This is a genomic window from Halomonas sp. LES1, from assembly GCF_031846005.1.
Classification (GTDB): domain Bacteria; phylum Pseudomonadota; class Gammaproteobacteria; order Pseudomonadales; family Halomonadaceae; genus Halomonas.
Genome location: NZ_JAVRGC010000001.1, coordinates 507285 through 564955, shown reverse-complemented (window position 1 = coordinate 564955; position 57671 = coordinate 507285). Strand labels below are relative to the sequence as shown.

The following is a 57671-nucleotide window of genomic DNA, read 5'->3' as shown; positions in this document are numbered from 1 at the left end:
ACGCGGCCTTCTGGTATCGACCGCAGGGGCTGGACTGGCCCCTGGAGCCCATCATCGCGGAGAGCCCGATACCGGCGCGGCTCGAGCAGGACCTGGAGTCGCTGGTATCGGCGCTGGTCGCCGAGGCGAGGCCCTATGATCGGATCGTGGTGATGTCCAACGGCGGTTTCGGCGGTATTCACGAGAAGTTGCTGGCAGCACTGGAGGCGGCTCATGGCTGAGGAGTTTGCTTCGACGGTCACGGTGGCGCTGACCGGCGCCTCCGGTGCGCAGTACGGACTGCGCCTGATCGACGCCCTGGTGGCGGCGAATCATGAGGTGTGGGTGATGATCTCCAAGGCGGCTCATCTGGTGATCGCCACCGAGACCGATATCGAGCTGCCTGCCCGGCCCGAGCGGCTGGCTGAGAGTCTCGTCGAACGCAGCGGGGCGCGGCCGGGGCAGATTCGCTGCTTCGGCCGTGAGGACTGGATGGCCCCGGTGGCCTCCGGTTCCGGCGCCCCCTCGGCCATGGTGATCTGTCCCTGCTCGACCGGCACCCTCTCGGCGGTGGCTACCGGGGCGAGCAACAACCTGATCGAGCGGGCCGCCGATGTGGCGCTCAAGGAGAGGCGCACCCTGGTGCTGGTGCCCCGCGAGGCGCCGCTCTCGGCGATCCATCTCCAGCACATGCTCGACCTCACCCGCCAGGGGGTGGTGGTGTTGCCGGCCGCGCCGGGGTTCTATCACCGCCCTCAGTCGATCGACGACCTGATCGACTTTATCGTCGCGCGCATCCTCAACCAGCTGGGGATAGAGCACCGCCTGATGCCGCGCTGGGGAGAGCCGGGCCACTCTGTGCCTGGCCACTAGCTGCTCGGTGCTTGTCCGCTCGGGTGCTTTGCTGTTTGGCTGCTTGGTTGCTCGGCGCTTTACCGCCTGCAACAGCGTGACATGGAGGTCTCTGGCATGATCAATCCGGGTTTGCTGTCGGTATTCCTGCCGACCTTCTTCCTCGTCTCCCTGACGCCCGGCATGTGCATGACCCTGGCCATGGTGCTGGGCATGACGCAGGGCGTTCGCCGCAGCCTGTGGATGATGGCCGGGGAGCTTGCCGGGGTGGGGGTGGTAGCCGCTGCGGCGGGTGCTGGTGTGGCGGCCCTGATGCTTCGTCAGCCGGAGCTCTTTGTGCTGTTCAAGTGGCTCGGGGGTGCCTACCTGGCCTACCTGGGTATCATGATGTGGCGCTCCCGTGGGCGCATGGCGATCCCCGAGAAGGGGCTGGAGGGGACGCCCGCCGGCCGCGGTCAGCTGGTCATGCAGGGGTTCGTGACCGCCGTGGCCAACCCCAAGGGGTGGGCCTTCTTCGTGGCGCTTCTGCCTCCCTTTCTCGACGCCGAACGGCCGCTGGCCGGCCAGCTCGTCGTGCTGGTGGCGCTGATACTGATCATCGAGTTCATCTGTCTGCTGCTCTACGCCACCGGCGGCAGCCGGCTGCGTCGTCTACTGGCCCGTGGGGACAGCGTGCGACTGCTCAACCGTATCGCCGGCACCCTGATGGTCGGAGTGGGGATATGGTTGGCGCTGGGGTAATCAGCAACAGGTCTCGCCTCGCACCTCGCACCTTAAGTCGGCGGCAGCCAGGCGACTCGTACCGCCGCCAGGCCCAGAGAAGCAATGGTCAACCGGAGCCACGGGCAGGGGGCAAGGGCGGGACGTGCTCGGGCCTGCCAGGAGAGCTGCACCAGGGCGCAAACCACCAGCCCCAGCAGGGCGCCGCCGACCAGGTCGCTGAACCAGTGGACGCCGATCATCAACCGTGACAGCGCCATCAACGTGACGGCGAGCGTTGCCGCCCAGTAGGCCCAGTGGCGCCAGGCGGGGGCGAGCTCCCGGGCGGCGAAGGCAGCCGCCAGGCCGAACAGCACCACGGCGCCGGAGGTGTGGGCGCTGGGGTAGGAGAAGGAGTCGGCGAGATGGGCCGGGGTATCGGGACGCGGCCGTGCGAACAGTGCCTTGCTCAGGATATTGAGCAGAGAGATGCCCAGCAGCCCCGCGGCGACGTGCCAGAGGGTGTCCAGGCGCCGCCGCCACAGCAGCCACATGCCCCAGGGCAGGGCGAGTGCCACCACGCCGAACAGATCGCCGACTCGTGCCAGACCCTGGCTAAGAAGGGTCAGGGCCGGGGTGGCGATCGCCTCGAACAGTACCTGAACCTGGCGGTCGACGGGCAGGGGGCCCTGCAGGCCATGCTGCATGACATGAAGGGTCCAGCCCGACACACCGCCCAGCGCCAGAATCAGCAGCAGCAGGCTGCCCAGGGGAACCTCGCCGTCGCTGCTCTGGCGCAGCCACAGGTTGCGCAGCAGCGGGTGGCGCCGAGCCAGGCCGGCGCTCAGCCGGTAGGCGCGCCCGTCCCGGCTGGCGTGGTGGCGTAGCCAGGAGAATGTCACCACCAGGGCGATCAGGATCACGCCCAGCAGTGTCAGCGGCTTGTGGAGGGCCGGGGGCACCTCGAGCAGCTGATCCCAGGTCCGTCCCAGAAGGTAGCCTGGCAGCACATAGGCCGGTGCCCACAGTGCCGCGGAAGCCAGGTTGGCCCAGAGGAAGGTGCGTGGAGGCATATGCAGCATGCCGGCGATCAACGGCACGATGGGGCGAACCGGGCCCACGAAGCGGCCCAGAAAGACCGACAGCACCCCCTGACGCTGGAAGAAACGTGCCCCTCGGGCGAGAAACTCGGGGTGGCGTGAGAACGGCCAGCATCGGGTGACGCGTTCACGCTGGGTATAGCCGAGCACGAAGCTGGCGCTGTCACCCGCTACCGCGCCGATAAAGGCGGCAAGCAGCGGGGCCGGCAGCGCCAGCTCCTGGTGGCCGGCCATGGAGGCAGCGGCGGTAATCAGTAGCACACCGGGCACCAGAACCCCGACCACGGCCAGTGACTCCAGCATGGCGATGCTGGCGATAATCAGCAGCAGCACACCGGGCGAGGGCGTGAGCTGGCTCAGGAGCTGAGCAAGGTTCATGGCAAGAGGTCATCCCTGTCGAGGCCGTCTGGTTATCAGCAGTCGGCGAGGCGCTGCGTGGTGGACTCCAGCCGGCGCTTGAGTTCCCTGAAGGGCTCACCCGGGGAGTGGGAGCAGATGGCGCCACGAATCTCAATACCGCCTGTATCGTGCAGCGTGGCGACAGACGCGGCTTCCTCGATACGCTGTCGCACCAGCAGAGCCCCGTTCTCGCTGGTGCCGGGCATCACCAGCCAGAAGTCGGCGTCCCCGATGCGTCCCAGCAGATCGTGGTCACGGCTATGTTCGCTCACCGTCCTGCAGAAGGCATTCAGCAGAGCCTGTCGAGCAAGGCCTCCGAACTGCTCACCGGCCATCTCCAGCTGTGGAAGGTGCAGCACGGCCACGGCAAGCCGATGATCGAGGAGGTCGGCACGCTCCGCCTCGCTCTCCAGTCGTTCGAGCAGCGGCGCCGCCTTCAGGGCGGCACACTCCTGGTCACGAGGGTCGGTGGCGAGCCATAGCGCATGATGATGGCGTATGCCCCAGGGGGCGAGCCCGCTGGCCGCGACCAGCGCCACATAGCCCAGCGCCTGGGAAGACGGTGGGGTGAGGTTGGCCAGCAGCAACCAGATCGGTGCCAGTACCAGGTTGAGCAGGGTGGCCTGGCCAAGTGGCAGCAGCAGCAGGGTCAGCACCGGGGGGAGCCCTAGCCACAGCAGTGTCGGGGTGTCGTCCTGCGGCAGGCTGGTGGCGATCAGCAGGTAGCTGCAGGCCAGCACCAGGTAGACCGATAGGCGCGCCGTCTCCTGCTGACCCAGACGCATCAGGGCGGCGGTCAGCAACAGCGGTGCGAACAGGGCTGGCAGAAGAATTCGCGTGTAGTCACCGATCAGGTAGTACCACACTGCCTGGCCAAACAGCAGCACGGCTCCCAGCGCAAAGAGGCACGCCAGCAGGCGCGGCGTATCAGGCGTCAACATGGGTCGTCGTCCCTGGCGTCGAGATGAACGGCGGTTGCTGCCGTTCAAGGGCGCGCAGCTCCTCGGCGAGCGAACGGGCCTGCGGCAGAGCAACGACCCGCGCCCGCTCCACCTCGCGCAGATGCTCCAGCAGCCAGCGGCGGCGGGGTTCCGCCTGAGTGGCGTCGCGACTGATCAGCAGCGCTCCCAGGGTGCGCTTGTCGAGGCGATAGCAGTGCTCGAAGCCGCGGGTCATCTCGCACAGCTGTTGCGCGACGCCCCATAGATGGCGGCGTTTCGCTCGTACCAGCAGGAGCTCGGCGTGGGTGCCGTCGCGCTGAGCGCGGCCATGCTCCCGGGTCAGGTCACCGGCCAGCCTGGCTCGCGGCCAGAGCCGCTCCCCCGGCACCAGGCTGACCCGCCCCCTGGCCTGGGCAAACAAGGGGGTGAGCCGGCGTGTGCGGACCAGACCGAGTACCAGCATCGGGATAAGCACCAGGCCGGTCATCATGGCCTGCTCGATGGGAAGCTGGCGCGCCACCCAGGCCAGGGAGAGTGTCGCCAGCAGAAGGTTGAGTATGGCCATCCAGGCGGGTTGAGGCAGGATGATCAAAGCGGCCCAGGCCCATAGCCAGTAGGGATGGCGGTCGGCCGAGGACCATAGCAGGGCGCCGAGCAGCAGGCTGGGCAGGAGTTGCCAGGGGATCAGCGGTGGGCGCCGGTGGCTGAACTCTACCAGGCCGGCGCTGATGGCGAGCCAGGCCGCGGTCAGGCCAAGCAGCATGGCCTCCGAGTGATCTCGGGCATAGGGCACCATGAGTGCCGGAAGCAGCCCCGCCAGGAGCAGATTGAGGCGCAGCAGGCTGACTTTGTACATGTTCTGCATGGTGGCTTACTATGACTCCCTATCCGCAACGTGCCCATCGCGCGTCAGTATAGCGCCGTATCGGTTCGTTCAGGCCACGCATACAGGAGACACTTTCTGGCATGACAGCTCAAGTCCAGCGTGACGGCGCCGCCGCGGCAGGCGCCGAGGAGGTTCGCGATATCGATGCCTACATGACCGGCCTCGGCCAGTCGGCACGCAAGGCTGCCGCGATCCTGCGCCGCACGCCCACCGGCCCCAAGAATGCCGCGCTGCTGGCCATGGCCGAGAGTCTGGAGGCCTCGCGGGAGGAGGTGCTGTCGGCCAACGTCCGTGATCTGGCGCGCGGGCGGGAGACCGGCCTGGACGATGCCCTGCTCGATCGACTGGCACTGGACGACCAGCGTGTCGATGCCATGGTCGAGGGGCTGCGCCAGGTGGCCGCGCTCCCCGATCCGGTGGGTGAGGTCGATGGCCTGCGTGCGCGTCCCAGCGGTATCCAGGTCGGCCAGATGCGTGTCCCCCTGGGGGTGATCGGCATCATCTACGAGTCACGCCCCAACGTCACCCTGGAAGCGGCCAGCCTGTGTCTCAAGTCGGGCAATGCCGCCATCCTGCGCGGTGGCTCCGAGGCGCGGGACTCCAATGCCGCCATTGCGGCCTGCATTCGCGAGGGGCTGGCGGCTGCGGGGCTGCCCGACGGGGCCGTGCAGGTGGTGGCCACCACCGATCGTGCCGCCGTGGGCCGCCTGATCGCGATGCCCGAGTTTGTCGATGTGATCATTCCACGAGGGGGCAAGTCACTGATCGAGCGAATCTCTCGAGAGGCTCGCGTGCCGGTGATCAAGCACCTCGATGGTGTCTGCCATGTCTATCTGGATGCCACGACGGATCCCGACAAGGCCCTGGCGATCGCGGTGAACGCCAAGACCCACCGCTACGGCACCTGCAATACCATGGAGACGCTGCTGGTGGATGCCCCTCTGGCCGAGTCGCTGTTGCCGAAGCTGGCGGCGGCCTACGCCGAGCATGGCGTCGAGCTGCGGGGCTGCGAACGTACCCGCGAGCTACTCCCGGAGGTGGCGGTGGCCGACGAGGCGGATTGGCAAACCGAGTATCTGGCTCCGGTGCTGGCGATTCGCGTGGTCGATGGCATCGAGGCCGCCATGGCGCATATCGAGCGCTACAGCTCCCACCACACCGATGCCATCGTCACCGAGTCCTGGAGTCTCGCACGGCGCTTCATGGCCGAGGTCGACTCCAGTTCGGTGATGGTCAACGCCTCGACCCGTTTCGCCGATGGCTTCGAGTATGGCCTGGGGGCGGAGATCGGCATCTCGACCGACAAGCTGCATGCCCGCGGCCCGGTGGGCCTCGAAGGGCTCACGACACGCAAGTACGTGGTGCTGGGCGACGGTCAGGTTCGCCAGTGAGCGAGCGGCACTTCTCGGGGCAGGGCGGTCGTCCGGCGCGCATCGCCATGCTGGGCGGCACCTTCGACCCGGTACACCTGGGGCACCTGCGCAGCGCGGTCGAGCTGCGTGAGGCGCTGGCGCTCGATCGCGTCCACCTGATACCCGCCAAGGCGCCGCCGCTGCGCGGCGAGCCCAGCGTATCACCGGCCGAGCGCCTGGCGCTGTTGCGACTGGGTATCGGCGATACGCCGGGGCTGGTCGCCGACGGCCGCGAGCTGGGGCGCGAGGGCCCCTCCTACAGCGCCGATACGCTGGCAGCACTGCGTGAGGAACTGGGCAGCGAGGCGCGGTTGGTCATGGCGCTGGGCCATGATGCCTTCCTGCGCCTGGCCGAGTGGCATGCGCCCCAGCGCTTGTTCGAGCTGGCCCACCTGGTGGTGGTTGACCGCCCCGACTATCAGGCGGCACTGCCGGCGGCACTGCGCGAGCTGATCGCCGGGCGCGAGAGCGAGGATGTCGAGTCCCTGATGGCGCGTCCAGCCGGCGGTCTGCTCCGCCTGCGGCTGCCCTCCCGAATGGCGATCTCGGCGACGGAGCTGCGTCGGCGACTCGCCGGCGGGCTCAGCGTTCGCTATCTGCTGCCCGAGGCGGTGGAGGCGCGCATCACCGCCCACGACCTCTATCGTCAGGAGTGAGGGGAGGTCGACCCAGAAGGAGAGTCGACTGAACGAACCCTGTCAGACGATGGTCAAGGCGTTACAATGGTTATTCAACGACAGCCTACAGAAGACCCTATGCACAACGATGCTCTCAAGACTCTGGCGGTGGACGCGCTGGAAGAACTCAAGGCCAAGGATATTGTTCAGCTGGATGTTTCACGGCTTACCAGCGTGACTGATCTGATGATCATCGCCAGCGGTACCTCGACCCGTCACGTGGCAGCGCTGGCTCAGCGGGTCGTGGAGCGTGCCAAGGAGCAGGGCCTCCAGCCCCGCGGCGTCGAGGGTGAAGCCGGCGCCGACTGGGTGCTGGTCGACCTGGGCAGCCTGGTGGTTCATGTGATGCTGCCCGAGACCCGCCAGCTCTATGATCTGGAGCGGCTCTGGGCCGACCTGCCCAGCGATCTGGAGCGAGAAAGCGAGCTTTCCGGCACATGAGGGTGCGCCTGCTGGCGGTGGGTACGCGCATGCCCGCCTGGGTCACCGAGGGTGTCGAAGAGTACCGCAAGCGGCTGCCGCGAGACTTCTCCCTGCAGGTGGAAGAGATCCCGCCCGGGCAGCGCGGCAAGAATGCCGACCTGGCCCGCGCCATGGCGAGCGAGGCCGAGCGGATTCGAGCCAAGCTGCGTGGCGATGAGCATGTGGTCGCCCTGGAGGTGGGTGGCAAGGCATGGAGCACCGAACGGCTGGCCGAGCAGGCCGGAGCCTGGCGCCTGGCCGGCCGTGATGTCGCGCTGCTGGTCGGCGGGCCCGATGGCCTGGCACCGGAGCTCTCCGCCGCGGCCGATCAACGCTGGTCGCTGTCGCCGCTGACCCTGCCTCACCCGCTGGTCCGCATCCTGCTAGCCGAGCAACTCTATCGCGCCTGGACGCTGATGGTTGGTCATCCCTACCATCGCTGAGTCGACGACTCGCCCACCGGAAATTCCATGCGCAAGTCACGTCACAATCTCAAGAGCCCCGAGCAGGAGCTACGCATCTTTCGGGTGCGTGCGCTGCTTGCGCTGCTGGTGGTGTTTGCCCTGACCGGCCTGCTGATGGGCCGCCTGGCCTATCTTCAGATCGTGCAGCATGAGGTCTACACCACCCGTTCCGAGAAGAATCGGGTGAGAGTCGAGCCACTGCCACCGACTCGGGGCCTGATCTACGACCGCAACGGCGAGCTGCTGGCCGAGAACCGACCCACCTACAACCTCACGCTGGTGCGTGAGCGGGCCGAGGACCTCGATGCCACCCTGACGCGGCTGGTGGAGATTCTCGAGCTCTCGCCCGAGGAGGTGGAGGCCTTCCGTGTGCGCTCGCGACAGCGCCAGCGCCCCTATCAGCCCGCCCTGTTGATGAGCGACCTCGACGAGGGGCAGATCGCACGACTGGCGGTCAATCGCCACCTGCTGCCGGGGGTCGAGGTGGAGGCGCAGCTACTGCGCTACTATCCCGATGCCGAGGTGATGGCCCATGCCCTGGGCTATGTGGGGCGCATCAACGCCGAGGAACTCGAGCGCCTGGATGCGGGGCGCTATGCGGGGACCCATTTTATCGGCAAGACCGGCGTCGAGCGCTTCTACGAGGACGAGCTGCATGGCGAGTCCGGCCTGCGCAAGGTGGAGACCAACGCCAGGGGCCGAGTGCTCCGCGAGCTCGGCCGCACCGACCCCACGCCCGGCAAGGACCTGACCCTGACGCTGGACAAGAAGCTGCAGCATCTGGCCTTTGATCTGCTCGATGGTCGGCGGGGAGCCATCGTCGCCATCGAGCCCGCCACCGGCGGCATCCTGGCGATGGTCTCGGCCCCGGGCTACGACACCAACCAGTTTGTTACCGGCATCGACGTGACCTCATATCGTGGGTTGCAGGAGGACCTGGACCTGCCGCTCTACAACCGCGCGATTCGTGGTCACTATCCGCCCGGCTCCACCATCAAGCCCTTCCTGGCCCTGGCAGGCCTTGCCGAAGGCGTGATCACGCCCGACCATACCATCTATGACCCTGGCTATTTCCAGCTGCCCAATGACAAGCGACGCTACCGAAACTGGCTGCGCTGGGGGCATGGCCGGGTCGATCTCGAACGCTCCATCGCCGTTTCCAACAACACCTACTACTACACCCTGGCGCACGAGCTGGGCATCGACCGCATCCATGCCAACATGACCAACTTCGGTTTCGGCACGCGGGTCGGTCACGACATTTTCGGCGAGAGCCGTGCCCTGATGCCCTCCCGGGAGTGGAAGCAGGAGCGTTACAACCAGCCCTGGTACCCGGGGGAGACGCTGTCGGTGGGCATCGGTCAGGGCTATTGGCAGGTCACGCCGCTACAGCTGGCCACCGCTACCGCGGTACTGGCCAATCGTGGCGAGTGGGTCAAGCCACGCCTGGCCATGCGTCTCGGCGATGAAGCGCTACCGTCTCCCCTGGCGGAGACGCCTGAGGATATCGATCTGGGCAACGAGGCGTGGTGGGGGCGCGTCTTCTCCGGCATGGAGAAGGTGATCTCCGGTCGTGAGGGAACCGCACGGCGTACCGGTGTGGGGCTCGAGTATCGCATGGGGGGCAAGTCGGGCACCGCCCAGGTCTTCTCGCTGGGGCAGGACCAGAAATATAACGCCGACGAGCTGGCCGAGCGGCTGCGTGACCACGCCCTCTTCATGGCCTTCGCACCGATCGAGTCACCGCAGATCGCGGTGGCGGTGATCGTCGAGAATGCCGGTGGCGGCAGTACGCATGCGGCCCACCTGGCCCGGGCGATGACCGATGCCTGGTTGCTGGAGGATAAGGAGCCCGATGTGGAGCAAATCCGCGAGGAGCTGGAGGAAGAATGAACGTTCGGCGGAGTACTGACCCATGGCGCTGAGCGGGCTGTCGCGCCCCTGGCGGCCACACCCGATCAAGGCACCGGCCAGCGGCATGTCGCGCCGCCGCGGGTTCTGGGAGCGGGTGCATCTGGATCCCTGGCTACTGGGCATGCTGCTGCTGCTGATGGGAGCCGGCCTGGTGGTGATGTACAGCGCCAGTGGTCAGCGTATCGATACGGTAATTTCCCAGGGAGTCCGCTACTGCGTGGCGCTGGGCGTGATGGTGGTGATCGCGCAGTTCAGCTCGGCAACACTGATGCGCTGGGCGCTGCCGGCCTATCTACTCGGTGTGGCGATGCTGATCGCGGTGGAGCTGGTGGGGGACATGGGCATGGGGGCCCAGCGCTGGCTGGTGATTCCGGGCGTGATTCGCTTTCAGCCCTCCGAACTGATGAAGCTGGCGATGCCGTTGATGGTGGCCGCCTACCTGAGTCGCCGTGAGCTGCCGCCCAGGCTCCGGGATCTTGCGGTGTGCGCGTTGATCATCGGGGTCCCGGTGGTGTTGATCGCCAAGCAACCCGATCTCGGTACCTCGCTGCTGGTGGCTGTCGCAGCGGTCTTCGTAGTGCTGTTGGCGGGGCTCTCGTGGCGCATCATCGGCCTGCTCGCCGGCCTGGCCGCGGCGGCGCTACCCCTGCTGTGGATGAACATGCATGACTATCAGCGCCGACGCGTGCTGACCTTTCTCGACCCCAACAGCGATCCGCTGGGGGCAGGCTGGAACATCATCCAGTCCACCACCGCCATCGGCAGCGGCGGAGTGCTGGGCAAGGGGTGGCTGGAGGGGACCCAGTCCCAGCTCGAGTTCCTGCCCGAGCGGCATACCGACTTTATCGTTGCGGTGCTGGGTGAGGAGTTCGGCCTGGTGGGCATGCTGGCCTTCCTGCTGCTCTACCTGCTGATCGTCTGCCGGGGGCTGTGGCTCGCTGCCGAGGCCCAGGAGACCTTCGGCCGCCTGTTGGCCGGCAGCATCATCCTGACCTTCTTCATCTATGTGTTCGTCAACGTCGGCATGGTCAGCGGTATCCTGCCGGTGGTCGGCGTGCCGCTGCCGCTGGTCAGCTATGGCGGCACCTCCAGCGTGACCTTGATGGCCGGTTTCGGTATTCTCATGGCCATTCATGCCCACCGCCGGCTGCTGCCTCGCTGACCGCGGCTGGATCGGCTATCGACACGGGAGAGCGTACATGACGTCGTCATGCATTCATGGAAGGAAGAAGCGCCTGGCGACGGTGGCCTGTGCCGCCCTGCTGGCCAGTTCGGCACTGGCGGCACAGGAGTTTGCTCCCGAGCATCATGACGGGGCCCGGCAGCTGGTCAATGAGCTGGTCGACGAGGGGATCGAGCGCGCCTGGCTGGAGAACGCCATGCAGCAGGCGAACTACCGCCAGGAGGTTCTCGACGCCATGTCGGGTGCCGCCGAGAGGCGCCTGCGCTGGGACGAGTATCGGGCGATCTTCCTGGATGACGAGCGTATCGAGGCCGGCGTCGCCTTTATCGAGGCGCACCCCGAGGCTTTCGCCCGTGCCGAGGCGGAGTACGGGGTGCCCGAGGAGATCATCGCCGCCATCCTCGGGGTGGAGACCCGCTACGGACGCATCACCGGCAAGCATCGTGTGCTCGACTCCCTTTCCACCCTGGCCTTCCACCACCCGCGACGCGGCGACTTCTTCCGTGGCGAGCTGGCGGCCTTCCTGGAGATCGCCTACCAGCAGCGGGTCGCGCCGCAGGAGCCCCAGGGCTCCTATGCCGGTGCCATGGGCTATCCCCAGTTCATCCCCACCAGCTATCGCGCCTATGCCGTCGACTTCGACGATGATGGCCTGCGCGACCTCTGGAACAACCCGGTGGATGCCATCGGCAGCGTGGCCAACTACTTTGCCGAGCACGGCTGGCAGGCCGGCGAGCCGATACTGTACGCGGCCGAGGGCCCCGCGCAGCCTCCCGAGGGCATCGACTTCAACCGCGCGGCGCGGCGCCCCGCGGTGAGTGCGGGTGCGCTGCGCCAGGCCGGCATCAAGGTTCCCGCGGCGCTGGCCGATGAGCGTCTTCTGCTGCCGGTGGCGCTGGAGGAGGGAGAGGGCAACTGGCGCTATATGCTGGGAGACGTCAACTTCTATGTGATTACCCGCTACAACCACAGTCATCTCTACGCCATGGCGGCAATGGAGCTGGCCGAGGCCATCGCGAAGGCGCGTGACCTCGAGGCTGGCTGGCACCAGGCGGTGGATGTCGATGACGAGGAGGAGCGTCGATGATGCTACGTTGGCTGCCCATCGTCCTTGCCGTCACCCTGGCCGGCTGTGCCGGCAGTGGTGGGCCCAAATCGACCGGTTCGGGGCAGGCCGACACGGCGTCTCAGGCAGGGCGCTATGCCATGACCGGCGATGCCTATCCCGAGGAGCCGCCGGACGTCAGCCGGGTACCCGATGCGCAGCCTCGCCATGAGGCACACTCGCGCGGCGGCAACCGGTCTACCTACGAGGTGTGGGGCAAGACCTATCATGTGTTGCCTGACGCCAGTGGCTATGTGAAGCAGGGAACGGCCTCCTGGTATGGGGAGAAGTTCCACGGCTACGCCACGTCCAATGGCGAGATCTACGACATGTACAAGATGTCGGCGGCCCATCGCTCACTGCCGCTGCCGACCTATGCCCGCGTGACCAGCCTGGACAATGGCCGCTCGGTGATCGTCAGGGTCAATGACCGCGGGCCGTTCCACAGTGAGCGCGAGATCGACCTCTCCTATGCGGCGGCGGCGCGTCTGGACATTCTCGACAACGGCACCGGCCGGGTGCGGGTCGAGGCCATCGACGTCGACCGCTGGCTTGCCGAGAACGGCACCGAGAGGGCGACCGAGAGCGCTGCTCATGAGCGCCAGGGCCTCGCTCAGCCGGCGACTCCGCCAATGGCCTCCGTGCCTGGTCCGGTGCCTACCACCCAGGAGCAGGCCACGGCAGGCCGCCCGCTGGATGGCCGCTCCATGGATGGCGATGGCCGCTCCACTGAGCGCCCGCTCTATCTGCAGGTGGCGGCGCTGGGCTCTGCCACCAATGCCGGGGCCCTGCGAGCCCGGCTCGAGCGCGAACTGACGCAGCCGGTGCGTGTGGCGGGGGGCTCGGGGGTTCATCGCGTGCAGGTGGGCCCCATTACCCGTGCCGACCAGCTCGAGCCACTGCGCCAGGCCCTGCGGCGGGCCGGCTTCAGCGATAGCTTTATTGTCAAGGGGGCCGAGTGATCGGCCCCGCTCCCTTTCCAGAATGACCCGACGAGAGTCACCCATGAAAGAGCTGCTTTCCCTACGTTGTGGCCGTCTGCTGGCGGTGCTGCTGGCCAGTCTGACACTGTTCATCACCGCTCCAGTCGTGGCGCAGGAGGTCCCGGCCCCTCGGCCCCAGACACTGATCCCTTCGCCGCCGCAACTGGCGGCGAGCGGCTGGATCCTGATGGATGCCGAGAGTGGTCGAATCCTGGCCGAACACAACGCCGATGAGCGCCTGCCGCCGGCCAGCCTCACCAAGTTGATGACCGCCTATCTGGTCGAGCGTGAGCTCGATCGCGGCAACATCAGCATGGACGATCGGGTGCCGGTCAGCGAGAACGCCTGGCGCACCGGCGGCTCGAAGATGTTTATCGAGGTGGGCACCGAGGTCTCCATTCGTGACCTGCTCTACGGCATCATCATCCAGTCGGGCAACGACGCCAGCGTTGCCGTGGCCGAGTACCTTGCCGGTGGCGAGGCGCCCTTTGCGGATCTGATGAATCAGCATGCCGACCGCCTGGGGATGACCAATACCAACTTCCGCAACGCCACCGGCCTGCCGGCCGAGGATCACTACTCCACGGCCCGCGACCTGGCCCAGCTCTCGCGTCATATCATTCAGGACTACCCGGAACACTACAAGATCTACGCCGAGAAGTACTTCACCTACAGCGATATCCGTCAGCCCAACCGCAACCGCCTGCTGTGGCGTGACCCCAGCGTCGATGGGCTCAAGACGGGGCACACCGAGGAGGCGGGATACTGCCTGGTCGCCTCGGCCAAGCGTGACGACATGCGGCTGATTTCGGTGGTGATGGGGGCCAACTCCGAGGAGGCGCGGGCCCAGGAGACCCAGAAGCTGATCAGCTATGGCTTCCGCTACTTCGAGACCCTCAAGCTCTATGACCGCGGCTCGGTGCTGAACACACCGCGCGTGTGGGGCGGGGAGATCAACGAGCTGCGCGTCGGCGTCGACAGCGATGTGGTGATGACCGTGCCGCGGGCGAGAAACGATGAACTTACCGCCAAGCTGGATATCCAGGCCGATATCGAGGCGCCGGTCCAGCAGGGGGATCGGGTCGGCACCCTGGAGGTGCGTCTGGGTGACGAGCTGGTCGGCGAGCGTCCTCTGGTGGCCCTGGAGACGGTCGAGGAGGGTGGCTTCATCAAGAAGCTGATCGACCAGGTGCAGCGCTTCTTCTCCAACCTGATCGGTGGCTGGTTCGGCTGATCACCTGTGTTGCCCAGCCCAGTCGATGCGGAGCAAGCCCAGGGGGCTTGCTCCACGTCGTTTAGGCAGGGCTATCGCAGCTATCGGAATCAAGGGGCGCTGGGGACAAGCCGAAGAGGAGGTCCGAGGACCAGGGACGGTCGAGGTAGCGTACAGGGAGGTGTTTACAGCGCCTCCTCGTAGGCTTGTCGCCAGATCAGCCCCGGGCTACCAAGCTATTTGCGAAAGCCATGTCGTTTAGGCTCTTTGATTGGTCACCCGGACAGGGCTTGAGTAAAATGGTCGCCTATTCACGACTCTCTGGAACCCGCATGAACGACAAGTCGCTGCGCGATCTGCGTCGCCCCAGCCAGCCGGCCTCCGGCAAGCCACCCAGGATCACCTTTCCGTGCGACTACTCGGTGAAGGTCGTCGGGGATGCCGCCGATGACTTCGCGGCGGTGGTGTGTCAGATCACCAGCCGCCACGACCCCGAATTCGATGCCACCAGCGTGCAGGTGATCGATAGCCGCAATGGCCGCTTCCAGTCGGTCCGGCTCACCATCACCGCGACCAGCGAGGCTCAGCTGAAGGCGTTGTTCGAGGAGCTCAAGGCGACCGGCCGCGTGCATATGGTGGTGTGATGAGCGATCAAGCCGCGCATCCCCCGATCGAGCTGCACCGCCTGGGTCGCCGCCCCTACGAGCCCGTATGGTGCTCGATGCGCGAGCTGACCGACCAGCGCGATGCCGCCACGCCGGATCAGTTCTGGCTGGTCGAGCACGACCCCGTGTTCACCCAGGGCAAGGCGGGCAAGCCCGAGCACCTGCTGTTGCCTGGTGATATCCCGGTCGTGCAGACCGACCGTGGTGGCCAGGTGACCTACCACGGCCCGGGCCAGGTGGTGCTCTACCCCTTGATCGATGTGCGCAGGGCCGGGCTGGGTGTGCGAGACCTGGTCACCGCCCTGGAAGACGCGGTGATCGCCATGCTCGCCGAGCATGGGGTAGAGGCGCGGGCGCGCCCCGATGCTCCCGGGGTCTATGTGGAGCAGCCAGGCATGGGGGAGGCCAAGATCGCCTCGCTGGGGCTGCGCATTCGCCGCGGTGGCAGCTTCCATGGAGTGGCGCTCAATATCGACGGCGATCTGTCGCCCTTTCAGCGCATCAACCCCTGTGGCTATGCCGGCATGCGGATGACGCGCCTGGCCGATCTGGTCGATGAGTGCCCCGGAGTGGAGGCGGCGGGCGAGCGCCTGGCGCAGTGCCTGGCGCTCGCGCTGGGAAGGGAGCTTAACCCACGTTGATCGCGTCGATGCGGTTGGCATCCGGCGCCTGACCGGGCACCTCGGCGGGAGCCGCCAGTCCCAGGTTGTTCTTCTCGAACACCCGGTCGGCGCGATAGCTGGAGCGCACCAGCGGCCCCGCTGCCACCTCCATAAAGCCCTTCTCGAGCCCCAGGCGACGATAGCGGTCGAACTCCTCGGGGCTGACCCAACGCTCCACCGGCAGGTGGTTGCGGGTCGGGCGCAGATACTGGCCCAGGGTGACGATATCCACGCCGATGGCACGCAGGTCGTCGAAGGTGGCCAGGATCTCCTCGTCACTCTCGCCCAGGCCCAGCATCAGGCTGGTCTTGGTCAGCACGCGAGGGTTGTGTGCCTTGGCGTGGGCCAGCACATCCAGCGTCTTGCGGTAACCGGCACGTGGGTCACGCACCCGCTCGGTCAGACGCTCCACGGTCTCGACGTTCTGTGCGAACACCTCCAGGCCCGAGTCGACGACCCGCTCGATGGCGGAGTGAACGCCGTCGAAATCGGGGGTCAGCGCCTCGACCACCACCTCCGGGGTGTTGGCCTTGATGGCCTGGATGCAGGCGGCGTAGTGGGTGGCACCGCCATCGTCGAGGTCGTCACGGTCCACCGAGGTCAGCACCACGTAGCGCAGCCCCATCAGTTCCACCGACTTGGCGGTGTTGGATGGCTCCTCGGCATCCAGCCAGCCGCCGGGGTTGCCGGTGTCCACGGCGCAGAAGCGGCAGGCACGGGTGCACACCGAACCCATCAGCATGATGGTGGCGGTGCCGTTGCTCCAGCACTCCCCCATATTGGGGCAGTGGGACTCGGCGCACACCGTGCTCAGGCGATGCTCGTTGACGTTGCGCTTGACGGCCTCGAAGCGTTCGCCGCCGGGAATCTGGGCACGCAGCCACTTGGGCTTGCGGCCCGTTGCCACGCCGCCCTCATTGCGCTCGTTATGCTCGCGGCGCTGCTTGATGCCGTCCTTGATGGCGGCAAAACCGTGCTCGGTGCGAAACTTCTGGCCGCTGGAAATGGTGGTTTTCGGGGTGCTGTCGCTCATAGGGTGTGAACCCCTCCGCTCGGCGTCTGTCGGGCCGATGTGGCCGCGGGGCCCCGGTTGGGGGTTTGGCCCGGCCTGGCCCGCCTTGGCGCTTGGGTTTCTGGTAACGGGGGCCAATTTACCATAGCTGCGCGCTTGCGGCATGGTATTGGCATACGCGTGGCAAGCTGCCGCCGCCGCTTTTTACGTTCCGAAACGCGTCAAAACTCGTCGCCACCACTCAATTAGGTTATATTGCAGTGCAACAAGGCCGGATGGCCGACCCAGAATTTCCCACTCCCTGACCGCCAACACCAGGAGGTCACATGATGACCCTTCCGATACTCTCGACGCCGGACGACGCGCTCTCTCTTGTCGATCCGTTTGGCTTCGGGCGTGCCGCCGGACGCTACTGGCTCGATGCGTTCGAGCGCAGCGTGCTGTTCCTGGACGTGATGCGCCAGCGTGGCAACCAGTACCTGGAGCATATCGAGCAGACCAATCTCAGCGTGCTGGGCTTCGATTCCGAGGTGCTGATGGATGGTCGCGACCTGTCGCCCCCGGTCAATTACGAGCTCCTGCGTATCCTGCCCCCTGCCGGGCAGCCCACGGACCTGCAGATGCGCCCCTTCGTGGTGGTGGACCCACGCGCCGGCCATGGTCCGGGTATCGGTGGCTTCAAGCCCGATAGCGAGATCGGTGTGGCGTTGCGTGCCGGCCATCCCTGCTACTTTATCGGCTTCCTGCCCTACCCGGTGCCCGGCCAGCAGGTCGAGGATGTGGTGGAGGCGGAGATCGCCTTCCTGCGGCATATCAACGAGCGCCATGCCGAACTCTCCGAGAAGCCCATGGTGGTGGGCAACTGCCAGGCAGGCTGGCAGTTGATGATGGCCGCCTCCCTGGAGCCCGATCTGTTCGGCCCGATTCTGACGGCCGGCGCGCCGCTCTCCTACTGGGCGGGCGAGCGCGGCAGGGCGCCCATGCGGTACTCCGGCGGAATGGCCGGTGGCAGCTGGGTGACCTCGCTGCTCAGCGACCTGGGCAATGGCCAGTTCGATGGTGCCTGGCTGGTGCAGAACTTCGAGAACCTCAATCCGGCCAATACCTTCTGGGCGAAGCAGTATCGTCTCTATTCCCAGGTGGATACCGAAGCCGAGCGTTATCTCGAGTTCGAACGCTGGTGGGGTGGTCATGTGGTGCTGGGGGGCGATGAGATCCAGTATATCGTCGACAACCTGTTTATCGGCAATCGGCTCTCCACCGCCCAGCTGGTGACCTCCGATGGTCGGCGTATCGACCTGCGTAACCTGCGCTCGCCGGTGGTGGTGTTCTGCTCCCAGGGTGACGACATCACGCCACCGCCACAGGCACTGGGCTGGGTGCGCGACCTCTACGAGGAGAGCGACGACATCCTCGCCAATGAGCAGACCATCGTCTACTGCATTCACGACACCACTGGCCACCTCGGCATCTTTGTCTCCGGCAGTGTGTCGCGCAGGGAGCACACCGAGTTCACCGCCAACATGGACTATATCGATGTGCTGCCGCCTGGCCTCTACGAGACCACGGTCACGGAGGCCGAGGAGCGCGACGATAGCGAGCTGATCGAGCGCGACTATCTGCTCGAGTTCACGCCTCGCAGCGTGGAGGAGCTCGACGAGGTGGTGAAGCCGAGCCTGGAGGACGACACCCGCTTCGCGACCGTGGCGCGGGTCTCGGAGATCAACCTGGGTCTCTATCGGCTCTTCGTTCAGCCCTGGGTGCGCGCCATGGCGACTCCCGAGTCGGCCCACTGGATGCGTCGCCTGCACCCCAGTCGCCTGGGTTACCGCCTGCTCTCGGATCGCAACCCGCTGATGGCCTCGATCCCCGTCCTGGCCGAGCGCATCCGTGCCGATCGCCACTCCCTGGAAGAGGCCAACCTCTTCCGGGTGCTGGAGACGATCGCCTCGGCCCAGATCACCCGCGGCCTCAATGCCTGGCGTGACCTGCGCGACGGCAGCGTGGAGCGGCTGTTCCTGGATATCTATGGGCAGCCGCTGCTACAGGCGCTGGTCGGATTGGGAGGTGATGCCCATGTCCACCGTCGCCGCCCGGGGGCCGAGCCCGAGCATCGTCGCTTTGTCGAGCGTCGCCGTGCCGAGCTTGCCGAGCGTATCGCCGAGGGTGGCAGTCACGAGGCGATTATCCGGGCCCTGATCTATGTGCTGGGAGGAGCGCCCTCCACGGACGAGCGCAACTTCAAGCGCCTGCGGGCCTCTTACGCCGAGCTCGAGCCGCAGCTCTCGCTGGCCGATTTCAAGTGCCTGATGCGAGAGCAGTTCTTTATTCTCAAGCTGGATCGCGAGGCGGCGATCGAGGCGTTGCCGACGTTGCTCAAGGGGCAGAGCGCTGAGCAGATCGCGGCCCATCTCGAGCATATCGAGCATGTGCTGTCGGCCAGCGGCGAGCTCTCCGACAGCTCTGTCAAACGCCTGGAGCAGGTCCGCGAGCTCTTCGAGCGTGCCATCGATCATGCTCCACGGATAGAAGCGGAGTCTCGCGCCGAGGCCGAAGCCTGGCTGGGCGAGCAGGCTCATGCCCAGCGCCTGGCCTTCAGCGAGCTGGAGGAGGTCATGGAGGCCCAGGCACCGTCGAAGGTCTCGCCCCGGAGCGAGGCCGCCGATCCTGAGGCCGCCGATCCTGAAGAGGCCAAGCCTGAAGTGGCCAAGACCGAAGCGGCCAAGCCTAAAGCGGTCAAGACTGAAGTGACCAAGGCTGAAGCGGTCAAGACCGAAGTGGCCAAGCCGGTTGGCAAGCAGGCGCCATCGCGCCGCCGTAAGCCGAAGGGCGGTAAAGGCTCTCGCTGATCGGTGACTTGCCATACACGATACCCCCGCTGCTTCGTGCAACGGGGGTATCGTCGTTTGTGGAGAGGCTTGCCCGAGGCGGGTCCGCGGTCTAGGGTCAGAGGGCCGGCCCGGTGTGCCACTGGCGTGATGCCTGGTGCTGGGGTAGGGTAAGCGCATTTTTCAGACGCCCAGGCAGGGCGGCAGGAATTCGCCAGGCACGGCACCGCGCCCGTGTCACCGACACTGAGTGGAGCACTATGGGCAAGTCACTGGTCATCGTCGAGTCGCCGGCCAAGGCGAAGACGATCAACAAGTATCTCGGCAGCGACTTCATCGTGAAGTCGAGTGTGGGTCATATCCGCGATCTGCCGACCAGCGGCTCGGGCAAGTCATCCTCCGACCCCAAGGAGCGTGCCCGTCAGGCCGCGGCCACTCGCAAGATGTCGCCGGAAGAGAAGGCAGAGCATCGGCGTCGGAAGGCCCAGGCGCAGCTGATTCGCCGCATGGGGATCGATCCCGAGGATGGCTGGAAGGCCAACTACGAGATACTGCCCGGCAAGGAGAAGGTCGTGGCCGAGCTCAAGAAGCTCGCCGAAAAGGCCGATGCCGTCTATCTCGCCACCGACCTTGACCGCGAGGGTGAGGCGATCGCCTGGCACCTGCGCGAGACCATCGGCGGCGACGATGCACGCTACAAGCGCGTGGTGTTCAACGAGATCACCAAGAATGCCATCCATGAGGCGTTCGAGGATCCCGGTAGCCTCAATATCCCGCGGGTCGAGGCCCAGCAGGCGCGGCGCTTTCTCGACCGGGTGGTAGGCTTCATGCTCTCGCCGCTGCTGTGGGCCAAGGTGGCACGCGGACTATCGGCGGGGCGCGTGCAGTCGGTGGCCATGCGCCTGATCGTCGAGCGCGAGCGCGAGATCCGCGCCTTCGTGCCCGAGGAGTTCTGGGACGTTCATGCCGACCTGATGGCCGACAGCGGCGAGTCGGTGCGCTTCGAGCTGGTGCGCCAGAACGGCAAGGCCTTCCGGCCCACCTCCGAGGCCGAGACCCTGGAGCGCATCGCGGCGCTGCGCAAGGCGTCGCTTGCCATCACCGCCCGGGACGACAAGCCGACCCGCTCGAAACCCAACGCTCCCTTTATCACCTCGACCCTGCAGCAGGCCGCCAGCGGCCGCCTGGGCTTCTCGGTGAAGAAGACCATGACCCTGGCCCAGCGCCTCTACGAGGCGGGCTATATCACCTATATGCGTACCGACTCCACCAACCTCTCGAAGGATGCCGTGGAGAGCGTGCGCGACTTTATCGGCAGCGAATTTGGTTCCCGCTACCTGCCGGAGTCTCCGCTTCGCTACTCCAGCAAGGAGGGTGCCCAGGAGGCCCACGAGGCGATCCGGCCCTCCGAGGTAGGCCGGCGTGCCAGCGACCTGTCCGGCATGGAGCGTGATGCCGAGCGCCTCTACGAGCTGATCTGGCGCCAGTTCGTGGCCTGCCAGATGACGCCGGCCGAGTATCTCTCCAGCGTCCTGACCGTGGAGGCCGATGGCTATGAGCTGCGTGCCAAGGGCCGGGTGCTGAAGTTCGACGGCTATACCCGGGTAATGAAGCCCATGGGCCGCAAGGAGGAGGACCAGTCACTGCCGGACCTCGCCCAGGGCACCCCCATGACCCTGGAGGCACTCGACCCCCGTCAGCACTTCACCAAGCCACCGGCGCGCTACACCGAGGCGAGCCTGGTCAAGGAGCTCGAAAAGCGTGGCATCGGTCGCCCCTCCACCTACGCGGCGATCATCTCCACCATCCAGGACCGCGGCTACGTCAAGCTGGAGAACCGTCGCTTCTATGCCGAGAAGCTGGGTGACATCGTCACCGAGCGCCTCAAGGAGTCCTTCCCCGACCTGATGGACTACTCCTTCACCGCGCGCATGGAGGATGGCCTCGACGAGGTGGCCGAGGGCGAGCGCAACTGGCAGGCGCTGCTCGATGCCTTCTATGCCGAGTTCAAGAAGGAGCTCGAGGTGGCGGAGAGCGAGGAGGGCATGCGCCCCAACCAGCCGGTGCCTACCGATATCGACTGCCCGACCTGTGGGCGCAAGATGCAGATTCGCACGGCGTCCACCGGGGTCTTCCTGGGCTGCTCCGGCTATAACCTGCCGCCCAAGGAGCGCTGCAAGACCACCATCGATCTGCTGCCGGGGGAAGAGGCGGTGGCCGCCGATGCCGACGAGGCCGCCGAGACCGATGCCCTGCGTGCCAAGCATCGCTGTGCGAAGTGCGGTACCGCCATGGACAGCTACCTGATCGACGAGACGCGCAAGCTGCATATCTGCGGCAACAGCCCGGATTGTGACGGCTACGAGATCGAGCAGGGCAAGTTCCGCATCAAGGGCTATGACGGTCCCACCATCGAGTGCGACAAGTGCGGCAGCGAGATGCAGCTCAAGAGCGGACGCTTCGGCAAGTACTTCGGCTGTACCAACAGCGAGTGCAAGAACACCCGCAAGCTGTTGAGAAGCGGCGAGGTGGCACCGCCCAAGATGGACCCCATCGACATGCCGGAGCTGGCCTGCCAGAAGGTCGATGACCACTATGTGCTGCGTGACGGCGCCAGTGGCCTGTTCCTGGCCGCCAGCAAGTTCCCCAAGAATCGCGAGACTCGCCCGCCGCTGGTCAAGGAGCTCAAGGCTCATGCCGAGGAGCTGCCCGACAAGTACCGCTATCTCCTCGATGCGCCGAGCGAGGATCCGGACGGCCGGCCCGCCCAGATCCGCTTCTCGCGCAAGGCCAAGGAGCAGTTCGTGATGACCGACGAAAACGGCAAGGCCACCGGCTGGAAGGCCACCTATGACGGCAGCAAGTGGCAGGTGGAGGACAAGCGCAAGTGAGCCCAGGCGCCCGTACCAATCAGCTGCTCTACCAAGCCGAACTGCTGTTGCAGGTTCCCGCCGGCGATGACGAGCACGCCGAGGCCCGCCGCATGGCGGCAGAGGAGGGCGCCCTGGCGCTCACCGAGCTGGCGCTTCAGGCGCTGCTGCGCGAGGTGACCGAGCATGCACGCCTCCCCAGCCACGACTGGCGTGTGCTGCTCGGCTCCGAGGGGGCCGGCATCGCCGAACTGCAGCGTCTGCGCGAGCTGGCTGCCCGGGAGGGCAGCTGGCTTCACTGGCTGATCGCCAGGCTTGCGGCGTTGCATGGCGACGAGGGTGTCGCCCGCCGTGGGCGTGGCGACGGTGGCCTGATCGCCGTGGGTGGCTCCGCCGAACTGGGTCAGGCGCTCGACGACTGCCTGCGCCAGGCCAAGGCCGAGATCGCCGCGCTGCGCCAGACCAGCCAGGAGTGGTAGGCCGGGTGGAACGCCTGGCCATCCTCGTCGACGTCCAGAACGTCTACTACACCTCCCGCCAGGCCTTCGGCCGCCATTTCGACTACAACGCCTTCTGGGCCCGCTTCGCCGCCGGCCACGAGATAGTGGTGGCCAATGCCTACGCGGTGGAGCGCGGCGACCCTCGTCAGCAACGCTTCCAGGCGATCCTGCGTGCCATCGGCTTCAACGTGAAGCTCAAGCCCTTTATCCAGCGCCGTGATGGCTCGGCCAAGGGGGACTGGGATGTCGGGATCACCCTTGATGCCATGGAGGCGGGGCCGCTGGTCGACCATGTGGTGCTGGTCTCCGGCGATGGCGACTTCGACCTGCTGGTGAGCCGGCTGCGTGAACGTTACCGAGTGAGGGTCACGGTCGTCGGTGTGGCCTCCCTCAGCGCCGACTCCCTGATTCGCGCGGCCAGTGACTTCGTGCCTATCGAGGGGGCCCTGCTGCTCTAGTTTGCTCGTGATATGCTGTAACTAACAATAAGGCCACTGAGGAGGTTGCCATGAACGACCAGATTCTTTCGCCCAAGATGCTCGGTTACTGGAGCGATGAGGATATTGCTCAGGCCACGGACGAGCCGGGGATCTACTGCATCTATCGTGCGGCCGAAGACCCGGAAACCGGTGACATGGAAGTGCAGGAGCTGCTCTATGTCGGCGAAAGCGGCAGCGCGCGTTATGGCATCCAGCACGGCGAGGCTCGCCCACGCTGGGAGGCGCACCTGCAGCCCGGCGAGGCGCTCTGGTACTCCATCGGCCCCTGTGGAAGGGCCAATCGCGAGCGCCTCATGGCGGCCCTGATCCATTCCCACAAGCCGCGTTACAACAACGATAGCCCCTATCTGGAGCGCTTCCCCTTCGACCGCACCACCGTGCACCTCTACGGCCAGAAGGACAAGCTGCAGGCCATCTTCACCGTCGAGCGACTCGACTGAGCGGGGGCCGCATGCCCCGGCTCGCGCCAGCCGTTGGCAGGCTGCCACGGACCCGAGCCGGGGCAGTTACAAGGGCTAGCGTAGATGGCAGTATCGCTCAAGACTGTCCGGCGCAGGCCCCTGAGCGCCGGGTCGTAGAGGGGGCGCAGTTATCGGCCGTGAGGGGCGCTGGTGGTAAGCCTAAGTGGAGGTCCTACGCCAGGGATGGCGTCGGTAGCGCCCAGGGAAGGGTCCACAGCGCCTCCACGTAGGCTTGCCACCAGGTAAGCCCCGAGTTCGGCAGTTTATCTGCAATAGCCAAGGCCGAGTCACTCGTTGCACTGTGAGACGCGCCGATAATCGGTACAATCGCGCCCCCACACTGCTTCGACCGGACGCTTGCCTTGATCTCTACCGCCAATATCACCATGCAATTCGGGGCCAGGCCCCTGTTCGAGAATGTCTCCATCAAGTTCGGCAACGGTCACCGCTACGGCCTGATCGGTGCCAACGGCTGCGGCAAGTCCACCTTCATGAAGATCCTCGGCGGTGACCTTGAGCCCTCCTCGGGCCAGGTGATGGTCGAGGCCGGTGCACGGCTCGGCAAGCTGCGCCAGGACCAGTTCGCCTTCGAGGAGGAGCGGGTCATCGACACCGTGATCATGGGCAACAGCGAGCTGTGGCAGGTGGCCGCCGAGCGCGAGCGCATCTATTCGCTGCCCGAGATGAGCGAGCAGGATGGCATGGAGGTCGCGGATCTCGAGGTACGCTTCGCCGAGCTCGACGGCTACACCGCCGAATCCCGGGCCGGCGAGTTGCTGCTGGGGCTGGGCATCCCCCTGCACCAGCACACAGGCCCCATGAGCGAAATCGCCCCGGGCTGGAAGCTGCGCGTGCTGCTGGCCCAGGCGCTGTTTGCCGACCCCGATGTGCTGCTGCTCGACGAGCCCACCAACCACCTGGACATCAACACCATCCGCTGGCTGGAGGGCATTCTCACGGCGCGCAACAGCACCATGGTGATCATTTCCCACGACCGTCACTTCCTCAACAGCGTCTGCACCCATATGGCAGACCTGGACTACGGCGAGATCAAGCTCTTTCCCGGCAACTACGATGAGTACATGACCGCCGCGACCGCCGCCCGCGAGCGTCAGTACGCCGACAACGCCAAGAAGAAGGCGCAGATCGCCGACCTGCAGGCCTTCGTCAGCCGTTTCTCGGCCAACGCTTCCAAGGCCAAGCAGGCCACCTCCCGGGCGCGCCAGATCGAGAAGATCAAGCTCGAGGAGATCAAGCCGTCGAGCCGGGTCAGCCCGTTCATTCGTTTCGTGCCGGCGAAGAAGATCCACCGCAATGCGGTCAACGTCGAGGGGCTCACCCAGGGCTTCGGTGACGAGGCCCCACTGTTCGAGGGGTTCGGCATGACCGTCGAGGCCGGCGAGCGCATCGCCATCATCGGGCCCAACGGCATCGGCAAGACCACCCTGCTGCGTACCCTGGCCGGCGAGCTGGCACCCCAGGCCGGCAGCATCAAGTGGACCGACAGCGCCGACCTCGGGGTCTTCGCCCAGGATCATGCCGACGACTTCGCCAACGAAGCGACGCTGTTCGAGTGGATGGCCCAGTGGACCGATGGTGGCGAGCAGGAGGTGCGTGGCGCGCTGGGCAGGATGCTGTTCTCCAGCGACGATATCGGCAAGTCGGTCAGCGTGATCTCGGGCGGCGAGCAGGGCAGAATGCTGTTTGGCAAGCTGGCCCTGACGAGCCCCAACGTGCTGTTGATGGATGAGCCCACCAACCACCTAGACATGGAGTCCATCGAGGCGCTCAACCTGGCCCTAGAAAATTATGCCGGCACGCTGATTTTCGTCAGCCACGATCGTGAATTTGTCTCATCGTTGGCGACTCGGATCCTCGACATGAGTGATGAAGGGATAACCGACTTCAGTGGTGGATACGACGACTATCTGAGAAGTCAAGGATTATATGCCTGAGCATGACCGCCGAACAGTTGTCGCACATTGGCTACGGGGCAGGGGAGGTGTCCCGCCGGCCTGCCGCCGGAATAGTCTCTATCGGTGTTGTCAGCCGACGGCACCGCCTGACAGAGCGCCTGCGGGTACGCTATAAAGGGTCTAGCCGCACTGTCACGTAACCATCGCAACGTTGTCGCCAGACTGTCGCCAACCCCCGACAGTGCTCGATAACCGTTTCACGTGTTGCCAAACTATTAGTTGTTAACCCACGCGTTGCTAAACCAAGAGTCGCCAAACGATGTCTTCACTCTCACGTCGACGCTTCAGTCGACTCGTTCTCGCAAGCCCCTTGGCGCTGCTCGGAATCGAGTCGGCCCGGGCCAATCTGATCGAGACACAGCTCTCTCGGGCGCATCTTCCCCGTCATGGCGAGGAGGTCTGGGTACTGGTGGATGACCGTGAAGCGAAGCTGATCGTCTACCGAGGCAATCGTGAGCTGGCCCGCTTCTCGCCGATCTCGCTGGGACGGGGCGGTGCCAGGCCGATGCGTCTGCAGGGCAGTGGTGCGACTCCCAAGGGCGAGTTTCGCGTCAACCGCTTCAATCACGAGAGTGACTGGCACCTGTTTATCGGGTTGGATTATCCGACCCCGGCTCATGCCCGGGTGGCGTTGGATGAGGGCATCTATAGCCAGCAGGACTACGACGACTACTTCCGTTACTACCGGCTCAATGGCCATCCACCCCAGGAAACGGCGCTGGGTGGCTACATTGGCCTGCATGGTGTCGGCAAGGGTGACCCCGAGATCCACCGCCAGTTTCACTGGACCCAGGGGTGTGTGGCGGTGACGGATAGCCAGATCGAGCAGCTGTCTGGTTTGATCGACATTGGCACACGCGTCGTGATCCGCTAGGCTGGTACATGCGCAAGGGACGTTGAAAGCGATGGACAAGCGCTGTGACGTGTAATAAAACAGCGCTGACTTCAGTGCCCCTGGCACAAGTCGCTTACGACGCGCCTGCATGTCGCAGGCAAGACACCTGATTTCAGGTTTCTTTCAATGCACTACCAAGGAAGATCAAGGAGAACACCATGACTCTGAAGACCACCCTGAAGCTGACCGCCGCTGCCGCATCTCTGGCTGTCCTGGCTGGCTGTGCTTCCACCAGTGCTCTGGAAGAGGTTCGCATGACCGCTGAGTCTGCCCAGGCCGACGCTGCTGAAGCTCGCAGCATCGCTGTTCAGGCACAGAACACTGCCAACCAGGCCCAGCGTGACGCCCAGGCGGCTCTGCAGATGTCCGAGCAGAACCGCGACGAGATGAACCGCATGTTCAGCCGCTCCATGCAGAAGTAAGACTGCTGGAGTGCTGGCATCGCTCTCGGGCGATGGCGGTTCTGCAAAACAAGAAGACCCCGCCTAGGCGGGGTCTTCTTGTTTCTGGCGTCTTTCCATTGTTAGGGGCTTTCTGCTTCTGCTCATAGTGCTTGCTCGCCCGGCGTCGTGCTGCGACGCCGGGCGTGGCACAGATCAGCGCGCGACGGCGATGGCCTCGTAGAGGTTGCGTGGCCCGGGGGGTGCCGGTGTGGGCGCTTCCTCGGCCGTCTTGAGCAGCGAGATCGCCTGGCCGTCGGAGGACTCCACCAGTTCGCGCAGGCGCTTGTAGTCGACCGGCGGCTGCTCGTCCCCGAAGGTCTCGGCCAGCCTGTCGATGGCGAACATCAGCGGCTCGAAGCCTTCGCGATTCTCCTCCAGCGCGGGGTAGGACTGCGCCAGCAGCTCGCCATCTTCCGTCCAGCCAGTCTTGAAGGGCTGGTCGATGATATTGACCCGGGTGCCGCTGGGCACGCGTTCAAAGAGAGACTCGATATCCTCGGGGAACATGCGAATGCAGCCGCGACTCACGCGCATCCCGACCCCCTCGGGCTTGTTGGTGCCGTGGATCAGGTAGCTGGGGATGCCAAGCAGAATGGCGTGGCGTCCCAACGGGTTGTCGGGCCCGGCCGGCACGATGGAGGGTGCCGGCTCACCGCGCGCGGCGGCCTCACGGCGCATCGAGGCGGGCGGCGACCAGGCGGGGTCCTCGACCTTGATGGTGGTCTTGGTCACGCCCACCGGTGTCGAGAACTCCTCACGGCCAACGCTGATCGGATAGGTCTCCACCACGTCGGGCTTGGAGTAGTAGTAGAGGCGCAGCTCCGAGAGGTTGATCACGATGCCCTGGCGCTTGGCATCGGGAAGCACCCGGCGTGCCGGGATGGTGACCTCGGTATCGACATAGGGGGCCCAGATGCTGACATCCGGGTTGGCCATGCGGATCTCTTCATAGCCGACGTTGTGCTCACGTGCGATATCGATCAGGGTGTCACCCTCCTCGACGATCACCGTATAGCTTTCGCCAATGACGCTGCCCTCCTCGGGTAGCGCATAGTGCCCGCGTGGCAGTTCATGCACCTCGTCGTAGGTCGGGGTGGCCGCCTGTGCGCCGGTGGCGAGCAGGGCGCCAAGCCCTATCGCCATGGCATGGCGAACGCCGCGGCTGGTCAGTGTCAGGGTACTCATCAGGGTCGTTGAACTCCCGTGGCTTTGGGGACACCGGTGACTCCTGTAACCGGTGTCGGTGGGCGGTGAGATGGGGCGTATGATAACAGTATAGAGGACAGGGGTGAGGGGGAGAGTTGTAGGGTCGAGGGGGCGAGCCCCTCGCTTCTTACCCCTTACGCCGCCTGCGCCTTGCGGTTCAGCGTCTCGAGCAGTTGCTCCACGGCCTGGAAGCGTGCCTCCTCGTTCTCCATGGAGGCCTCGAAGCGCAGGGTGTCGGCACCATCCAGGCGATAGCGGCCCGGCTCACGCTGGATCAGCTCCACCAGGGTCAAGGGATCGACGCTGGTGTGGGCGCCGAAGATGACGCGTCCCCGCTCGGGACCGGCCTCGAGGCGGGTGATGCCCAGGCGCTCGGCGCGCTGGCGCAGCCGGGTCTGGCGCAGCAGGGTCTTCACCGGCCCCGGCAACAGGCCGAAGCGGTCGATCATCTCCACCTGGAGTTCCTTGAGCTGCGCCTCATCGCTGGCGCTGGCGATGCGCTTGTACATCACCAGGCGCTGCTGCACATCGTGCAGGTAGTCGTCGGGGATCAGGGCCGGCAGATTGAGGCCGATCTCGACGCCCTCGTTCAGAGGCGCCTCGATATTGGGGGTCTTGCCGGCGCGAATGGCCGACACGGCGCGGTCGAGCATCTCCATATAGAGGCCATAGCCGATCGCCTCCATCTGCCCGCTCTGTTCGTCGCCGAGCAGCTCACCGGCGCCGCGAATCTCCATGTCGTGGCTGGCCAGCGTAAAGCCGGCACCGAGGTCCTCGGCGGCACCGATCGCCTCCAGGCGCTTGATGGCATCGCGGGTCATCGCCTTCGGCGGCGGGGTCAGCAGGTAGGCATAGGCCTGGTGGTGACTGCGGCCGACCCGGCCGCGCAGCTGGTGGAGCTGGGCCAGGCCGAACTTGTCGGCGCGTTCGATCAGGATGGTATTGGCGCTGGGCACGTCGATGCCGGTCTCGATGATGGTGGAGCAGACCAGCACATTGAAGCGCTTGTGGTAGAAGTCCGACATCACCCGCTCCAGGGCGCGTTCGGGCAGCTGGCCGTGGGCCACCCCGACCCGGGCCTCGGGGACCAGCTCGCGTACCGTCTCGGCGGCGGTCTCGATGGTCTTGACCTCGTTGTGGAGGAAGTAGACCTGCCCGCCGCGCAGGATCTCGCGCAGGATCGCCTCCTTGAGTACCGCCTCCTCGCGGCGCTGAACGAAGGTCTTGACCGACAGGCGGCGCGCCGGGGGGGTGGCGATGATAGAGAGGTCGCGAATGCCGCTCATCGCCATATTGAGGGTTCGCGGGATCGGCGTGGCGGTCATGGTGAGGATGTCCACCTCCGCACGCAGGCTCTTCAGGCGCTCCTTCTGGGCCACTCCGAAGCGGTGCTCCTCGTCGATGATCAGCAGGCCCATCTTCGGCAGCCGCATGGACTTCGAGAGCAGCTTGTGGGTGCCGATCACGATATCCGCCTGGCCCTCCTCGATGCGCTTCAGTGTTTCGGTCTGGCCCTTGCCGGCGGTGAAGCGCGAGATCAGCTCGATATTGACCGCGGTATCGGCGAAGCGGTCGCGGAAGTTATCAAAGTGCTGGCGGGCCAGCAGGGTGGTCGGCACCAGCACCACCACCTGGCGGCCGGAGTGTACCGCCAGGAAGGCGGCGCGCATGGCCACCTCGGTCTTGCCGAAGCCCACGTCACCGCAGATCACGCGGTCCATGGGGCGGGGGGCGGTCATGTCGCTGATCACGGCCTCGATGGCGGCGCGCTGGTCGGGCGTCTCCTCGAAGGGGAAGGCGGCCGCGAAACGCGAGTATTCGGTATCGGGCGGCGTGCAGGCGAAGCCCTCCCGCGCCTCCCGGCGAGCGTAGATATCCAGCAGCTCGGCGGCGGAGTCGCGAATCTTCTCGGCGGCCTTCTTTCTGGCCTTCTCCCACTGTTCGGACCCCAGTCGATGCAGGGGGGCGAGCTCATCATCGGCGCCGGCGTAGCGTGATATCAGGTGCAGGTTGTCGACCGGCACATAGAGCCGGGCACCATCGGCGTACTCCAGGGTGACGAACTCGGCGGCCTGGCCGCCGGCCTCCAGGGCCTCCAGGCCCCGGTAGCGGCCTACGCCGTGGGCCTGGTGGACGACCGGGACGCCGGGGCGCAGCTCGGAGAGATGGCGAATGGCCAGCTCGTCGGCATCGGTGGCCTTCTCGCGGCGGCGACTCTGGCGCACCACCTCGCCATAGAGCTCGGCCTCGCTGATCACCGCCAGGCCAGGCTCGGCCAGCCACAGGCCCGCCTCGAGCTCGCCCTCGGTAATGGCGATGGGCGCGTCGCCGGCGAGGAAGTCGGCAAAGCCCTCGACGTGGGGTAGCGCCAGGCGCAGGGGCGCCAGGGCCTCCTCCAGGGCTTCCCGGCGGCCGCGCGACTCGGCTACGAACAGCACGCGGGTATCGCCACGCTGCTCCAGGAAGGCGGCCAGGGGGGCCAGCGGCTCCCTGGCCCGGGCATTGATGCCGACACTGGGCGGTGGCTGGGTGGCAGGGGCGAGGGCATGGCGATGCTCGCTCTCTTCGGTCAGCTCGATGCGAGGGTGGCGCTTGATCGCCGCGAACAGCTCGGCCACCGGCACGAAGGCGCGATGGGGCGGCAGCAGCGGGCGGGTCGGGTCGACCCCGAGGTTGTCGTAGCGGCTCTCGATGGAGGCCCAGTGGTGCTGCGCGGCGGCCAGGCACTCCGGCATCAGCGCGACGCGTGTGCCCTCGGCGAGGTGCTCGAAGAGCGTCGCCGTCTCCTCGAAGAACAGCGGTAGATACTGTTCTAGGCCGGGGGAGGGGATGCCCTTGAGGGCGTCCACATAGAGCGGGCACTGCCGCGGGTCGACATCGAAGAGCGTCTCGAAGCCCTCGCGAAAACAGGCGATGGCGCCGCGGGAGAGCGAATACTCGTGAGCCGGCAGCAGCTCGACCCTATCGACCTTCTCGGCGCTGCGCTGGGTGTCCGGGTGGAAGGTGCGCAGGGTGTCGATCTCGTCATCGAACAGGTCGATGCGCAGGGGCGCCTCCACCCCCATCGGGAAGAGATCGATAAGGGCGCCGCGCAGGGCATACTCGCCGGGTTCATAGACCGTCTCCACGGCGCGGTAGCCGGCCCGGGAGAGGGCATCGCGAAAGCCTTCACGATCCAGGGTCTGGCCCACCTCCAGGGTCATCACCCGCCCGGCGATATACTCGACCGGTGCCAGACGCTGCATCAAGGTGTTGATCGGCACCAGCACGATGCCGCGCTCGCCGTCCTGCAGCCGGCGCAGGGTGCGCAGCCGGGAGGAGACGATGTCCTGATGGGGAGAAAAGCTGTCGTAGGGCAGGGTTTCCCAGTCGGGGAAGGGTAGCACCGGCACCTGGCTGAAGAAGCGCAGCTCGCTCTCGAGGCGCAGGGCCTGGGCGGTGTCGGCGGTAATCACCAGCAGGGGCGCATCGCTGGCCAGGTGGGCAAGGGCCAGGGCGGCAGCGCTGCCGTGGGGCATCTGCCAGTAGCGTGTCTCGCGCAGCCCCTGGGGGCGCGGTGGATCGAGCGGAGAGAAAGTCGGCATGGTCTCGTGTTGGGCTGTCGACGGGCGCGGCCCGACGGATCCTGGGTGGCGCTTCGCGGGCGCTCATCATACCAGCCCTCTGGGGGCCTTGTAGTCAAGCGCCTGTTTCTGTAATCCGCCTACAACGGCTGCGACCATCCAGCGATTGCCGCCGGGCCTCGGCCCCGGGATAATGGCCGTGAACCCTTCGATTCCACCAGTGAGGCCTCACGTGAGTCAGCACCCCTCCGATACCGTCTTTCAGCAGTGGCACGACAATCAGGCGCTAGTCGAGCAGATGATCCCGATGATCGGTAGCCTCTACCGTCATAACAACGTGGTTACGACTCTTTACGGGCGGTCGCAGTTCAATCGTAGCGTGATCCGTATTCTGAAGGATCACCGCTTCGTACGGAAGGTGGAGGGCACCGAGCTCTCCGTGCAGGACACCTATCCGCTGGTCAAGGCGATGACCGAGCTCAACCTGGGGCCGGCCCATGTCGATATCGGCAAGCTGGGTGTTGCCTTCAAGAAGCAGGGCGGCGGTGACGCCGTGGCCTTCCTGCGCGAGGAGCTCGCCGAGATCGTCGATGCCCACGACCCCAATGCCGGCAATGGCGAGCCCAAGGATGTGGTTCTCTACGGTTTCGGTCGTATCGGTCGTATCCTCGCCCGGGTGCTGGTGGAGAAGGCCGGTGGCGGTAACCTGCTGCGCCTGCGTGCCATCGTCGTGCGTGGCCGCGGTGATATCGCCAAGGACCTCGAGAAGCGGGCAAGCCTGCTGCGTCGTGATTCCGTTCATGGGCCCTTTGACGGCACCATCAGCGTCGATGTCGAGGCGCGCACCATTACCGCCAACGGCAATGTCATCCAGGTGATCTACGCCGACGCCCCGACCGATGTCGACTACACAGAATACGGCATCGACAACGCCGTGGTGGTCGACAACACCGGTATCTGGCGCGACGAGGCGGGCCTCGGTCAGCACCTGCAGTGCAAGGGCGTGGCCAAGGCGCTGCTCACCGCGCCGGGCAAGGGCGATATCAAGAACGTCGTCTACGGCATCAACGATGGCGACCTGAGCGATGAGGATCGCATCATCTCCGCCGCGTCCTGCACCACCAACGCCATCGTTCCGGTGCTCAAGGTGCTCAACGCCGAGTTCGGCGTCGAGCATGGTCATGTCGAGACGGTGCACAGCTACACCAACGACCAGAACCTGATCGACAACTACCACAAGGGTGACCGTCGCGGGCGCAGTGCGCCGCTCAACATGGTGCTCACCGAGACCGGTGCCGCCAAGGCGGTGGCCAAGGCGCTGCCGGAGTTCGACGGCAAGCTGACCGGCAACGCCATTCGCGTGCCGACCCCCAATGTCTCCATGGCGATCCTCAACCTGCGCCTGGAGAAGGAGACCGATGCCGCCGCGCTCAATGACTACCTGCGCGGAATGTCGCTGAATTCGCCGTTCCAGAAGCAGATCGACTTCGTCGACTCGTCCGAGGTGGTCTCCACCGACTTCGTCGGCAATCGCCACGCCGGCATCGTCGATGCCAAGGCGACCATCGCCAATGGCAAGAACGCCGTGCTCTACGTCTGGTACGACAACGAGTTCGGCTACAGCTGTCAGGTGATCCGTCTTCTGCAGCATATGTCCAACGTCAGCTTCCTCAAGCTGCCGCGCGCCAAGGCGTAAGTTCGACAGCCACCCGCACAGTCGGGAGTGATGTCCAGGGGCAGGGAGAGAAATCTTTCTGCCCCTTTCTGTCTTGGGGGGCTATCCGGAAAACGTCGCATGCAGCCGCCTGCGACAATCTAACCCTTGCCTCAAGTCACCCCTTGCGACCTTCGCTCAGGTGGTCATCCCTCTGCCTTGTCTTTATAATGCGGTGGATTTTTCGGGTGGGCAGGGCATGTCTCTGGCCCCTTTTCCTCTTATATCCGATCCATCAACTGGGCGAGACTATGATCGAAGTCAAGAAAGGCCTGGATCTCCCCATCACGGGAGCGCCCGAGCAGCGTATCGAGGATGCGCGGCCGGTGCGTCACGTGGCGGTCCTGGGCACCGACTATGTCGGCATGAAGCCGACCATGGAGGTCAAGGAGGGAGATGCCGTCAAGCTTGGCCAGCTGCTCTTCACCGACAAGAAGATCGATGGCGTGCGCTTCACGGCGCCGGCGGCCGGCAAGGTGATCGAGATCAATCGCGGGGAGAAGCGCCGTCTTCTCTCGGTGGTGATCGAGGTGGCCGAGTCCGAGGAGGCCGTCGAGTTCACCGCTCATGGCCGCGACTCGCTGGCCGGCCTGGAGCGACAGGCCGTGGTCGACCAGCTGGTCGAGTCGGGGCTGTGGACCGCCCTGCGCACCCGCCCCTACTCGCGTACACCGGCGGTCGATGGTGTCCCCGCCGATATCTTCGTCACCGCCATCGATACCCATCCGCTGGCGGCCACCCCGGCCAAGGTGATCAACGAGCAGGCCCAGGCCTTCGAGGATGGTCTCAAGGTGCTGACCCGCCTCACCGAGGGCAAGGTTTACCTGTGCAGCGGCCCGGACAGCAGCATCCCCGGTGGCAATATCGACGGCGTTTCTCCCCAGACCTTCGCCGGCCCGCACCCGGCCGGCCTGGTGGGTACCCACATCCACCACCTCTCGCCCGTCGGCCTGCACAAGCGTGTCTGGCATATCGGCTACCAGGACGTCATCGCCTTCGGCAAGCTGTTCGTCGAGGGCAGGCTGGACGTCAGCCGGGTGCTGGCGGTGGGTGGCCCCCGTGCCGAGAAGCCACGGATGCTGCGTACCCGCATCGGCGCCAGCACCGAGGAGCTGCTCAAGGGGGAGGTGATTGAGCCGGATGACACCCGCGTCATCTCCGGTTCGGTGTTTTCCGGCTTCACCTGTGAAGGCAGCCTGCGCTACCTGGGTCGCTTCCACAATCAGGTCAGCCTGCTCGAGGAGGGCAACAAGCGTGCCTTCATGGGCTGGATCTCGCCGGGCAAGAACCGCCATTCGGTGATGGGCATCTATCTCTCGAAGCTGACCGGTCTCAAGAACTACGCCCCGACCACGTCGACCAACGGTTCCGAGCGCGCCATGGTGCCGGTGGGCGCCTACGAGCAGGTGATGCCACTGGATATCCTGCCCACGCAGCTGTTGCGCTCGTTGATCGTCGGCGATATCGAGACCGCCATGCAGCTCGGGTGTCTGGAGCTGGATGAGGAGGACCTCGCGCTGTGCACCTATGTGTGCCCCGGCAAGTACGAGTACGGTCCCATCCTGCGTGACAACCTCACCACGATCGAGAAAGAGGCCTGATGATGGGTATTCGACAGACACTCGACAATCTTGAGCCGCACTTCCACAAGGGCGGCAAGTACGAGAAGTTCTACCCGCTCTATGAGGCGGTGGACACCATCTTCTATGCGCCCCCCAGTGTCGCCAAGACCACGGCTCATGTTCGCGATGGCGTCGACCTCAAGCGCATCATGATCACCGTCTGGCTGTGCACCTTCCCGGCGATGTTCTTCGGCATGTGGAACGCCGGCTGGCAGGCCAACATGGCGATCGCCGACGGCTACGGCTCCATGGCCGGCTGGCGCGAGGCAATCATGATGGTGCTGGCCTCGGGCCACAATGCCGACAGCCTGTGGGCCAACTTCGTGCTGGGCGCCACCTACTTCCTGCCGATCTACCTGGTGACCTTCGTGGTGGGTGGCTTCTGGGAGGTGCTGTTCGCCATCAAGCGTGGCCATGAGGTCAACGAGGGCTTCTTCGTCACCTCCGTGCTCTATGCGCTGATCCTTCCGGCCACCATCCCGCTGTGGCAGGTGGCGCTGGGCATCACCTTCGGTGTGGTGATCGGCAAGGAGATCTTCGGCGGTACCGGCAAGAACTTCCTCAACCCGGCACTGACCGGCCGCGCCTTCCTCTACTTCGCCTATCCGGCGCAGATCTCCGGTGACGCGGTGTGGGTGGCAGCCGATGGCTTCACCGGGGCGACCGCCCTGTCGGTCGCCTTCCAGGACGGCATGAGCGCGCTGACCGAGCAGTTCAGCTGGTGGGATGCCTTCCTGGGCTTCATCCCCGGCTCGGTGGGTGAGACCTCGACCCTGGCGATCCTGATCGGTGCGGCCGTGCTGCTGTGGACGGGCATCGCCTCCTGGCGAATCATGCTGGGTGTCTTCCTGGGCATGGTGGCGACCAGCGCGCTGTTCAACCTGGTCGGCTCCGACTCCAACCCGATGTTCGCCATGTCGTGGTACTGGCACCTGGTGCTGGGCGGCTTCGCCTTCGGCATGGTGTTCATGGCCACCGACCCGGTCTCCGCTTCCATGACCAATCAGGGCCGACTGATCTTCGGCGCCCTGATCGGCGTCATGACCGTGCTGATTCGCGTCGTGAACCCGGCCTTCCCCGAAGGCATCATGCTGGCGATCCTGTTCGCCAACCTGTTCGCGCCGCTCATCGACCATATCTTTGTTCAGGCCAACATCAAGCGCCGACTCAAGCGCACCGGTGTGCCGGCCGAGGAGACTGCCTGATGGCACAGAGCAACAACTCCATCAAGAAGATCCTGACGGTGGCGTTCGCACTCTGCATCGTGTGTTCGGTCATCGTCTCTACCGCCGCGGTAGCACTGCGCTCCAAGCAGCAGTTCAACCAGGAGCTGGATCGCAAGACCAACATCCTTAATGTCGCCGACCTCTACGAGCCCGGCATGGATGTCAACGAGACCTTCGCGTCCAGCATCACGCCGCGCGTGGTCAACCTGGAGACCGGCGAATACTCCGAGGAGCATGATCCGGCCACCTACAACGCCTTCGAGTCGCGTCGTGACCCGGCCGCCTCACGGACCCTCTCCGGCGAGAAGGACCCGGCGGGGCTGACCCGTGTTGAGACCTACTCCACCGTCTACCTGGTCGGCAACCCGGATGATCCCGAGCAGATCATCCTGCCGATCCGTGGCCAGGGCCTGTGGGGCCTGATGCGCGGCTTCCTGGCCGTGGAAGGCGACGGCAACACCATCGTCGGCATCACCTACTACGAGCACGCCGAGACTCCGGGTCTGGGTGGCGAGGTGAACAACCCGCGCTGGCAGGCTCAGTGGGAAGGCAAGGAGATCTTCGACTCCGCCGATGCCGTCGCGCCGTCGATCCATCTGGCCAAGGGTGGCGCCAGCGGCGAGAATGAGGTGGATGCCCTCTCCGGTGCGACCCTGACCAGCAACGGCGTCACCAATATGCTGCAGTACTGGCTGAGCCCCGAGGGCTTCGGTGACTACCTGGCCAAGTTCCGTTCCGGCGTGAGCCAGGACGAGGCCCAGGGCGCCGACGTTGAACTCGAAACGGAAGGAGCCTGATCATGTCGGAAGCTACCCCGAAGGGCGTCCTGACGACGCCGCTGTTCAAGAATAACCCCATCGCGCTGCAGGTGCTGGGCATCTGCTCGGCCCTGGCGGTGACGACCAGCATGAGCGTGTCGCTGGTCATGACCTGCGCGGTGATCTTCGTGACGGCCTTCTCGAACCTGTTCGTATCGCTGATCCGTCACCATATCCCGTCCTCCATCCGCATCATCGTGCAGATGACCATCATCGCCTCGCTGGTGATCGTGGTGGATCAGATCCTCAAGGCCTACGCCTACGAGATGTCCAAGCAGCTCTCGGTGTTCGTCGGTCTGATCATCACCAACTGCATCGTGATGGGGCGTGCCGAAGGCTTCGCCATGCAGAACAGCCCGGCGCTCTCCTTCCTGGATGGCATCGGCAATGGCCTGGGCTACGGCTTTATCCTGATGACCGTCGGCTTTATCCGCGAGTTGTTCGGCTCCGGCAGCGTGTTCGGCTTCACCGTGCTCGAGACGGTGCAGAACGGCGGCTGGTACGTGCCCAACGGCCTGCTGCTGCTGCCGCCGTCGGCGTTCTTCATCATCGGCCTGATCATCTGGGTGCTGCGCAGCCTCAACCCGGAGCAGGTCGAGGAGAACGAGTTCAAGATGAAGGCCAACACCGAGCCGAAGGAGGCCGTGTAACATGGAACATTATCTGAGCCTTTTCGTTGCCTCGGTCTTCGTCGAGAACCTGGCCCTGGCATTCTTCCTCGGCATGTGCACCTTTATCGCCGTGTCCAAGAAGGTCTCCGCGGCCTTCGGCCTGGGCATCGCGGTGATCGTGGTGCTCTCCATCTCCGTGCCGGTCAACAACCTGGTCTACAGCTTCCTGCTGGCGGAAGGGGCGCTCTCCTGGACCGGCATCAGCGGTGCCGAGAACATCGATCTCTCCTTCCTGGGGCTGCTCAGCTACATCGGCGTTATCGCCGCGCTGGTACAGATCCTGGAGATGTTCCTCGACAAGTACGTGCCGGCACTCTACAACGCCCTGGGCGTGTTCCTGCCGCTGATCACCGTGAACTGTGCCATCCTGGGTGGCGTGCTGTTCATGGTCGAGCGTAACTACAACTTCGGTGAATCCGTGGTCTATGGCTTCGGTTCCGGCGTTGGCTGGGCACTGGCCATCACGGCCCTGGCCGGTATCCGCGAGAAGCTCAAGTACAGCGACGTTCCCGGCTCCCTGCAGGGCCTGGGCATCACCTTTATCACGGTGGGCCTGATGTCGCTGGGCTTCATGTCCTTCTCCGGCATCCAACTCTGAAGCAGGTCGTCCCCTGTCCGGCACCGGGAGGTGCCGGGTACCAGGCAACGCAAGCAATAGGAAACCGACATGGTTGATACATCACTTATCTTGCTCGGCGTGGTCATGTTCACCGTGGTCGTCATCGGCCTGGTGCTGATCATCCTGGCCGCCCGCAGCAGGCTGGTCAGCACCGGTGACGTGCAGATCGAGGTCAACGATGATCCCGAGAACACCATTACCACCCAGGCCGGGGGCAAGCTGCTCAATACCCTGGCCGCCAATGGCATCTTCCTCTCCTCCGCGTGTGGCGGCGGTGGCTCCTGTGCCCAGTGCAAGTGTCGCGTGGAGGAGGGTGGTGGCGCCATCCTGCCCACCGAGGAGTCCCACTTCACCATGCGCGAGAAGAAGGAGGGCTGGCGTCTCTCCTGCCAGGTGCCGGTGAAGCAGGACATGAAGATCGAGGTGCCCGAGGAGGTGTTCGGCGTCAAGAAGTGGGAGTGCGAGGTCCTCGAGAACCCCAACGTCGCCACCTTCATCAAGGAGCTCAACCTCAAGCTGCCCGAGGGCGAGGAGGTCGCCTTCCGCGCCGGTGGCTATGTGCAGCTGGTGGCACCGCCCTACGATATCGCCTTCAAGGACTTCGATATCGAGGAGGAGTACCGGGGCGACTGGGAGAAGTTCGGCCTGTTCAACGTCTCCCACAAGAGCAACGAGGAGGTCATCCGCGCCTACTCCATGGCGAACTACCCGGAAGAGAAGGGCATCCTCAAGTTCAATATCCGCATCGCCACGCCGCCGCCCAACACCGACCACCCGCCCGGTCTGATGTCGACCTACGTCTTCAGTCTCAAGCCCGGCGACAAGGTCACCGTGATGGGACCCTTCGGCGAGTTCTTCGCCAAGGACACCGATGCCGAGATGGTCTTCGTGGGTGGTGGTGCCGGCATGGCGCCGATGCGCAGCCATATCTTCGATCAGCTCAAGCGCCTCGACTCCAAGCGCAAGATTACCTTCTGGTACGGTGCGCGTTCCTGGCGCGAGACCTTCTACAACGAAGAGTATGACAAGCTGGCCGAGGAGCACGACAACTTCGAATGGCACCTGGCGCTCTCCGACCCGCAGCCCGAGGACAACTGGGAAGGCCCCACCGGCTTTATCCATAACGTCCTCTACGAGAACTACCTCAAGGACCACCCGGCCCCCGAGGACTGCGAGTACTACATGTGTGGGCCGCCCATGATGAACGCCTCCGTGATCAAGCTGCTGCTCGATCTCGGGGTGGAGCCCGAGAACATCATGCTGGACGACTTCGGCGGATGATTTCACCCGCCGCAGGCGACAGGGAGGGCCGGCCAGAAGGCCGGCCCTTGTTGTATCCGGCGGTGATGATTGCAGGTATAGCTGAAACATGAGGCGACCTGCACTGTCTGCTGTACAAGACCAAATGCTACCGGATGAATCGCCCAGCCGATGATGGCAGGGCACCACCCAAGGAGAGATCCTGATGACTATCTGGCTTATTGCCCTGGCCTTCATGCTGCTGATCATGGCGGCGATGGCTGTCGGCGTGATCATGGGCCGCAAGCCCATCGCCGGTTCCTGTGGCGGACTCAACCAGCTCGGCCTCAAGGACGGCTGCGAGATCTGCGGCGGCAAGGACGAGGTCTGCGAGGAGGAGAACCGCAAGCGTGGCAGCGCCCGCCGACGCAGCGACGAGAGCCGCGGTGCCGACCTGGGGTATGACGCTACGCGGCGCTGAGGCCTCACGTATCCGGGAGCCTAACGCCGCCAAGAGCACACTTGCCGCATCAAATGCCTGCACCCCCCATCAACTTTGTTGATGGGGGGTGTCCCGTTTTTGGCTCATCGCCATTCGCATGATTTGCGAGTCTCGTGTTCTAGGATGGTGGCTCTGCCGCGCGACCGGTGCCGTCAAGCGCCTCGTTCATGCAACAAAGCATTATGACACCGCTCAAGGAAGCCTGTGTTCTCCCATCGCGATGCAGAGCATCTTCCCACTCAGAACCTGCCGAGTAGAGGTGGGGGTGCCCCGGGCAGTGCGAGTAGCAAGTATCTGGCCCTCTAAGCGTTACGAAAACCACTCCTTTCGGACTAACCATAACTGTAATTTTGTGTAAGATTGTGTTGCATGACGTCCTGGCAGCATTCGTTGTACCAGCCGCATCTGCCGATGGAAGCCTGCACGCGTGTGGGGAGCGCAACAGATTGTGCGAGCTCCACGATAAGACCTTTCACATAAGGGTCGATATCCGAGCATGAATACGTTGACGGCACAGTTCGCTAGTCAAATCGAGATTAGTCGCATCATTAGCCAGCTATTTGATCGTAGGTGGCTGATCGGCATGATTACACTTGGATTTGCGTGCGGCGGGATTTTCTATGCCATCGTGGCGACGCCCATCTACCGAGGCGACGCTCTGGTGCAAGTCGAGAGACGTTCGTCGGTGAGCCCCCTCGGTGATCTGGCGAATGTGATGGGGGACTCGATGGCTGGCTATTCCGAAAGCAGCACCGCCGCGGAGGTGCAGATACTCCAGTCACGCATGGTGCTTGGACAGGTTGTCGACCGCATCGAATTGGATAATGTGATCATCCCCAAGGAGCTACCGCTAGTGGGGGGGGCTATTCGGAGACAGCAGCTCTCGCGCCCAGAATTTATCGATCGCGATATACATCTGGGTGGTTGGTTGCCAGAGAAAATCCGGCTGCCAAGTATCATTCCCACCGACACCTTGCCCGAGGTCTTCAAGGCAGGTATCGAACTACCTGAATTCTTGCAGAGCCCGTTCACCCCACCAGGGTTTGATCTGGCGCGTACGGCCGTGTGGCACGGTGAAACCTTAACGCTCGGCTTGCTCGAAGTGGCCGACCACCTGCGTAATCAGCCGCTGGTCGTCACTGCGCTTGGCGAGGGCCGTTACTCGCTTACGCGGATCTATAAAGGGAGGGCTCGGCTCCTGGGAGAGGGGAAGGTCGGCAGGGTCGAGCGCTTTTTGAATGACGAGGTTAAGCTTCGCATCGCTACCCTCGAAGCTGTTCCGGGTGCCCAGTTCACCTTGATCAAGCGTTCGCGCTCCGCAGCCATAACATCCCTTGCCAAGCGTCTCCGCGTGAATGAGCTCGGGCAGGACAGCCCACTTGGTGCCAGCGCCAGTACCGGGATGCTGAGGCTCATGCTGACCGGTGACGACCGAGCCGAAATACGCCGATCCCTGAACGCCGTGATCGAAACCTTCCTCACCCAGAACGTCGAGCGCAAGTCAGCAGAGGCTGACCAGAGCCTTGCCTTCCTAAAGGAGCAGGCCCCGGAGTTGCGTAACCACCTGGCAGCTGCCGAGGAGAGGCTGAACGAATATCGCATGGCGCAGCAGAGTGTCGATCTCAGCGCCGAGGCTCAGGGCGCCATCCAGCAGTTTATCGCCCTCGATAGTCAACTCAGCGAACTCGAGTTTGAGGAGGCAGTACTGGTTCAGCGTTACACCAGCAGCCACCCGGCCTACCAGGCATTGATCCATCAAAGGCAGATACTGCTCGACGAGCGGGCCGAACTGGAGGCCAGGGTGAGTGAGCTACCCGGCGCTCAGCAGGAGATCATCAGTCGCACCCGGGACGTGGAGGCCACCCAGGTGATCTATGTCGATGTGCTCAACAAGATACAGGAACTCGAGATCGCCAGGGCGGGAATGGTGGGCAATGTACGGATCATCGATGACGCCCTGGTGGGCGTACTGCCGGTTGAGCCGCGCAAGTCATTCCTGGTGATCCTGGCCTCCGTGCTGGGTGCCATGGCTGCGGTCGGCTTTGTCTTGACGCGAGCGCTGTTCAAGCGCGGTATCGAGACACCGGAACAGATCGAGGATACCGGCTTACCGGTCTATGCGAGCATACCGCGCGCCAATGCGCAGAAAAAATTGAACAAGCGGGTGAGGCACCGTAACGAACATCATTATCGTAACGTGTTCTCCGAGATACTGGTGGAGGTGGAACCCACCGATATCAGTATCGAGGCCTTGCGCAACCTACGCACTAGCCTGCATTTCACCATGCTCGATTCCCAGGACAATAGGTTAATGATCACCGGCCCCAGTCCTGGTGTTGGCAAGAGCTTCATCACCGTGAACCTCGCGGCAGTCTGCGCCCTGTCTAACCAGCGAGTGCTAGTGATCGACGCAGACATGCGCAGAGGGCAACTGCATCATGCCTTTGGCACCCATGCACAGGGCGGGCTCTCCGAGCTGCTAGCGGGCCGGCTTTCCGATGAGCAGGCCATTCGCCACTCTAGAGTGCGCGGCCTCGACTATATTTCACGGGGCCTGGCACCTCCTAATCCCTCGGAACTGTTGCTCGGCGCCTCGCTCAAGCCCTTTCTGGCCCGGGTCAGCGAGCGGTATGACCTGGTCATCATCGATAGCCCACCAGTGCTGACGGTCACCGATCCTGCGGTGTTAGGCGCCCAGTGCGGCACCACGCTGATGGTAGCGATGTTCGAAACCACTACCAGCCGTGAACTCAATATTGCGAAGCGACGCCTGGAAAACGCCGGCGTTACCCTCCAGGGGGCGATTCTCAACGCCATGGAACGCAGAGCAGCCGTCAGCTATGGCGACGGTGACTACCAATATGCTTATTAACGGCAAGGGATCAAGGTGAGGAGTCATGCAATGAAATCAAGTCTGAAGGGGCTGGGAATGAAACCGATGGTTAGTGAAGAGGAGATCATGGCGACCTGGCCCATGGCAACCTCTGAGGGCTCACCATTGGTCACTATCTTCTGTGCGACATATAACCATGAGCAGTATATTGCATCAGCATTAGATGGAATGTTGGCCCAGAAAACCAGCTTTCCTTTTGAGGTCGTGGTCAATGATGATGCGTCAGACGATGGTACGGCGGATATCATTCGAGGTTACTTGAATGGCTATCCCAACCTGATCCAGGCCAACCTTCATCTCGAGAACCAGTTGCGTCAGGGTATTTCTCCGGAAGAACATACCTTTCCCATGTGTCGTGGGCGTTATATCGCCTTCTGCGAAGGTGACGATGCCTGGAAAAGCCCTGATAAACTGCAGCGTCAGATAGAAATGCTTGAGGCCAATCCCGAGTGCGATATGGCTTTCCATCCCGCAGAGAAGCACTACTTCGGCCTGGGTCGCCAGAGTATAACTGGATATTACGGAAATTCACCAAGGGTGGTGAGTGCCGAAGAAATTATCGAGAAACGGTATGGAAGTATTCCCACCCAGTCCGTGATAGTGAGATCGAGAGTTGCATTCGAGCTTCTGCGTTTTATGAAAGAGCAGGAGGATAAGATGGTTGCCGATGTCTATCGTAATATGCTTGCGTCACAACGGGGAGGTGCATGCTACCTTCCTGAAGTGATGAGTCTTTATCGATTTCGTGTTCCAGGGTCTTGGTCGAGCAATGTCAATGATATCAACAAGAAACTAGTGCACTATCGCCGACGAATCATTTCCAACAGGCGCATGGATGCATGGCTGAAGTATCGCTTCACACGAAGTTTCGATATCGCCAACTGGCACATGATCTTAAAAATCCTGAAGTCTCCCGAGATCAGCGACAAGGAACGGCGTGACTTCTATTTCAGCTATGGCGACAAGCTTGGCTTTCCCGATCGCCTGCTGGCCAGGCTACTGCTCGCCTGGCCTGAGAGCATCGACCATTACCGTGGCGTAAGGGAGTGGATCAGGCGAAAAACATCCCCGATGGGGCAGGCAGAGACCTGATCTAGGGGTCACCGAGCCAGTTCTATTGCCGTGCTAACGGTGTTGCCAAGGCAAGAGTGACCAGGACATATTGATGGCTCACCCTCCCTGACATGCTGCATAAGGTGTCGGGCGGTGACACAGGTAGAGGTTACAAACGATGCGATCCATACATATTGTTGCCATCCTGCTGTTTCCGGTGATCTTTACCATACCGATCGAAAATGTGCTGGTCATCGATGGCCTGGGCACCATCAATCGTGTGATCGGCATTGCCGCCGCACCAGCGGTATTCTTCCTGGTGCTCGCGGGGGGGCGAGTCAATCAGGCCGTCTATATGCTTGGGCTTGCCATGCTGATGTTTATTGTGTATGGCGGACTCTCCATCGCTTGGGCGCCCTCATCCCATGAGGCCTATATCAGCTGGTTCTCCATGGTACAGGTCATGGTGATGGCGCTGATGATTAGTCTGGCGGGTATCTGCTACGGACTAAAGGTGATCTGCGTACCTTATCTTCTGGGTGCTGTATACGGTGCGATAACCGTGATCTCCTATGCTGCATCATCGGACAGCATTCGTCGAATTGTGGTGGATAACTTCAATCCCAACTGGATGAGTTTCCTGTTCGTGATGTCCGGTGTTTGTCTCTTTGTCTTGCTGGATTCCGCAAGCTTCAAGGCGCGTGTTTTCTATCTGTTTTCATGGTGCATTATTGGCCTTTCCATCTTTCTTCTTGGGTCAAGAGGAGGCATGGGGTTTTACGTGTTGATGAGCCTTTCCATCATGCTAAAGCTCACCTTTATCTACAAGCTGATACTGGTTGTTCCTGTCGCGCTCACGATGCTGGTCTACCAGCTGGTGGTGCAGGCCGATATCGAGTACCTTCTGATGCGTTACATGATGGCCGGTGACCTGATCAGCTCCGGCGATTTCTCGGGTCGCGGCAATATCTGGCAGCATGGAATGGATGGCCTCGGCAACCCCTTGTTCGGGGCTGGCATTGGAAGTTTTCACGAGATCATCGGGCTTGCTCCACACAATGCCTTCCTGTCGGTGGTGTTTGGGCTCGGAATTGTGGGGCTGTTCATGTACCTGGGGCTATGGCTCGGCCTCATCTACCTTTTTCTTTGCTTGGATCGTGGGCGTATAGCAGCCATGGTCATGGGGGGGGCACTTTTAATTCCGATGAATCTGGCCAATTGGGAGTTTCACAAGGGGTTGTGGTTCGCGTTTGCGGTAACTTTCGCCTACGCCATCTTGCGCTTGATCGATCAGTCACATAAGCGTGTATCTCTTCTGGATGATGATGGCTACACCAGGCAAGACGTGCTCCGACCACTCACGACGGTGACATCTTGATGATTACAACAACATCTTGCGTAAAGGAGTCCATAGTGACATCTCAATCAATACAACCTGTCACCCTATTTATACCCTCGTTAAGTGGGGGTGGAGCCGAGCGTGTTTTCGTCAACCTGGCCAATGAATTCGCTCGTCAGTCGGCGGCGCCCGTAGATCTTGTTGTCGCAAGAAGCGGCGGCCCGCTGGTCGGCGCTGTTTCATCAGACGTGCGCATCGTGGATCTCGGCAAGAAGCGGGTTGCACATGCCATGCTGCCGCTGCTCGGTTACCTGCGCCGAGAGCGACCCCAGGCGCTGCTCTCCACCATGAGCGAAGCCAATGTGATCGCGCTTCTGGCGTGGCAACTGGCCGGCCGGCCCTGTCGCATCGCGATCCGGGAAACCTGCGCGAAGCGCAGCGACGAAACGGTGCCGCCGGGGATTCGCCAAGCCGCACTGCGCTGGATGATGACGCGGCTTTATCCCAGGGCCGACACCATGGTGGTGATCGCCGACGATGTGCTGGCGACCTTGCAGCGAGACGGCATTCATCCCGGCCGTTGCTGCCATATCGGCAATCCGGTGACACCTCATTCTGCGTCGGCCTTAACATCATCCACGCGGGCCTCAGCATCGTCCACGCCAGGCTCAATATCGGCGGCGGGCACGACAGCCATGCCGAGCTGGCTTGAGTTGCTTCCCCGTGAGGCGCAGCTGATCTGTAGCGCCGGCCGCCTGGTAGAGGCCAAGGGCTTTGACCTGCTTCTGGCGGCGTTCGCTCGACTGCAGGACCCTCGGCTGCATCTGGCCATCCTCGGTGATGGCCCCCTCCATCAGACGCTGCTGGCCCAGGCACGAGAGCTGGGCGTCGAGGAGCGTGTGCATCTGCCCGGCTTCGTGGCGCAGCCGCAGCACGTCATGGCGCTCAGCCGACTCTTTGTGTCGTCGTCTCGGCGGGAAGGCTTTCCCAATGTGCTGCTCGATGCCCTGGTGGCCGGGGTACCCATTGTGGCGACCCACTGCCCCGGGGCCTCGGCCGATATCCTCGAGCACGGCAGGCACGGGGTGCTGGTCCCGCCGGAGAGTGTCGAACGCCTTGTCACGGCGATGACGCGTGCGCTGCAGGCGCCGGTAGGCACACCCGAGTCGCGACAGGCGCGTGCCGATGACTTCAACCTATCCCATATTGCACGACGCTATCTTCACGAGGCCCTCGAAGTCGTTGAACCACAGCCCTCAGTGGAGGCCGTCAGCCACTTCTGCCCAGAGGAACGAGCATGAGAGTCGCACATATCATTACCAGCCTGGGAGAAGGAGGAGCGCAGGCGGTGCTCTTCCGGCTATGCACCAACGATCCCGACAACCAACATACGGTCATCAGCCTGATGGCAGAGGCACGTTATGGGCAGATGCTGAGCGAGCGAGGCTTTCGCGTCATCAATCTCGATATGCCGCGTGACAAGTTGCGCCTGGGACCCCTGTGGCGGCTGTGGAAGCTGCTCAGGCAGGAGCGCTTCGACATCGTTCAGACCTGGATGTATCACCCTGATCTTCTGGGGGGCCTGGTTGCCCGCCTAGCAGGACAGCGGCGAATCTTCTGGGGCATTCGCCATACCGGCCTGGAGCCCAGTCATAGCGCCCGCTCGTCGATCTTGATCGCTCGGTGGTGCGCCTGGCTCTCGCCCTGGTTACCCATCGCGATCGTCTGCTGCGCCGAAAGGGCGGCCCAGGTGCATCAGGCGTTGGGCTACTGTGCGGACAAGCTTCGGGTCATTCCCAATGGCTACAACTTCTCTCACTGGAATGTGGACCCGAGTGAAGCGCGTGTGCTTCGCCACTCGCTCGGCGTCGATGATGATACCCTGCTGATCGGCATGGTGGCGCGCTGCCATGCACAGAAAGATCATCAAAACCTGCTAGATGCCATCGTCAAGCTTCGTCAGCAGAGCATTGCGGTGCGCTGCCTACTGGTGGGCGATGAGGTCACGCGAGATAACCCCGAAGTAGATCGATGGATCGTTAGCCGGGACTTGGGCGACAGCGTTGTGGCGTTGGGAAAACGTACCGATATTCCGCTGGTGATGGGGGCACTAGATCTGCATATATTGTCCAGTCAAGGCGGTGAAGGGTTTCCCAATGTCGTTGCCGAGGCCATGGCGGCAAGTACGCCCTGCGTGGTGACAGATGTGGGGGATTCCGCTCGAATCGTGGCCGGTGATGGTTGGGTCGTTCCCCCGTGTGACAGTTCTGGCCTGGCTGATGCCATTTCCAAGGCGCTGGCAGAATGTCGACAGCACCCCGGTGCTTGGCGAGCCCGACAGCAGCGCTGCCGACAGCGGATTCGCGACGAATATGGGATCGATCATATGGTAAACGCATATACATCGTTGTGGCAGTCAACATTGTCAGGGGCCGTAGATCCAGGCGTCACCAGGAGCTCCGAGGGGCAGAGCTCATGACACGTCGTTTCCTGTTGATTGCTGGATATGCGCCGTCACTGATCAACTTCCGCTGGCATCTGATGCTGGCATTACAGGAGGATGGTTTTGAGGTTCACGCTGCGGCCCCCAGCCTTTCGGCTGATAGCGAGATACACCAGCGTCTGGTTGCCCAGGGGATCCAGGCTCACGACGTACCCATGCAGAGGAACGGCATGGATCCACTGGCAGACCTCGCCACGCTAAAAGCGCTATATCGGTTGATGCGGCACGTGTCGCCCACGCATGTCATGGGCTACACCATCAAGCCGGTAATCTACGGCAGCCTGGCCGCGCGTTTTTCCGGGATCCCGTTTCGCTTCTCGCTGATCACTGGTCTTGGCTACGCCTTTATCGAGGATTCAATGACCATAAAACGGCGTGCTCTCCAGCGTTGCATTGAAGGCCTATACCGGCTAGCCATGGCCTGCTCACATACGGTCTTCTTTCAGAACCCTGATGATATGCAGTTGTTCATTGACAGAAAGATCCTCGGCAAGACTTACGCTGTAGTGGTGAATGGTTCGGGAGTGGATATCGAGCATTTTGGTGTCACCGCACTGCCGGATACGCCTGTCTTCGTGCTGGTCGCCCGGCTTTTTGCCTCTAAGGGAATTCGTGAGTACGCCGAAGCGGCGCGCCTACTACGCCAGGAGTATCCGCAAGTTCGATTCCAGTTGGTTGGTGAGCCAGACCTCGGTCCCGATGCCATCGCCCCGGCGGAGCTGCAGGCCTGGTTGACTGATGGTCGGCTCGAATATCTGGGCCAGCTTGATGATGTGCGTCCGGCGATTGCCTCGGCAACGACGGTCGTTCTTCCGAGCTACTACCGTGAAGGAATACCCCGAACGCTACTCGAGGGGCTTTCGATGGGGCGAGCCATTATCACCACCGATACCCCAGGCTGTCGCGAAACCGTGCAAGAGGGATATAACGGTCATTTGGTGTCGCCGCGTTGTGTGATCTCGCTGGTCAACGCCATGCGTCGAATGATCGAGCAACCTGATCGCCTGCAAGCGATGGGGATTCATTCACGTAGAATCGCCGAAGAGAGGTTCGAGGTCACTCGGGTCAATACCGTCATGCTGGAGGAGATAAATGCCATTTGAGTAAGCGCCTGTTAGACATCGTTATCACTGCGCCGGCGCTGCTGCAGGCACCACTACTGATCATCAGAACATCATCGCGATTGTGGTGCGAATCGTCATGGGCCCCACGGTGCTGCTTTGCCAGCAGCGTCCGGGCATCACCGGCTGGGCGTAGGTCGACGGCCGCAATGCCCTCGACTGGAGCGACAGGCTCCGACTGGATGTCTGGATTCTCTGCCTGACCGTATGGAGGGTATGTTAGATGCCTGGCGTTAGGCAGCCCGGGCATGGCACCAGCCCCGGTTTTCAGGGGCAGCGGCATAAGTCGTAGCCAGGGGCGAGGTGAGAGGTGTGAAGGCTGATGTTTGGGGGGAAATAGAGAGGCAGGGGTAAGGTTCGGTGAGTGAGGAGTCAATAAGGGGCGCGCATTAGCGAGAGGCTGTCTGTTCGGCGTCACGCTGATTTACGATGAACCAAAAAACAAGGAGCGAGGTGTCTGTTCCTCGCACCTCGTCCCTCGCCCCTTATCATGACCTTGCGATCAGCGCCTGGCTGAGGCTCTGGTCGGTCAACAGTTGAGATTCATCCGAGACGGCCTTGACCATCTTTACCTTCCTGCGGTTTGTCGTCGAGGCGTTACGTGTACCGAAGCCATTGCTACCAGAGGTCAGGCTGAGATCAGTAGCGCAAACATCCTGGGCCGTGTCGGGCGTGGCGCCCGGAAGGGGCAGACCCTGGCTCAGCCACTCCAGGTCGACGATGGGGCTGTCGGGCTGATAGGCAGTCGGGGCGGTACCCAGCAACTCGCGCACCTGCTCCATCGCGTTGGCCTGCACGGCCTCCTTCAGGCGCTGCAGATAGGGGGCGAGCCTCTCCCACTCCCAGTGCTGCTCCTCTTCGGTCAGGATGCGCGGATGATCGGTCAGGCTGGCGTCGGCTCCGATCAGCACCTCCTCGTATAGCTTTTCACCCGGACGCAGCCCGCTGAAGACGATCTCGATATCGCCCGCGGGTTGGCCCACCGAACGAACCTCCAGGCCGGAAAGGCGAATCATCTGGCGAGCGAGGTCGGCAATCTTCACCGGCTCTCCCATGTCCAGCACGAACACATCGCCACCCTTGCCCAGGGCGCCGGCCTGAAGCACCAGCTCGGCCGCTTCGGGAATGGTCATGAAGAAGCGCGTGATATCGGGGTGGGTCACGGTCAACGGGCCACCGTTGGCGATCTGTCGCTTGAACAGGGGGATGACCGAGCCCGAAGAACCCAGCACATTGCCGAAGCGCACCATGCAGAACCGCGTGCTGCGCTGGTGTCTGGCCAGCGCCTGGCAGATCAGCTCCGCCAGCCGCTTGGTGGTGCCCATCACGTTGGTGGGCCTTACCGCCTTGTCGGTGGAGACGAGCACAAAGGTTTCGACCTCGGCGGCCACCGCCGCCAGGGCGGTCTCCATGGTGCCGAACACATTGTTGCGCACGCCCTCGGCGACGTTATACTCCACCATCGGCACATGCTTGTAGGCGGCGGCGTGATAGAGCGTCTGCACACCGAAGCTGTGCATCACCCCCTCAAGGCGCTGACGATTCTGCACCGAGCCCAGCAGTGGCTTGATCTCGATATCGGTCAGTCCCTCAGCCGTGGCGATATCACGCAGCTCGCCATCGATGGCATAGAGCGCGAACTCGCTCAGCTCCAGCAGCAACAGCATGCGAGGCCGCTGGAGCAGGATCTGCCGACACAGCTCGCTGCCGATCGACCCTCCGGCACCGGTCACCATGACCACCTTGTCGCGCACATCGGCCTGAAGCAGCTCCTGACGGGCCGCGACCGGTTCGCGCCCCAGGAGGTCCTCTACCGAGACATCGCGGATCTCGTTGATCTGTGCCCCGTGCCGAACCATGTCCTCGATGGCGGGAATTGTCTGCACGGCTGCCTTGAGGGTTTCCAGAGAGTGGAGGATCTCGCGGCGTTTCATACGGGGCAGGCTCGGCATGGCCAGCAGAATGCGCTCGGCGCCGCAGCGCTCGATCAGTTGCTCCAGCAGCAGCGGCGAGTACACCTTGAGGCCCTGAACAATGGTGCCGTGCATGCCACGCCAGTCATCGATAAAGGCCACGGGCAGGAACTCCTTACCCTGGCGCAGCGAGTGGACCAGCTGCACCCCGGCCGAACCGGCCCCATAGATGACCACCCGGATGCGCGGGCGCATCGTGACCTGCTGGTAGAGGCTGCGTACCACCAGCCGCGAGACACTGAGACCGAGCAGCGAGAGCAGGGCAAAGATCGACAGCGTCGAGCCGGAGAGGGGGAAGCCCAGGGCCTGGCCAGCGCCCCAGAGGGTCAGGCACGCGAGCGGCAGGCCGACTGCCATGGTCAGCAGCGCTCGCAGCCCCATAAAGCGCACGATGGCATGATAGAACCCCATCAGCCACAGCGTGATCAGGCAGAGTGGCACCGAGATCAGCAGCATCGGCGACGCAGCGTCGGCCGCCGCCGTCACGGCTCCCTGCTTCAATACCATTGCCAGCACCAGGCAGGCCGAGAGTATCAGGGCGTCCAGTATCAACAGCAGAAGCCGCTTGTTTCGGCGAGAGATGCGAAAGGCGCGTTGCAGCAACAAGCTCATCGGCCTGACTCCTTATGGCGAAATTACCTACGTCCAAGACCCCCATTACCTCGACACGCCTAGAGCATCTGGCTATTGCAAGCGAACGCTGAGTTATAGCCCTCAATCACGTCCCCAGTTGCACCTTCGAAGAATGCTGTGGTTTAGAAGTGGTTAAATGTGACGGTATGTAACTTCACTATAAAGCCAATCGAAGTGTTGCCAAGTTGAAATCGGTGATGGGCCAGGATGATGGAAGCCATACTCGAGGGACCGGACGGGAGATCATATGGATTCCCGATCCGGTCCCTTCGATGCCATCACGAGGCAAGCGGAAGGGTGCAGGGGCTCACTCCCAGGTGGCGGGGTAACCGTCCCAGTAGGGTGTCAGGTTACGCTCCTCGGTCATGTCATAGAGCCGATAGCGCCGACCCAGGCGGGCCCCGCCATCGCGGGTGAGCGGGCGCCATGCCAGGGTGGCCGCACTACGACTCGAGCGGGTAAAGAACGCATCGAGGGGAAAGGAGACATACAGCCCCTTGTCGAAGCCCCCCTCGCCGAAGTCATCATCGGCATCGGTCCAGGTGCCCCAGGCACCGACCCGCACGCCGGAGTCGAACTCTCGTGACAGATCCAGGGTGCCGCCGACATCGCCGGCCAGATAGCGGCCAACGCTCACCTTGGCCAGGATATCCTCGAAGCCGGTTTCGATATAGGCGTTGAGATGACCGGTCCAGGTGTCATAGTCACGCATCTCGAAACCCTGCTCGAAGTCGCGCTGGCGCACCCAGTTGACATCCGCGCCAATGGCGAAGGGGCTATCGAGAGGGCGGTGCAGCACCTCCGCGCCGGCACCGGCAAACATCATCTCCAGCAGGCCGGCATAGCCCATGGCGTACCAGTCATCGGCCAGGTTGGCGGTGCGGGTGTACTGCAGGTTCTCTATCCCTACATCGGAGGCCGACAGGTAGTCTCCGAGATAGCTGCGTACCCGGGGCAGTTCCGAGGGCCCCAGGTACTCGTAGCCATCGAGGTTGTCTGCCATCGTCCAGGCACCGGCGGCGGAGAGCCAGCCATTGCGATCGGTGTGGTATTCGCCCGAGGTGACCATTACCAGCCGATAGAGATAGCCATCCGGGCCGCCGAAGTTCTGGTCGAGACGCGGCCCCACTCGCCAGTTGAAGCGCTGGGGCGATTCACGATGCACGATCTCTTCGCGGGCCGGCTTGGCCAGTCGAGTATGGGAATAGATCCCGTAGCGGTGACCAAACTCCCGGTCTGCCGATTCTGCCGCCGCCACGAAGGCAGCACGATCATGCACATCCTCACGCAATGCCAGCCCGTTCTGCTGCCACTGGAAGCGGAAGGTATCGATCTCCGGTGAGGCCTGGGCGTGCAGGATGCGCGCGGCGCGCCCCTCGCTCTGGTTAAGGTTGCGGAAGGTCTCGGGCTCGGCCACCACGCGCAGGCTGTCGCCACTCTCGGCGATCTCATGCACCCGAATGCCGGCATTCTCCTCCAGGGCCTGGGACACGCTGGCCCAGTCCGGGAATGCGGGGGCGTTGATATCCCGTGGTGCGGGATCCCGCTTCACCTGGGTGAGTCCCGCCAGGTCGACGTGATAACTGATGCCGGCCATGGCGGTGCTGCCCCGTTGCCAGCCGGCTCGTAGCTCGAGATTATCGGTCACGGCAAGGCGGGCGCCGATATTGACGCGTGACTCGCTCTGCTGATCGTTGCCGAGCGGCTCGTCGGTGTAGTCGTTGCCCTCATACTCCAGCTGCAGCACCAGCGGGTCCCAGGGCGTCTGCCACTCCACGCCACCGAAGATCGAGGCCGGGCCGTGGAACAACGCGTCCACGGCGAACTCGCCGCCCTGGTCGCCACCGGCCCGGTTCGGCCGGTCGTCGAAGCGGTCGGCGAGCCAGCCCAGGGGCGAGTCGATATCACTGGCGGCCCCCAGGTAGCCCCAGCCGATGCCCAGCGTGAAATCGAAGTCATACCAGCGCTTGCTCGCCGCCAGATACTCGGAGCCGAACAGGGTCGTCCCTCCCACGTCACGCAGCCCCACGGCCAGCTGTGGCCAGTAGCGGGTCTCCTCGAGCAGGCGAAGCTTCATGTCAAAGCCCTTGTCGAGGTAGCGGTCGAAGAGGCTGGTACTGACATCCTCGACCTCCACATAACGAAAACCGCCCTCGAACCACTCGACCGGCTGGATAAACACGCTGTAGCGACGATAGGGCGCGGTGCGGCTCCAGTTGATGCTCATGGTGCCCACGGGCGCCATGCGCGCCGTAGGGGTCTGCATCAGGCCGACGCCACCAAAGTCGCTCTGCCCCGCGCCCAGCTGCCCGGCGATACCCTCCTGGCTCAGGGCGGGGGGCGCCATGGCAACCCCCAGGCTGCCGGTTACCAGTGCGACCATGCTTGTCCTGACATTTCTAGTGATGTTCTGGCCAACACGTCCGCTGACGTTACGGGTAACGATAGTGACAGTTTTCATTCCTTGACCTCGTGTCCCTCGTCGTTGCCCCATACCCGGCAGCGCTCACCGGGTACGCGGGTCGCCAGCAGTTCGGGCAGGCGCCGGTTGATCAGGTCTACCTCATCGCCGACCCCCGGGAAGGGCAGGGCGCCCCGAAGCCCTTGGCGAGAGGGTAGCTCCAGGAGCACGCGACTCCCCGGGGCAAGAAGCGTCGGCTGATAGTTCCAGGCCGCGATGCCGCGACGATGAACCTCTCCCAGCGGGGTGACGATGGCGGCGGTATCGCTCTGGCGGGCCGCGCTGGCGGTCAGCGAGTCGCGCAGGTGCTCGAGTGACATGTCGGGCACCCAGTCCAGTCGCGTGACGCCGTCCAGGCTCCAGACCTCCACCCAGTTCGGCGCCTCACAGACCCCGAAGTGAACGATGCGCTTGAGTGGAGGATTGTGGCGTAGATTGGCCGCCAGCCAGGGCAGGTCCAGTCGCTCCGGTGTACGGATATGTCGGTCCTGCCATTCGCCGAGATGCGAGCGCCAGGCCTCAAGGCTCTGTTGGCGTGGCGCGTTGCCGGCCACCCGGGCGCTGACCGCCAGGGTATGCAGATCGCCGATCAGGCGTCGGCGCAGGCGCGGCACAGTCTCGGCGGTGGTGTCGCGAAGCGCGAAGGCGTGCTGCCACTCGATGGCGCCGGGCTGGCGCCGTTCGAGGTCCAGCCAGGCATTGGCCAGGGTCGCCGGTGGTGTGGTGGCGCCAAGTGCCGTTCCTGTGCCGCCCAGGCCAAGGGCAGCTGCCGCCAGCCACGCCCTGCTTCGTCGGCGGAAAGCTCCGTTAATCACATTGTCCCCTTGTTCCCCGTAACCCATGGCACCCAGGCCGAGTCACGTCCTCTATTGGATAGTTGGCCCCAGCTGGAAGGGTGGCCCCTTCTCGAATATTGATCTGTTGCGTCACCACCAGGCGCGCGCGACCCGCCACTCGATATGTGGGGCTCCCGGCCAGGGCTCCCCCTCCACGGCCCAGAGGCGCAGGGTGTCACGGTCACGCCACAGGGTTGAGCGAGTTTGCTCGCCATTTTCCCAGTTCAGGGTCATCTCGCAGCGCTGCAGCCGTTGCTCACCCAGCGGCAAGGCGAGAGGCTCCAGCGTATCGTGGCACGCCAGGGCGCCACGGGCCCCCAGCTGGCGAGGCAGCCCATCCGCCTCCAGCCATTGGCGTTCCAGGCGAAAAGCCCCGGGGCGCACTTCCTGCCATGGCACATAGTCCAGGGTGTCGTCCAGGGTGCCTGCTGCCCCGGCGTCTGCCTCTCGGTGCTCCACCTCTCCGGCATCAGCGCTCGGCGCCTGCAGAGGGAGATAGCGGGTACCTAGGAGATCGCTGCCCAGGCCGCTGGTCGCCTGCAGGCCATCGCGGTGGAGCACCAGCACGCCCTGGTGGCCCATCGGCCAGTAGGTGGTTTCGCCGGTCGTGGTGCCCAGCACCACCAGACCGCGATGGCGCTGGCTGTCAACGGCAAGCGAGGCGTAGGGGAGGGCGTCGGCCCGCTGAGAAAGGCTCGCTTCGCCGGTGGCCCCCTCGGCCAGCAGGTTCGTCAGGGCATCGCCCAGGGGGGGCTTGCCGCTACTGGCACAGCCTGTCAGCCAGAGCAGGCAGGCGCCCAGGGTCAGCAGGCGGGCAGCAGGGCGGCGCCTCGAGGGGCAGCCGGCGGGGTCATGGAAGTTCACCATCGATGAGCGATGCCTCAGTTGGTGCCGGTGCCGGTGCCGGTGCCAGTGCCCGTGCCCGTGCCGCTATTGTCGCCATCGGTTGTCAACGCCACCAGAATGCCGAGGCCGAGCGCCGCGCCGGCGGTGACGAGAGTGGCCTGGGAGAGGCCGGTCGCCTTGCTTAGGCCAGCCGGGGAGCCTCCCGCTGCGGGGGAAGGCTTTGCGGCGCCCTGGGCCAGGGCGGTGGAGCTCGCCAGCATGCCGGCAACCGCCAGTAGGGCGAATGGGCGTTTAAGCTGCGCTTTCATGGTCTCTCTCCTGGATCGTGGCGTGTTGCATCGGACAGGGCGATTTGATCGTAACCGTTTGTACACTCTAAGCATAGCCGCATTACGTCTACCATGTCGTGACAGCAGCATGTCGCCAAGCTCTCTGGTTCGGCTTGACGGGCAAGCATAGGCTTCAGGTGTAGGGTTAGGCTTACCCCGGTGTAGGAGAGGAGCGGCAAATAGAGCCGTCTGGTGATTCACTCCTCGTTCCGATAGTGATGGTCGCCTTCCTATGTAACGTTCAGGCGTTAAAGCCAGTCGGAATTCGCCCTGACATCATGAAGTTGGGGCGAACGTGCTGGCTTGGAGCTCAGCCTAATGGAGCCCAACATAGTGGAGTCTGGCCTAGAGGAGGGCTTTGTAACCCTGGGACGGGAGTGTCCTGTTTTCTACTTGGAGAGCCTGCCTGGGCTGGGTATGGACCGCACGGGGCCAGCCAAAGCCGTACTTTTGTGGCGGGTGACCAGGGTTTTAGTTTCAGTAGGCTAGGCGTGGTGAATATTCACTGATATGTTACACTATGTAGCAGAGGGTTACGGAGTTATTGTTTACTTATTTGCTTATCTTTCCACGTTTTTGATCTTTCCATGGTGCCTGCCTCCCCCGTTTGGCGGCTGCTATCAAGAGGAACCTACATGATCACATCGTCGATCCCACGTCAGCGTCACGCACCGGCTTTCCGGTCGACGCCCCTGATTGCCTGCGCCGTGGCCCTTCTGCTATCAGGCTGTTCTATGGCTCCCGGTGGGCATATCGATTACCAGACGGAAACCGCGCCGATCGACGACCTAGTCGATATCGAGCCCATTACGCCGGGGCTGGTTTCGACCTTTCGGCTGGCCGAAAGCCAAGCTGCGCCCATGTCCAGCGATCTGCGCCAGGCCATCGAGGACTACGAGTATCGCGTGGATCCCGGCGATGTACTGAGCGTGATCGTCTACGACCATCCCGAGCTGACCATACCGGCCGGTGCCGAGCGAAGCGCCGCCGAGGCGGGCAACGAGGTGCGTAGCGATGGCACCATCTTCTATCCCTATATCGGGCGCGTGAAGGTCGCAGGGCTCACCCTGGATGAGGTCCGCGACATGCTGGCGCGCCGACTCTCCGGCTTTCTGGCCGAGCCCCAGGTGGATGTCCGCATGGCGGCCTTCAACTCCAAGAAGGTCTACGTGAGCGGGTCGGTGGCAACACCCGGCACCCAGCCCATCACCAGCGTGCCGCTGACCTTGGCCGACGCCATCAGCCGGGCCGGTGGCGCCCAGCCCACTGCCAACTGGCACGAGGTAATTCTGACCCGCAATGGTCAGGAGCAGCGTCTCTCTCTCTACCAGCTGCTGCGCCAAGGCGACCAGACCCAGAATCGTCTGCTCCAGGATGGCGACGTGGTGCACGTGCCGAGTTCCGAGAATCAGGCCGTGGCGGT

48 protein-coding genes (2 of these 48 cut by a window edge) are annotated in these 57671 nt (G+C 63.8%); 38 read left to right on the top strand and 10 right to left on the bottom strand.

Annotation, left to right across the window (positions count from 1 at the left end; all coding sequences use genetic code 11):
- The 3 genes from mpl to RM463_RS02700 all read left to right on the top strand — a co-directional run.
- Positions 1–221: the 3' end of a UDP-N-acetylmuramate:L-alanyl-gamma-D-glutamyl-meso-diaminopimelate ligase gene (gene mpl, locus RM463_RS02710; protein ID WP_311428874.1), read on the top strand. It extends 1159 nt beyond the left edge of the window; 221 of the gene's 1380 nt are visible here — the last part of the coding sequence; its start codon lies off the left edge, out of view; the stop codon is at positions 219–221.
- On the top strand, positions 214–852 hold the full coding sequence (locus RM463_RS02705; RefSeq protein ID WP_311428873.1) for a flavin prenyltransferase UbiX: 639 nt from the start codon (positions 214–216) through the stop codon (positions 850–852). Before mpl ends, RM463_RS02705 begins: the two co-directional genes overlap by 8 nt.
- Positions 853–948: 96 nt before the next feature.
- Positions 949–1572, top strand: a complete 624-nt coding sequence (locus tag RM463_RS02700) for a LysE family translocator (protein ID WP_311428872.1) — start codon at positions 949–951, stop codon at positions 1570–1572.
- Between the two features lie 32 nt (positions 1573–1604).
- Here RM463_RS02700 and RM463_RS02695 read toward each other — a convergent pair whose 3' ends face one another.
- From RM463_RS02695 to RM463_RS02685, 3 genes are read right to left on the bottom strand one after another with little or no spacing between them, the layout of a single operon-like run.
- Complete coding sequence (locus RM463_RS02695) at positions 1605–3008, bottom strand: bifunctional DedA family/phosphatase PAP2 family protein (protein ID WP_311428871.1); 1404 nt, start codon at positions 3006–3008, stop codon at positions 1605–1607.
- A gap of 35 nt (positions 3009–3043) precedes the next feature.
- Positions 3044–3970: a GGDEF domain-containing protein gene (locus RM463_RS02690; protein WP_311428870.1), complete on the bottom strand. Its 927-nt coding sequence runs from the start codon at positions 3968–3970 to the stop codon at positions 3044–3046.
- Complete coding sequence (locus tag RM463_RS02685) at positions 3957–4826, bottom strand: hypothetical protein (RefSeq protein ID WP_311428869.1); 870 nt, start codon at positions 4824–4826, stop codon at positions 3957–3959. The genes RM463_RS02690 and RM463_RS02685 overlap by 14 nt, the downstream gene beginning before the upstream one ends.
- A gap of 110 nt (positions 4827–4936) precedes the next feature.
- Here RM463_RS02685 and RM463_RS02680 point away from each other — a divergent pair, with 110 nt between their 5' ends.
- The 11 genes from RM463_RS02680 to lipB all read left to right on the top strand — a co-directional run bounded on the left by RM463_RS02680 (position 4937) and on the right by lipB (position 15575).
- Positions 4937–6247, top strand: coding sequence for a glutamate-5-semialdehyde dehydrogenase (locus RM463_RS02680; protein ID WP_311428868.1), 1311 nt, complete (start codon positions 4937–4939; stop codon positions 6245–6247).
- A gap of 47 nt (positions 6248–6294) precedes the next feature.
- Positions 6295–6924 carry a nicotinate-nucleotide adenylyltransferase gene (nadD, locus tag RM463_RS02675; RefSeq protein WP_311429119.1) on the top strand — a complete coding sequence of 210 codons (630 nt, stop codon included), beginning with the start codon at positions 6295–6297 and terminating at the stop codon, positions 6922–6924.
- 99 nt (positions 6925–7023) lie between these two features.
- Positions 7024–7386, top strand: a complete 363-nt coding sequence (gene rsfS / locus RM463_RS02670) for a ribosome silencing factor (protein ID WP_132041512.1) — start codon at positions 7024–7026, stop codon at positions 7384–7386.
- Positions 7383–7850, top strand: coding sequence for a 23S rRNA (pseudouridine(1915)-N(3))-methyltransferase RlmH (rlmH, locus tag RM463_RS02665; protein WP_311428867.1), 468 nt, complete (start codon positions 7383–7385; stop codon positions 7848–7850). Before rsfS ends, rlmH begins: the two co-directional genes overlap by 4 nt.
- 27 nt (positions 7851–7877) lie before the next feature.
- Positions 7878–9764, top strand: coding sequence for a penicillin-binding protein 2 (mrdA, locus tag RM463_RS02660; RefSeq protein WP_311428866.1), 1887 nt, complete (start codon positions 7878–7880; stop codon positions 9762–9764).
- A 22-nt stretch (positions 9765–9786) separates the two neighbouring features.
- On the top strand, positions 9787–10947 hold the full coding sequence (gene rodA / locus RM463_RS02655; RefSeq protein ID WP_311428865.1) for a rod shape-determining protein RodA: 1161 nt from the start codon (positions 9787–9789) through the stop codon (positions 10945–10947).
- 37 nt (positions 10948–10984) lie between these two features.
- The gene (gene mltB / locus RM463_RS02650) at positions 10985–12055 is read left to right on the top strand and encodes a lytic murein transglycosylase B (RefSeq protein ID WP_311428864.1); all 1071 of its coding nucleotides are present in this window, start codon (positions 10985–10987) and stop codon (positions 12053–12055) included.
- A complete protein-coding gene (locus tag RM463_RS02645) occupies positions 12052–13035 on the top strand; it encodes a septal ring lytic transglycosylase RlpA family protein (RefSeq protein ID WP_311428863.1) in 984 nt (327 codons plus the stop codon). Before mltB ends, RM463_RS02645 begins: the two co-directional genes overlap by 4 nt.
- A gap of 43 nt (positions 13036–13078) precedes the next feature.
- Positions 13079–14290, top strand: coding sequence for a D-alanyl-D-alanine carboxypeptidase family protein (locus RM463_RS02640; RefSeq protein ID WP_311428862.1), 1212 nt, complete (start codon positions 13079–13081; stop codon positions 14288–14290).
- A 311-nt stretch (positions 14291–14601) separates the two neighbouring features.
- Positions 14602–14913, top strand: a complete 312-nt coding sequence (locus RM463_RS02635; RefSeq protein WP_311428861.1) for a DUF493 domain-containing protein — start codon at positions 14602–14604, stop codon at positions 14911–14913.
- Entirely contained in the window at positions 14913–15575 is a 663-nt protein-coding gene (gene lipB / locus RM463_RS02630) for a lipoyl(octanoyl) transferase LipB (protein WP_311428860.1), read from the top strand. Before RM463_RS02635 ends, lipB begins: the two co-directional genes overlap by 1 nt.
- Here the strand turns inward: lipB and lipA are convergent.
- Complete coding sequence (gene lipA / locus RM463_RS02625) at positions 15562–16629, bottom strand: lipoyl synthase (protein ID WP_195688290.1); 1068 nt, start codon at positions 16627–16629, stop codon at positions 15562–15564. The two genes, lipB and lipA, sit on opposite strands and share 14 nt — an antisense overlap.
- A 308-nt stretch (positions 16630–16937) precedes the next feature.
- Between lipA and RM463_RS02620 the strand changes: the two genes are divergently transcribed.
- From RM463_RS02620 to RM463_RS02585, 8 genes are all read left to right on the top strand, one after another.
- Positions 16938–19457 (top strand): DUF3141 domain-containing protein, encoded by a 2520-nt coding sequence (locus tag RM463_RS02620; protein WP_311429118.1) that lies wholly within the window; start codon positions 16938–16940, stop codon positions 19455–19457.
- 239 nt (positions 19458–19696) lie between these two features.
- Complete coding sequence (gene topA, locus RM463_RS02615; protein WP_311428859.1) at positions 19697–22327, top strand: type I DNA topoisomerase; 2631 nt, start codon at positions 19697–19699, stop codon at positions 22325–22327.
- Entirely contained in the window at positions 22324–22785 is a 462-nt protein-coding gene (locus RM463_RS02610) for a DUF6586 family protein (RefSeq protein ID WP_311428858.1), read from the top strand. Before topA ends, RM463_RS02610 begins: the two co-directional genes overlap by 4 nt.
- A gap of 5 nt (positions 22786–22790) precedes the next feature.
- Positions 22791–23264 carry an NYN domain-containing protein gene (locus RM463_RS02605; RefSeq protein WP_311428857.1) on the top strand — a complete coding sequence of 158 codons (474 nt, stop codon included), beginning with the start codon at positions 22791–22793 and terminating at the stop codon, positions 23262–23264.
- Positions 23265–23314: 50 nt separating this feature from the next.
- Entirely contained in the window at positions 23315–23746 is a 432-nt protein-coding gene (locus RM463_RS02600; RefSeq protein ID WP_311428856.1) for a hypothetical protein, read from the top strand.
- 383 nt (positions 23747–24129) lie between these two features.
- On the top strand, positions 24130–25722 hold the full coding sequence (locus RM463_RS02595; RefSeq protein WP_311428855.1) for an ABC-F family ATPase: 1593 nt from the start codon (positions 24130–24132) through the stop codon (positions 25720–25722).
- A 280-nt stretch (positions 25723–26002) separates the two neighbouring features.
- Positions 26003–26617, top strand: a complete 615-nt coding sequence (locus RM463_RS02590; protein ID WP_311428854.1) for a L,D-transpeptidase — start codon at positions 26003–26005, stop codon at positions 26615–26617.
- 179 nt (positions 26618–26796) lie between these two features.
- Entirely contained in the window at positions 26797–27060 is a 264-nt protein-coding gene (locus RM463_RS02585) for an Lpp/OprI family alanine-zipper lipoprotein (protein WP_132045355.1), read from the top strand.
- 174 nt (positions 27061–27234) lie between these two features.
- Here the strand turns inward: RM463_RS02585 and RM463_RS02580 are convergent, their stop codons facing one another.
- Together RM463_RS02580 and mfd are read right to left on the bottom strand one after the other, a co-directional pair.
- Positions 27235–28266 carry a L,D-transpeptidase family protein gene (locus RM463_RS02580; protein WP_311428853.1) on the bottom strand — a complete coding sequence of 344 codons (1032 nt, stop codon included), beginning with the start codon at positions 28264–28266 and terminating at the stop codon, positions 27235–27237.
- 155 nt (positions 28267–28421) lie between these two features.
- On the bottom strand, positions 28422–31871 hold the full coding sequence (mfd, locus tag RM463_RS02575; protein WP_311428852.1) for a transcription-repair coupling factor: 3450 nt from the start codon (positions 31869–31871) through the stop codon (positions 28422–28424).
- A 211-nt stretch (positions 31872–32082) separates the two neighbouring features.
- Between mfd and RM463_RS02570 the strand changes: the two genes are divergently transcribed.
- The 14 genes from RM463_RS02570 (at position 32083) to RM463_RS02505 (ending at position 49152) form a co-directional block, all read left to right on the top strand.
- Positions 32083–33546, top strand: coding sequence for a glyceraldehyde-3-phosphate dehydrogenase (locus tag RM463_RS02570; protein ID WP_311428851.1), 1464 nt, complete (start codon positions 32083–32085; stop codon positions 33544–33546).
- 269 nt (positions 33547–33815) lie between these two features.
- Complete coding sequence (locus tag RM463_RS02565; protein WP_311428850.1) at positions 33816–35165, top strand: Na(+)-translocating NADH-quinone reductase subunit A; 1350 nt, start codon at positions 33816–33818, stop codon at positions 35163–35165.
- Entirely contained in the window at positions 35165–36391 is a 1227-nt protein-coding gene (locus RM463_RS02560) for an NADH:ubiquinone reductase (Na(+)-transporting) subunit B (RefSeq protein WP_195688278.1), read from the top strand. The genes RM463_RS02565 and RM463_RS02560 overlap by 1 nt, the downstream gene beginning before the upstream one ends.
- Positions 36391–37209, top strand: a complete 819-nt coding sequence (locus RM463_RS02555) for a Na(+)-translocating NADH-quinone reductase subunit C (protein ID WP_195688277.1) — start codon at positions 36391–36393, stop codon at positions 37207–37209. Before RM463_RS02560 ends, RM463_RS02555 begins: the two co-directional genes overlap by 1 nt.
- Before the next feature lie 2 nt (positions 37210–37211).
- Positions 37212–37880 (top strand): NADH:ubiquinone reductase (Na(+)-transporting) subunit D, encoded by a 669-nt coding sequence (locus tag RM463_RS02550; RefSeq protein WP_195688276.1) that lies wholly within the window; start codon positions 37212–37214, stop codon positions 37878–37880.
- A 1-nt stretch (position 37881) separates the two neighbouring features.
- A complete protein-coding gene (nqrE, locus tag RM463_RS02545) occupies positions 37882–38499 on the top strand; it encodes an NADH:ubiquinone reductase (Na(+)-transporting) subunit E (protein ID WP_195688275.1) in 618 nt (205 codons plus the stop codon).
- 69 nt (positions 38500–38568) lie between these two features.
- On the top strand, positions 38569–39801 hold the full coding sequence (nqrF, locus tag RM463_RS02540) for an NADH:ubiquinone reductase (Na(+)-transporting) subunit F (protein ID WP_195688274.1): 1233 nt from the start codon (positions 38569–38571) through the stop codon (positions 39799–39801).
- Positions 39802–39985: 184 nt separating this feature from the next.
- Positions 39986–40240 carry a (Na+)-NQR maturation NqrM gene (gene nqrM, locus RM463_RS02535; protein ID WP_132045376.1) on the top strand — a complete coding sequence of 85 codons (255 nt, stop codon included), beginning with the start codon at positions 39986–39988 and terminating at the stop codon, positions 40238–40240.
- Between the two features lie 517 nt (positions 40241–40757).
- The gene (locus RM463_RS02530) at positions 40758–43133 is read left to right on the top strand and encodes a polysaccharide biosynthesis tyrosine autokinase (protein WP_311428849.1); all 2376 of its coding nucleotides are present in this window, start codon (positions 40758–40760) and stop codon (positions 43131–43133) included.
- 30 nt (positions 43134–43163) lie between these two features.
- A complete protein-coding gene (locus RM463_RS02525) occupies positions 43164–44246 on the top strand; it encodes a glycosyltransferase (protein ID WP_311428848.1) in 1083 nt (360 codons plus the stop codon).
- 139 nt (positions 44247–44385) lie between these two features.
- On the top strand, positions 44386–45585 hold the full coding sequence (locus RM463_RS02520; protein WP_311428847.1) for a hypothetical protein: 1200 nt from the start codon (positions 44386–44388) through the stop codon (positions 45583–45585).
- Complete coding sequence (locus tag RM463_RS02515) at positions 45585–46847, top strand: glycosyltransferase (protein WP_311428846.1); 1263 nt, start codon at positions 45585–45587, stop codon at positions 46845–46847. Before RM463_RS02520 ends, RM463_RS02515 begins: the two co-directional genes overlap by 1 nt.
- Positions 46844–48025: a glycosyltransferase gene (locus RM463_RS02510; protein WP_311428845.1), complete on the top strand. Its 1182-nt coding sequence runs from the start codon at positions 46844–46846 to the stop codon at positions 48023–48025. Before RM463_RS02515 ends, RM463_RS02510 begins: the two co-directional genes overlap by 4 nt.
- Positions 48022–49152 (top strand): glycosyltransferase family 4 protein, encoded by a 1131-nt coding sequence (locus RM463_RS02505; protein WP_195688269.1) that lies wholly within the window; start codon positions 48022–48024, stop codon positions 49150–49152. Before RM463_RS02510 ends, RM463_RS02505 begins: the two co-directional genes overlap by 4 nt.
- A 506-nt stretch (positions 49153–49658) precedes the next feature.
- On the opposite strand, the gene RM463_RS02500 is transcribed toward RM463_RS02505, so the two are convergent.
- From RM463_RS02500 to RM463_RS02485, 4 genes are all read right to left on the bottom strand, one after another.
- Complete coding sequence (locus RM463_RS02500) at positions 49659–51755, bottom strand: nucleoside-diphosphate sugar epimerase/dehydratase (RefSeq protein WP_311428844.1); 2097 nt, start codon at positions 51753–51755, stop codon at positions 49659–49661.
- A gap of 328 nt (positions 51756–52083) precedes the next feature.
- Positions 52084–54159: a YjbH domain-containing protein gene (locus tag RM463_RS02495; RefSeq protein ID WP_311428843.1), complete on the bottom strand. Its 2076-nt coding sequence runs from the start codon at positions 54157–54159 to the stop codon at positions 52084–52086.
- 74 nt (positions 54160–54233) lie between these two features.
- Positions 54234–55052, bottom strand: coding sequence for a capsule biosynthesis GfcC family protein (locus RM463_RS02490; RefSeq protein WP_195688266.1), 819 nt, complete (start codon positions 55050–55052; stop codon positions 54234–54236).
- A gap of 111 nt (positions 55053–55163) precedes the next feature.
- On the bottom strand, positions 55164–55940 hold the full coding sequence (locus tag RM463_RS02485; protein ID WP_195688265.1) for a hypothetical protein: 777 nt from the start codon (positions 55938–55940) through the stop codon (positions 55164–55166).
- Positions 55941–55942: 2 nt separating this feature from the next.
- Here RM463_RS02485 and RM463_RS02480 point away from each other — a divergent pair, with 2 nt between their 5' ends.
- The gene (locus RM463_RS02480; protein ID WP_311428842.1) at positions 55943–56104 is read left to right on the top strand and encodes a hypothetical protein; all 162 of its coding nucleotides are present in this window, start codon (positions 55943–55945) and stop codon (positions 56102–56104) included.
- A gap of 779 nt (positions 56105–56883) precedes the next feature.
- On the top strand, positions 56884–57671 hold the 5' portion of the coding sequence (locus RM463_RS02475; protein ID WP_195688263.1) for a polysaccharide export protein. 355 nt of this gene lie beyond the right edge of the window; 788 of the gene's 1143 nt are visible here — the first part of the coding sequence; it begins with the start codon at positions 56884–56886; its stop codon lies off the right edge, out of view.

Excerpts from the sequence above, each read along its gene's own strand:
- RM463_RS02705 (WP_311428873.1), top strand. The coding sequence starts at position 214 with ATGGCTGAGGAGTTTGCTTCGACGGTCACGGTGGCGCTGACCGGCGCC.
- RM463_RS02700 (WP_311428872.1), top strand. The coding sequence starts at position 949 with ATGATCAATCCGGGTTTGCTGTCGGTATTCCTGCCGACCTTCTTCCTC.
- RM463_RS02695 (WP_311428871.1), bottom strand. The coding sequence starts at position 3,008 with ATGAACCTTGCTCAGCTCCTGAGCCAGCTCACGCCCTCGCCCGGTGTG.
- RM463_RS02690 (WP_311428870.1), bottom strand. The coding sequence starts at position 3,970 with ATGTTGACGCCTGATACGCCGCGCCTGCTGGCGTGCCTCTTTGCGCTG.
- RM463_RS02685 (WP_311428869.1), bottom strand. The coding sequence starts at position 4,826 with ATGTACAAAGTCAGCCTGCTGCGCCTCAATCTGCTCCTGGCGGGGCTG.
- RM463_RS02680 (WP_311428868.1), top strand. The coding sequence starts at position 4,937 with ATGACAGCTCAAGTCCAGCGTGACGGCGCCGCCGCGGCAGGCGCCGAG.
- nadD (WP_311429119.1), top strand. The coding sequence starts at position 6,295 with ATGCTGGGCGGCACCTTCGACCCGGTACACCTGGGGCACCTGCGCAGC.
- rsfS (WP_132041512.1), top strand. The coding sequence starts at position 7,024 with ATGCACAACGATGCTCTCAAGACTCTGGCGGTGGACGCGCTGGAAGAA.
- rlmH (WP_311428867.1), top strand. The coding sequence starts at position 7,383 with ATGAGGGTGCGCCTGCTGGCGGTGGGTACGCGCATGCCCGCCTGGGTC.
- mrdA (WP_311428866.1), top strand. The coding sequence starts at position 7,878 with ATGCGCAAGTCACGTCACAATCTCAAGAGCCCCGAGCAGGAGCTACGC.
- rodA (WP_311428865.1), top strand. The coding sequence starts at position 9,787 with ATGGCGCTGAGCGGGCTGTCGCGCCCCTGGCGGCCACACCCGATCAAG.
- mltB (WP_311428864.1), top strand. The coding sequence starts at position 10,985 with ATGACGTCGTCATGCATTCATGGAAGGAAGAAGCGCCTGGCGACGGTG.
- RM463_RS02645 (WP_311428863.1), top strand. The coding sequence starts at position 12,052 with ATGATGCTACGTTGGCTGCCCATCGTCCTTGCCGTCACCCTGGCCGGC.
- RM463_RS02640 (WP_311428862.1), top strand. The coding sequence starts at position 13,079 with ATGAAAGAGCTGCTTTCCCTACGTTGTGGCCGTCTGCTGGCGGTGCTG.
- RM463_RS02635 (WP_311428861.1), top strand. The coding sequence starts at position 14,602 with ATGAACGACAAGTCGCTGCGCGATCTGCGTCGCCCCAGCCAGCCGGCC.
- lipB (WP_311428860.1), top strand. The coding sequence starts at position 14,913 with ATGAGCGATCAAGCCGCGCATCCCCCGATCGAGCTGCACCGCCTGGGT.
- lipA (WP_195688290.1), bottom strand. The coding sequence starts at position 16,629 with ATGAGCGACAGCACCCCGAAAACCACCATTTCCAGCGGCCAGAAGTTT.
- RM463_RS02620 (WP_311429118.1), top strand. The coding sequence starts at position 16,938 with ATGACCCTTCCGATACTCTCGACGCCGGACGACGCGCTCTCTCTTGTC.
- topA (WP_311428859.1), top strand. The coding sequence starts at position 19,697 with ATGGGCAAGTCACTGGTCATCGTCGAGTCGCCGGCCAAGGCGAAGACG.
- RM463_RS02600 (WP_311428856.1), top strand. The coding sequence starts at position 23,315 with ATGAACGACCAGATTCTTTCGCCCAAGATGCTCGGTTACTGGAGCGAT.
- RM463_RS02590 (WP_311428854.1), top strand. The coding sequence starts at position 26,003 with ATGTCTTCACTCTCACGTCGACGCTTCAGTCGACTCGTTCTCGCAAGC.
- RM463_RS02585 (WP_132045355.1), top strand. The coding sequence starts at position 26,797 with ATGACTCTGAAGACCACCCTGAAGCTGACCGCCGCTGCCGCATCTCTG.
- RM463_RS02580 (WP_311428853.1), bottom strand. The coding sequence starts at position 28,266 with ATGAGTACCCTGACACTGACCAGCCGCGGCGTTCGCCATGCCATGGCG.
- mfd (WP_311428852.1), bottom strand. The coding sequence starts at position 31,871 with ATGCCGACTTTCTCTCCGCTCGATCCACCGCGCCCCCAGGGGCTGCGC.
- RM463_RS02565 (WP_311428850.1), top strand. The coding sequence starts at position 33,816 with ATGATCGAAGTCAAGAAAGGCCTGGATCTCCCCATCACGGGAGCGCCC.
- RM463_RS02560 (WP_195688278.1), top strand. The coding sequence starts at position 35,165 with ATGATGGGTATTCGACAGACACTCGACAATCTTGAGCCGCACTTCCAC.
- RM463_RS02555 (WP_195688277.1), top strand. The coding sequence starts at position 36,391 with ATGGCACAGAGCAACAACTCCATCAAGAAGATCCTGACGGTGGCGTTC.
- RM463_RS02550 (WP_195688276.1), top strand. The coding sequence starts at position 37,212 with ATGTCGGAAGCTACCCCGAAGGGCGTCCTGACGACGCCGCTGTTCAAG.
- nqrE (WP_195688275.1), top strand. The coding sequence starts at position 37,882 with ATGGAACATTATCTGAGCCTTTTCGTTGCCTCGGTCTTCGTCGAGAAC.
- nqrF (WP_195688274.1), top strand. The coding sequence starts at position 38,569 with ATGGTTGATACATCACTTATCTTGCTCGGCGTGGTCATGTTCACCGTG.
- nqrM (WP_132045376.1), top strand. The coding sequence starts at position 39,986 with ATGACTATCTGGCTTATTGCCCTGGCCTTCATGCTGCTGATCATGGCG.
- RM463_RS02530 (WP_311428849.1), top strand. The coding sequence starts at position 40,758 with ATGAATACGTTGACGGCACAGTTCGCTAGTCAAATCGAGATTAGTCGC.
- RM463_RS02525 (WP_311428848.1), top strand. The coding sequence starts at position 43,164 with ATGAAATCAAGTCTGAAGGGGCTGGGAATGAAACCGATGGTTAGTGAA.
- RM463_RS02520 (WP_311428847.1), top strand. The coding sequence starts at position 44,386 with ATGCGATCCATACATATTGTTGCCATCCTGCTGTTTCCGGTGATCTTT.
- RM463_RS02515 (WP_311428846.1), top strand. The coding sequence starts at position 45,585 with ATGATTACAACAACATCTTGCGTAAAGGAGTCCATAGTGACATCTCAA.
- RM463_RS02510 (WP_311428845.1), top strand. The coding sequence starts at position 46,844 with ATGAGAGTCGCACATATCATTACCAGCCTGGGAGAAGGAGGAGCGCAG.
- RM463_RS02505 (WP_195688269.1), top strand. The coding sequence starts at position 48,022 with ATGACACGTCGTTTCCTGTTGATTGCTGGATATGCGCCGTCACTGATC.
- RM463_RS02500 (WP_311428844.1), bottom strand. The coding sequence starts at position 51,755 with ATGAGCTTGTTGCTGCAACGCGCCTTTCGCATCTCTCGCCGAAACAAG.
- RM463_RS02495 (WP_311428843.1), bottom strand. The coding sequence starts at position 54,159 with ATGGTCGCACTGGTAACCGGCAGCCTGGGGGTTGCCATGGCGCCCCCC.
- RM463_RS02485 (WP_195688265.1), bottom strand. The coding sequence starts at position 55,940 with ATGGTGAACTTCCATGACCCCGCCGGCTGCCCCTCGAGGCGCCGCCCT.
- RM463_RS02480 (WP_311428842.1), top strand. The coding sequence starts at position 55,943 with ATGAGCGATGCCTCAGTTGGTGCCGGTGCCGGTGCCGGTGCCAGTGCC.